The following is a 54945-nucleotide window of genomic DNA, read 5'->3' on the forward strand; positions in this document are numbered from 1 at the left end:
ATTCGACCTGTGCTTCCTTGACCTGCGCCTGGGCGAAGACAACGGCCTCGACGTCCTGCAGCAGATGCGTGTACTCGCCCCGTGGATGCGCGTGGTCATCGTCACCGCACACTCGGCCGTCGATACGGCGGTTGATGCGATGCAAGCCGGCGCCGCCGACTATCTGGTCAAGCCGTGCAGCCCCGAACAGCTTCGCCTTTCGGCCGCCAAACAACTTGAAGTCCGCCAGATGGCCGCGCGCCTTGAAGCGCTTGAAGGCGAGGTACAGAAACGCAGCGATGCACTCGGATCCCACAGCCCGGCGATGATGAATGTCCTCGAGACGGCCCGCCAGGTCGCCGATACCGACGCCAACATCCTTATCCTTGGCGAGTCCGGTACCGGCAAGGGCGAACTGTCCCGAGCCATCCATAACTGGAGCCGTCGCGCGAAAAAAGCCTTCATTACCATCAACTGCCCGTCGCTGTCGGCGGATCTGATGGAAAGCGAGTTGTTCGGACACAACCGCGGCGCCTTTACCGGCGCGACGGAAAGCACGCTAGGACGCGTCAATCAGGCCGACGGTGGCACGCTGTTTCTCGACGAAATTGGCGATTTCCCCCTGGCGCTGCAGCCCAAATTGCTGCGGTTCATTCAGGACAAGGAATACGAGCGCGTCGGCGACCCGGTCACGCGCCGCGCCGATGTGCGCATCCTGGCCGCGACTAACTTGAATCTTGAAGAAATGGTGCGTGAAGGCCGCTTTCGCGAAGACCTGCTGTATCGCCTGAATGTCATCACGCTGAACCTGCCACCGATGCGCGAGCGGCCGGAAGATGTCCTCACCCTCGCCGAGCGCTTCCTGGCGTTCTTCGTCAAGAGTTACGGCCGGCCAGCGCGCGGCTTCAGCAATAGCGCCATCGCCGCGCTGAGATCCTACCGCTGGCCCGGCAACGTGCGCGAGCTGCGCAACGTTGTCGAGCGAGCGAGCATTATCTGCCCGCAGGAGATGATCGAAGTGAGCCATCTCGGGCTAGCCGACCAAAGCGTGAATAACGCACCGCGTATCGGCGAGTCGCTGAGCTTGGAAGAACTGGAAAAAGCGCATATCTCTGGCGTGTTGAGCACCAGCGATACCCTTGATCAGGCCGCCCGAATCTTGGGCATCGACGCCTCGACGCTCTATCGAAAACGCAAGCAATACGGCCTATGAAAGTTCAGATGAAGCTGAGAACCCGTCTTTTTTTAGGGTTTTCGGCGTTGATGACGGTTGCGCTGCTAGGGCTTTTGCTGGCACTGGTCAGCGTAGTGCAGATGGCCCAGAGCCAGGAAACGCTGATCCGCGATAACTTCGGCGTCATTGAAGCCAACCAGCAGCTGCGGCAGGCGCTGGGCAATCACTTGCTCCAGCTCGTGCGTGAAGAACGCGACAGCGCTGCCCTTGCGCAAACCCGACACACCTTCCAGACGGCGCTGTCGCGGGGGATTTCCCAAGCGCCGCGGTTAGAGGACCGCCAGGCTTACCAAGCCATCGGCGACGCCTACGCCCGTTTTATCAACGAGCTGGAAACGCCGACCAGCCGGAACTGGACGCTACTGGAAGACAACGCCCTCACCCAGTCTTTCAACCGGGTGCGCGAGCTGATGGTCGACATGCAACAGAGCGCGTACGACCAGATCCGCGACACCGAGATTCGCAGCCGAGAACGGGCACAACTGCTTGCCGGGCTGCTGGGCCTCACCGGCATTGCCGTGTTGCTGATCGGCTTCGTCACCGCGCATAGCTTTGCTCGACGCTTCGGTGACCCCATCGAGCAGCTGTCCAGCGTCGCCGACCAGATCGGCCAGGGCGATTTCAACATCAAGCTGCCGACGTCCCCTATCGCCGAGCTCTCGTCGCTTATTCATCGTTTTGGGTTGATGGCGCAGGCGCTGCATGACTTCAAACAGACCAATGTCGAGGCGCTGGTCGACGGCCAGCAGCGCCTGCAGGCCCTGCTCGACAGCATTGACGACGGCCTGTTGATCGTCGACCGGCAAGGCCGGCTGGAACATGCCAACCCGGTTGCTCAGCGCCAGCTGGCGTGGGAAACCGAGCATCTGGGCTCGACGCTCGGCCAAGCCCTCGGCTATCCGGAACTGGATGAAGCTGCACAGCAGGTGCTGGACGACAAACCGCTATCTGGCCCTCCAGAAGACCTGGTGATAGAGGCCGACGGTGAGCGCCGGCTCCTGTCGTGGCGCATGAGCCCGGTTAACCACCACGACGGACGCATCAGCGGTGCGGTGATGGTGCTTCATGACGTCACGGACCAGCGCACGTTCGAACGTGTACGCAACGAATTCGTCCTGCGCGCCTCGCACGAACTGCGCACCCCGGTGACCGGCATGCAGATGGCGTTCAGCCTGCTCCGTGAGCGCACGCATTACCCCGAAAACAGCCGCGAGGCTGACCTGTTCAGCACGGTGCATGAGGAAATGCAGCGCCTGGTCACGCTGATCAATGACCTGCTGAACTTCTCACGCTATCAAAGCGGTCAGCAGAAACTTGAACGCGTGCCATGCGACCCGGCCGAGCTTCTCGAGCAAGCGCGACAGCGCTTCCAACCTGCCGCCATGCAGAACGGCAAGGACATCAAGCTTGAGCTGCAAACGCCGCTGCCCAGCTTGATGCTGGATCGGCAACAAATGGAGCGTGTGCTCGACAACCTCATGAGCAACGCCCTGCGACACACGCCGGACGGCGGCGAGATACGTCTGCTGGCCAGGCACCATGGCGAGCGGGTGATCCTCAGCGTCGAGGACAACGGGGAAGGCATCCCCTACAGCCAACAAGCGAGAATCTTCGAGCCCTTTGTGCAGATTGGACGTCGCCGAGGCGGCGCCGGACTGGGCTTGGCCTTATGCAAGGAGATTGCCCAATTGCATGGTGGCCGTATCGGCGTGCATTCACGAATCGGTCACGGCACCATCTTCTATATCGCTCTGCCTATATGACCCAGGCGGGGCCGAACAAGAAGAAGGAGCCTCCATGCCCAGCCTCAACCCAAGCCCCGATCAACTGAAGCGCTTCGCCGAAGGGATGCCAGCCGGCGAACCGATCCTCATGCTCAACCTGCTGCGGTTCAATCAGGAGGCGGCTTACCCCGCCGGCAGCGGGGAAACGGCCTGCAGCGGAATGGAGGCCTATGCACGCTATAGCCGTACCGCGCTGAAAAAAGTCCGCGCGGCGGGTGGAGAGGTTCAGGTAGCGGCCCATGCACAGGTCGCTCTGATCGCACCGGAGCAGGAGCACTGGGATGAAATGTTGCTGGTGCGATACCCGACGCCGGAAGCATTTTTGGCCATGCTCGCGGATGAAGATTACCGAGCGGCAACCGTCCATCGCACTGCTGCGCTGGCGGATTCGCGGTTGATCGCCTGCACTCCCCGCGCGTGATTGCGCGTCAGGACTCCACAGCAAGCGCGGCGAGAATTGCCGCGGTCTCAGCATCCGGCTCACCGTCGAATCGTGTCGGGCGGTACTTCATCTGAAAGGCCGCGATAACATTTCGGGTTTCCAGATCCAGGTGCCCGTGCTCCGGCACTTTGTAGCCTTGGCTGACGAGCTGCGCCTGGAACCAGGCCACGTCCGGCAACTGCTCTGCAAACTGGTGACGTTGACGCTCGACCACGGCGGCATCCGGCCAAGGCACCAGACCCGCATCAGCCAGACGCTTCCAGGGGAACAGCGGACCGGGGTCAACTTTGCGCTGCGGCGCGATATCGCTGTGGCCGATTATTGCGCCAGGCTTTAAACCGTGGCGTTGCATGATGTCTTTGAGCAGGACGATCAGCGCGTCGATTTGCTGCTCCGAATAGGGATACCAGAGCCGCCCACGCTCGTCCTCGATATAGCCCCGGTTAACCAGCTCGATACCGATAGAGCTGGAGTTGAGCCAGGTTCGACCGTTCCACTGACTCTCACCGGCATGCCATGCACGGCGATCTTCGTCCACCAGTCGGTAAATGGTCGCGGGCGACTCGCCGATCAGATAGTGGCTGCTGACGCCGTCACCTTTGAGGATTTCGAGCGACCGCTGCAGGTCGCTCGAGGTGTAATGGAGCACGATGAACTGTGCGCGACTATCGTGACCGCGCGAGTGGTGGCTGGTATCAATACGCGGGCCGCTGGCGCAGCCGGCAAGCAACAAAAGAAAACCCGCTAGGATCAACGTTTTCATACGGCACCTCTGGTCAACAACGGCATGACACAGACTGGAATGAGTCGGGCATACGGCCCGCAAGAGCGCCGAGAGAATGGCGCCGAAGCGAAGGGCGGGGATTATAGCGAGGCGGCCCGGCGGCTCACAGAGCGACTGGTCAGCCCGCTTCGATGCGATTGCGCCCGGCGCCTTTGGCGCGGTAAAGCGCTTTGTCGGCGCGCTCGAATACTTGCTCGGCGTGGTCTGTCTCGGCGAAGCTCGCAAGCCCGCCCGATAGCGTGACCTCGATTCGCGCACCCTTGAAGTGGAACGGGCAGTTCTGAATGCCGGAGCGCAGGCTTTCGAGCACCAGCAAGCCTGCCTCAGGCGGGGTTTCCGGAAGCAACAGCGCGAACTCCTCACCACCGAAACGGGCAATGAAGTCGGTCTTGCGCAGTCGCTTGCGTAATTCGCTGGCGATGATCTTCAACACGCGGTCGCCGGCCAGATGGCCGAAGCTGTCATTGATACGCTTGAAGTGGTCGACATCGAGCACCGCCAGAAGCAGCTGGCCGCCATAGCGTTGCTGGCGCGCCACCTCCAGCTCCAGCCGCTCATCCCAGCCCGCCCGATTGGGCAGCTCGGTCAGTGGATCGCGCAAGGCTTTCTGGCGCTGTTCCTCAAGATGTTCCCGCATGCCTGTCGCAGACTGCTCTAGGCTCGCCACCCGCTCAACCAGAGTACTCAGCCGCTCGCTAACCTGCTGTTCGTGAACGCTGCGCTGTTGCTCGTACGAATCCACGGTCTCGAGCAGACGGTCGATTCGGACTTGCACGGCTTGCTTGAGACTTGGCAAATCCTTCGCATCGAGCATGCTGGTTTGCAGCCCATCGAACTGGTTGCGCAGCGCCTCGTCCAGCGCCTGGGCTGTTTCTTTGCTCTGCACATGCCCCTGATGAGTTGCGCAGAGGCTTTCGTGCATAGTCGCCAGTCGGTCATTGAGCAACTTCAGGTAACTTTCGAACTCGCGCTGGCCCTGATCAGCCGCCGCCACCATCAGCTGCGCCAAGTCATCCAGCAATGGCACCAGTTCATACCAATTCAGCCCCTGCTCGATGCGCTCACGAAGCGCCAACACTTTTGGCTGTTGATGCTCCGGTAATTGCAGACCGTCAAGCAGGTGATAGAGCGTCGCCTCCACACGCTCGGCGATGGCGCTGTAGGCTTGCTCGGGAGTAGTCGGAAGCAAGTGGCTGTCCGTCGCCTCGCCGGTAATCGCAGCGGAGGGGTCGTCTGGCGCCCTGTGATGGGGCGTGAACAACGGGTTTGCGTCAGCGCTGATTGTTGACGATTCCTCATCGGCCAGCGGCTCTCCCGCGTCGGCGGTGCGCTCGGCTTGCCGGGCCGGTGGTGTTGCGGCCAATGGCCCAGGTTCCACTGTTGAAGCGGCGTTCTCACCAGCCGTTGTCGGCGGCTCTGCAAGACGTTCGCGCTGGCCGAACAGCCTGCCAATAAGGCCTACAGAGCTGCCGCTGCCACCCAGCTGAACGGCCAGCGCTCGGTCTTGGAGCTCGCCTAACTCAGCAAGCAGCCCTGGCAGTTCAAGCGGCTGCGCGGCGCGCTCGTCGAGCTGCTTGGCAAACTTCTTCAGCGGTTTACGGATATCGCTCGGCAGTGACAACTCCAGGAGCTGCGCCACGAATCGGTGCAGCGCCTGAGTCATTTGCGCAAGTCGTGTCGCCCTGCTCCTCTCGGTATCGAGCACTGCGCGTTCGAGGCGCGGCACGAGCGCGCCCAAACGGTCATCGAGCGCGTCATCGCGCAGGGCGTCGCGAAGCTCGCGCATGCACGTTTCCACAGCGGGGTCGGTGCCGTCCGCCGCGTAGCTACTGCGCACGAGGCTGCGGCGCAGCAGGTCAAGATGTACCTGCCAACGCTTCTCGAGCGCTTCGTGCTGCTCCAATGACTGCAGGTATTTTTCTTTCCAACGTTGCGCTTCGTCGGTCATCTCGCAGCGTCCACTGAGATCGGCAACGAATCGCCATGTAAAGAATTGGGCAGGCGAATCTCGACGGCCACCGGCAAATGATCCGAGCTAGCCTGTGCCAACACATCGACACGCTCGAGCGTCAGACTGGGGCTCAACAGTATGTGATCAAGGCAGCGCTGGGGGCGCCAGCTAGGGAACGTCGCCTGAATTTGTGGAGCCAGCAAGCCGAGGTCACGTAGCGGCGAATGCTCTAGCAGGTCGCTCGCATGGGTGTTCATATCCCCCATCAGGACCTGGTGCTTGTAGTCTCCGATCAGCTCGCGAATGTAGGCCAGTTGGCGCGTTCTTGCACCGCCACCAAGCGCCAGATGCATGACGACGACCACCAGCGCATCCTCGCCCTCGCCGAAACGCAGCAGAATGGCCCCGCGGCCGGATGGGCCGGGAAGGGGATGATCCTCCAAACCCTGGGGTTCGAGACGGCTCAACACACCGTTGCTGTGCTGGGCAAAACGGCCGAGATTGCGATTAAGTTGCTGGTACCAATAAGGGAAGGAACCAAGCTGGGCGAGATGTTCCACTTGGTTGATGTAGCCGGAGCGCAAGCTGCCGCCATCGGCTTCCTGCAGGGCGACCAGATCGTAATTACCCAGCAGTTCGCCAATGCGTTGCAGATTTCCGGCACGCCCCGGATGCGGTAGCAGATGCTGCCAGCTGCGCGTGACGTAATGGTGGAAGCGCTCGGTACTGATACCGACCTGAATATTGAAACTCAGTAGCCGCAAACGGCCATCGCAGGGAAGACCGCTGGAGTTCAGGCAGAGCGGATTGACGCGCGCCTGCCCGGGACCGGCCAAACGCGGAGAACTCCAACGGCGCAACATCAGCGCTTACCGGGCTGCGCGTTCTTTTTCGATGAGGAAGTCGGCGACTTCCAAGGCGCGCTCCGGGCCACCCGCCGAGCCGATGTCGAAACGGTACTTGCCATTGACGATCATGACCGGTACGCCAGTGATCTGGTAGGCCATTGCCAGTTTTTTGGCCTGTTCGGCGCGACTCTTCACACCGAACGAATTGTACGCTTTGAGGAAGGCGTCCTGATCGACCCCCTGTTCGCCGAGAAACTCGGCCATCTTCTCGGGCGTCTCGAGCTTCTTGCCGTCGCGGTGATAGGCGTTGAATACCGCGTCATGCACCTTCTGCTCGACATTCATCGACTCCAGCGCCAGGAACATCTGGCCGTGCACATTCCAAACGCCGCCGAACATGGCAGGGATACGCTTGAAGTCGACGTCGTCGGGAAGCTGTTCGACCCAGGGATTGATAATCGGCTCGAATTGGTAGCAATGCGGGCAACCGTACCAAAACAACTCGACCACTTCGATTTTGTCCGGCTCGGCGACCGGCACCGGGGTTTTCAGTTCGACATACTCTTTGCCTGCCTGAAAATCCGCCGCATGAGCCGGCAAGCCGAACAGGCTGGCGGTGACAAGAACGGCGCTGAGAACGAGTTTACGCATGGTGACTCCCTTGGCTTGAACGGCTGAGCGATAGCGTCACAGGCTGCAGCAAATCATTCCTGCTCGCCAGCGCTTTTTTGCCGCTTTTCAATATCTTGACAATCATTGTAGCGAGGCCAAAAACAAAAAAGGCGTTCAGGTTTGTGACCTGAACGCCTTTTCAAACGGCCATAGCCGATACTGTCAGTGCAGGCCCTGAATGTAGCTCGACAGGGCTTCGATGTCCTTGTTGCTCAGCTTCGATGCGATGGTGCGCATGATCGCCGTATCGCCATCATTGGTGCGGCTGCCTTCACGGAAATCGGTCAGCTGCTTAGCCGTGTAAGCGGCGTGTTGGCCACCCAGTTGTGGGAAACCCGCCAGATCGTTACCAACACCGTTCGGCGCGTGACAGCCAGTGCAGGACGGCATGCCCAGATCCAGCTTGCCGCCGCGGTAGAGCTTCTCGCCCTGCGAGACCAGTGCCGGATCTGCCATACCCACTGTCAGCTTCTGGCTGGCAAAGTATGCAGCGATATCGGCGAGGTCTTGATCACTGTAGGGATCGAGCATGCCGGTCATTTCCAGCACCTTGCGCCCAACGCCTTCCGGCGCTCCGGGGGTGCTGCCGGCCTTGATGTCCTGTAACTGCTTGAACAGATAGCTCTCGCCTTGACCTGCCAGTTTAGGGAAGTTTGGTGCGGCACTGTTGCCATCGGCCCCGTGGCACGCGCCACAGACTGCAACCTTTTCCTGACCGGCTTCGGCATTTCCAGCCGCTTGGGCGATACCGGTGATGCCAAGGGTCAACAGCAGACTCACGAGTACTTTGTTCATCAGCTCATCCAACTACGGCTAAGGGTTTGAAAGGAATTCTCTTATTCGGCAGCCTGGCCGCTTGGGCCCCGGCAGTGCTCGTTAGAAGGCGGCTACTGGTCGGTGTTATACAAGCGCTACCGGAAGCTCTATCGCAGCTGATAAGGCCCACTCGGCGAGCTCGTTTTAGACCAAAGCGCACACAAAATCTGCGGCATTATATACTGGCGGTACTGAAACGGAAATGAACCATTGCCGCACCCCGCGCACTCACCGGAACCCCCATGCTACCCAAGAACCCGATCCTCGGCCTATGCCAGCAAGCCACCTTCATGACCAGCGCCGCCAAGGTCGACCAATGCCCGGCTGACGAGGGCCTTGAAGTCGCGTTCGCCGGCCGATCGAACGCGGGCAAGTCCAGTGCGCTGAATACCCTGACGCATGCCAGTCTCGCGCGAACCTCCAAGACGCCCGGCCGCACCCAGCTGCTCAACTTCTTTCGCCTGGACGATAACCATCGTTTGGTCGATCTCCCTGGCTACGGCTATGCGAAGGTTCCGATTCCGCTGAAGCAGCACTGGCAGCGTCACCTGGAAGCCTACCTGAGCAGCCGCGAAAGCCTTGCCGGGGTTTTCCTCATGATGGATATCCGCCATCCACTCACTGAGTTCGACCGCATGATGCTCGACTGGTCGAACGCCAGCGAGATGCCGCTACATATACTGTTGACGAAGTCAGACAAGCTTGCCTTTGGTGCTGCGAAAAACGCGCTCCTGGCAATTCAGCGCGACATCCGTAAAGGCTGGGGAGATGGCGTAAGCGTCCAGCTGTTCTCCGCACCAAAGCGCCAGGGTGTCGAGGAAGCCCAACTGGTGCTGGCGCAGCTACTTGGAATGGTGGGCGAAGAGGCTGGCGAGACCGACGACGACCAATCGCAGGCCTGACCCGTCGACCTGCAACGCACCCGCTCTGGCTAGCTCGCACAGAGCGGGTGTATCAACCGTTATTCGCGATAATCCTCAATCGGTACGCATGCACAGAACAGGTTGCGGTCGCCGAAGACGTTATCGACCCGATTCACCGCCGGCCAATACTTGTGCGCCTGGGCATGAGCGCTTGGGGTCACCCCTTCAGCGATGCTGTAGGGACGATCCCACGGGTTTATCACGTCGGCTAGGGTATGCGGCGCACGCACCAGCGGGTTGTCCTCTGCCGGCCAGCCACCGTCTTGTACCTTTGCGATCTCGGCACGAATGCTCAACATCGCCTCGACGAAACGGTCAAGCTCCGCCTTCGATTCGCTTTCGGTAGGCTCGATCATCAACGTACCGGGCACCGGAAACGACATGGTCGGCGCGTGGAAGCCGTAGTCGATCAGGCGCTTGGCGACGTCTTCTTCCGTAATGCCAGTCTGCGCCTTGAGCGGTCGCAGATCGATGATGCACTCATGTGCCACGCGCCCGTTGCGGCCACTGTAGAGCACCGGAAAGGCGTCGCTCAGACGCATCGCCAGGTAGTTCGCGCTGAGAATCGCGACCTCTGTAGCGTCGCGCAGCTGCGGCCCCATCATGGCGATGTACATCCAACTGATCGGGAGGATGCTCGCGCTGCCCCAGGGCGCCGCACTGACCGCGCCGTTCTCTGGATTCGGACCTTGTAGCTCAATCACAGGATGGTTAGAGACGAAGGGCTGCAGATGCGCTTTGATGCCGATTGGGCCCATGCCTGGACCGCCACCACCGTGCGGGATGCAGAAGGTTTTGTGCAGATTCATGTGCGAGACGTCGGCGCCAATATCCGCCGGCCGCGCCAGACCGACCTGAGCGTTGAGGTTGGCACCATCCATGTAGACCTGACCGCCTTGTGCATGAATCGCTTCGCAGATTTCGCGAATCCCTTCCTCATACACGCCGTGAGTCGACGGATAGGTGATCATCAGGCATGACAGCTTGTCGCCCGCCTCCATCGCTTTGCTTTTGAGGTCTTCCAGATCGACGTTGCCCGCCTTGTCGCACTCAACGATGACCACACGCATGCTGACCATCTGCGCTGAGGCAGGGTTGGTTCCATGCGCCGACGACGGGATCAGACAGATATCACGCTGACGTTCGCCACGACTCTCATGGTATTTGCGAATCGCGACCAGCCCGGCGTATTCGCCCTGGGCGCCTGAGTTCGGCTGCATCGAGATCGCATCGAAACCGGTAATCGCGCAGAGCCACGCTTCCAGCTCGTCGATCATCAGCTTATAACCCTGCGCCTGCTCCTGCGGTGCGAACGGATGCAGGTTGGCAAACTCCGGCCAGGTGATGGGAATCATCTCGCTGGTGGCGTTGAGCTTCATGGTGCAGGAGCCAAGCGGGATCATCGCCTGGTTCAGCGCCAGATCCTTGTTCTCGAGCTGTTTGAGGTAACGCAACATCTCGGTTTCGCTGTGATGCGTATTGAACACCGGATGCGTCAGATAACCACTGCTGCGTTGCAGTACGGCCGGGATACCGCTGGCGATGTCGCCGGCATCCAGTTTCGCAATGTCGAGCCCGTGGTCCGCGCCGAGGAATACGGCGAGCAGCTGTTCAACGGTCTGCTCGGTGCAGGTTTCATCAAGGCTGACACCCAACTTGCCGCGACCGAGGATGCGCAAGTTGATCCGCGCGGCCTTGGCGCTTTCGACGATAGCAGTCTGTGCGCCACCCACCTCAAGGGTCAGGGTATCGAAGAAATGCTGATTGACGCGCTTGATGCCGTGCTGCTCCAGCGCGCTGGCCAGGATAGACGTCAGACGATGAGTGCGCTGAGCAATACGCTTGAGGCCCTCCGGCCCGTGATAGACCGCGTAGCAGCTGGCGATGTTAGCCAGCAGTACCTGCGCGGTGCAGATGTTGGAGTTGGCCTTTTCACGGCGAATATGTTGTTCGCGCGTCTGCAGGGCCATGCGCAGCGCCGTATTGCCACGCGCATCTTTCGAGACGCCGATGATGCGACCCGGCATTGCCCGCTTGAACGCATCGCGCGTCGCAAAGTAAGCCGCATGCGGGCCGCCGTAGCCCATCGGCACGCCGAAACGCTGTGTCGAACCGAGCACCACGTCCGCCCCCAGCTCACCAGGCGGCGTCAGCAGCAGCAAACTCAGCAGGTCCGCCGCCACGCAGGCCAACGCCTGCTTGGCGTGCAACGCCTCGATCGCGGGACGGAGGTCGCGGATCTCGCCATGAGTATCCGGGTATTGCAGCAGTGCGCCGAAAATATCCTGTGAAGCGATATCCTCGACCGCACCCACGACCAGTTCGAAGCCAAAGGCTTCGGCTCGGGTCTGCACGACCGATAGGGTTTGGGGATGGCAGTTCTCATCAACAAAGAAGCTGTTGCTCTTGCTCTTGGCCACGCGCCGCGCGAGGGTCATGGCCTCTGCCGCCGCGGTCGCCTCATCGAGCAAGGAGGCGTTGGCCAGATCCAGGCCGGTCAGGTCGATGGTCAGTTGCTGGAAATTCAGCAACGCTTCCAGTCGCCCCTGGGCGATCTCTGGTTGGTACGGCGTGTACGCCGTATACCAACCCGGATTTTCCAGCACGTTGCGCAGGATGACCGGCGGCGTGATGGTGCCGTGGTAACCCATCCCAATCAGGCTCGTCCAGAGCTGGTTCTGCTCGGCATAGCTGCGCAGCCGCGCCAGCGCGTCCTGTTCATCCAGCGCGGGCGGCAACGCGAGCTCGCCTTGCAGGCGGATCGCCGGCGGCACGGTTTGCTCGACCAGCTGTGCGCGACTGGACAACCCCAGTGCGTCGAGCATGGCTTGCTGCTCAGACGCATCGGGACCAAGGTGACGACGCAAGAAAGCGTCAGGCTGCTGAAGCTGGGAAAGGCGCGGTACCTGTGACATCACTGCTCTCTCGAAAAATGACAAAGCCCCGGAAAACAAGACGGGAAAACGAGCGACTCGTTTTCTCCGCAACCTGCATTACGGGGCTTCAAGATGGGGAACGCTTAGGCGTCAGCGTCGCAGGAGGCCTTGTAGCCGTCTGCGTCGAGCAGCTTGTCCAGTTCCGCGGCATCATTCGGCTGAAGGCGGAAAAACCAGCTGCCGTAGGGTTCGGTGTTGACCACCTCAGGGGAGTCGGTCAGCTGCTCGTTAATCGCGACCACTTCCCCTGAGATGGGTGCGTAGATATCCGAAGCAGCCTTGACTGACTCCACCACGCCTGCCTGCTGCCCGGCGGTGAGCTGCTGGCCCACTTCAGGAAGCTCAACATATACCACGTCACCCAAGGCTTCCTGGGCGTGATCGGAGATACCGACGGTCACACTGCCGTCCGTTTCCAGGCGAGCCCACTCATGGCTGGCGGCGTAACGCAAATCGCTGGGAATGTCGCTCATCTGTGTGTCCTCAAAAAAGCTGTCGGTTTACGGGCACGATGCCGGCCTGGCCGCCCGCGGCTAAGATGCTGTCGACTCGAATCTACACCAGTACTTTGCCGTGACGCACGAAAGTCGGCTGCACTACGCGCACGGGATACCACTTCCCGCGGATTTCCACCTCAGCCCGGTCACCGGCACCCGCCGGAACCCGCGCAAGCGCGATGGCCTTGCCAAGCGTAGGCGAAAAACTGCCGCTGGTGATCTCCCCTTCGCCGACGCCGTTCACTCGGACGGTCTGGTGAGCACGCAAAACTCCACGCTCCTCGAGCACAAGCCCCACCAGCTTCGGCAGATCGCTTTGGACCTTCTGGTTTTCGAGCGCCGCACGGCCGATGAAGTCACGCTCCGCCGGTTCCCACGCCACGGTCCAGCCCATATTGGCCTGCAGCGGGGAAACGTCCTCAGTCATGTCCTGCCCATAGAGGTTCAAGCCCGCTTCCAGGCGCAGCGTATCGCGCGCACCCAGACCGATCGGTGAGATACCGGCGCCGACCAGCTCGCTGAGGAAGTAGGGCGCCTGATCAGCCGGCAGGATGATCTCCAGACCGTCTTCGCCGGTATAGCCAGTGCGGCCAATAAACCAATCGCCAACGGCGCGACCGTGAAAGGGTTTGAGTTCCTGGATCATCGCGGCACGTGGCTGATCGACCAGCTCGGCAGTCTTGGCGCGAGCATGCGGCCCCTGGATGGCTAGCATGGCCAGCTCTGGGCGTTCAGTTACCTCAACAGTGAAGCCTTCGGTCCGAGCCTGCATCCAGGCCAGATCTTTGTCACGTGTACTGGCATTAACGACCAGGCGATAGCCCCAGTCCGTGAGATATACGATCAGATCATCCACAACGCCGCCACGCTCGTTGAGCATCGCCGTATAGAGCGCTTTGCCAACCTGGGTGAGGCGGTTCACATCATTGGCCAGCAGGCGCTGCAGATAGGACTTGGCGTCTTCGCCCGCCACGTCTACCACCGTCATGTGGGAGACGTCGAATACTCCACAGTCACGTCGCACCTGATGATGTTCTTCTACCTGAGAGCCGTAATGCAGCGGCATGTCCCAGCCGCCGAAATCAACCATCTTGGCGCCAAGTGCGAGGTGCTGATCGTAGAGGGGAGTACGCTGACCCATGGGTTTCTCCTTCCGGGCAGGTCGCCTAAGCGGCGTGGGTGAAGCCTATTGGTGTCGAACAGAAGGCTCGACGATTTTTGGATGGCGCGCATTGTAGCCCCAAGGTCGTAGCAGGTCACGGCGAGGCCGATGGAACAGCCGTCAGCCGACTCGCCGGGCCGAGCGGCGGATCAGCAGAATGACCGGCAGCAGCCCGACCAACACCAATGTCAGTGCCGGCAACGCGGCGCGTGCCCACTCGCCCTCGCTTGTCATTTCGAAGATCCTCACCGACAGCGTGTCCCAACCAAACGGCCGCATCAGCAGCGTAGCCGGCATTTCTTTCAGAACATCAACGAAGACCAACAAGGCAGCGCTCAGCGTGCCGGGCACCAGGAGCGGCAGATAGACCCGGAAGAACAGCGCAGGCCCGCCAACACCGAGACTGCGAGACGCTTGCGGCAGCGAAGGGCGAATCCGCGCCAGCGCGCTTTCGAGCGGCCCAAATGCCACCGCCATGAAGCGGATCAGATAGGCCAGCAACAGCGCGCCCAGGCTCCCGAGCAGGATCGGCTTACCGGCCCCGCCAAGCCATGTGGACAACGGTATGACTAGCTCACGATCAAGGTAGCTGAATGCAAGCATGATCGACACCGCGAGCACCGATCCTGGCAGCGCATAGCCCAGGTTCGACAATCCGACCGCCGATTTTACCGAGCGTACCGGCGCCTGACGCCGTGCAAAGGCGAGCAGCAACGCAACCCCAACCGTGATGAAGGCAGCCAGACCCCCCAGATAAAGCGTATGCAGAATGAGCCCGGTGTAGCGCTCGTCAAAATCGAATCGCCCGCGCTGCCAGAGCCAGACCAGCAGCTGCATCACGGGAATGACGAAGGCGCAGAGAAACACCAGGCCACACCAGCTGCTTGCAGCGAAGGCTTTAAAGCCGCGAAGGCGATACAGCACAGCGGAGCGCGCCCGATCGTTAGCCGGCCTGGCAGCACCACGAGCGCGGCGCTCACCGTATAGCACCAGCATCACTGCCAACAGCAGCAAGCTAGCGAGCTGAGTCGCGCTGGTCAGACTGAAAAAGCCGTACCAGGTCTTGTAGATCGCGGTTGTGAACGTGTCGAAATTGAATACCGCGACAGCGCCGAAATCAGCCAGCGTCTCCATCAGCGCCAGCGCCAGACCGGCGCCTATCGCAGGGCGTGCCATGGGTAGCGCGACACGCCAGAAAGCCTTCCAAGGTGACTGCCCAAGGACTCGAGCCGCCTCCATCAACCCCTTGCCCTGAGCGATAAAGGCCGAACGGGCGAGCAGGTATACGTAGGGGTAAAACACCAGCACCAAAACGACAATCACCCCACCGGTGGAGCGCACCCCGGGAAAACGCACCCCGCTGCCGAACCACTCGCGGGCCAGCGTTTGCACCGGGCCTGAAAAGTCCAACAGGCCAATAAAGACGAATGCGAGCACATAAGCGGGAATCGCAAAGGGCAGCATCAATGCCCAGTCCAGCCAGCGTCGCCCGGGGAATTCGCACAGCGAAGTCAGCCACGCCAGGCTGACCCCAAGCACGATGACCCCAGTACCGACGCCTAATACCAGCGTCAACGTGTTACGTAACAAACGCGGCATCTGGGTTTGCCAGAGGTGCGACCAGATACCGGTGTCGATATCACTCCAGCTGAACAACAGAACGCTCAGCGGCAGCAACACCAGCGCGGCGACTGCAAATGTGATGGGGTACCAGCGGCGCTCGACGGGGTGGGACACTCAGGCCTCGAAAGCAAAAAAGACAACGCCCCCGGCATGCCGGGGGCGTCGAGTATAACGGCTGCGCAAATTAGGTCAGCCTTGTCGTGAGCGCTCGCTGCCGGACGCTCCCAGAACCGTCAGTTCCAGCCGGCGCGATCCATTAGCATGATTGCCTCGGCCTGCCGCTTGCCAGCAATCTCGACCGGGATTGTGTCTGCCTTGAACTCGCCCCATGCCGCAACTTCCGAGGATGGCTTCACGTCCGGATTCGCCGGGAACTCCATGTTGACGTCGGCGAAGATGCTCTGAGCCTCCGGAGTGGTCATCCATTCAACCAGTTTTTTCGCGGCGTCCGGGTGCGGCGCATGCTTGGTCAGGCCGATACCGGAAAGGTTGACGTGTACACCGCGATCCTTCTGATTCGGCCAGAACAGCTTCGCTTTCAGATCAGGGTTCTGCGCGTGCAGGCGACCGAAGTAGTAGGTGTTGACGATGCCTACGTCGCACTGACCGGCGTCTACGGCCTGAACCACGGCTGTGTCATCGGCGAACACGTCTGTAGCCAGGTTATTGACCCAGCCCTTGATGATTTCCTCGGTCTTCTCCGCCCCGTGGGTTTCGATCATGGTCGCGGTCAGCGACTGGTTATAGACCTTCTTACTGGTACGCAGGCACAGACGGCCTTCCCAGTTATTGTCCGCCAACGCTTCGTAGGTGGTCAGCTCACCGTCCTTGACCCGTTCAGGTGAGTAAACGATGGTCCGAGCGCGCAACGAAAGACCGGTCCACGCATCGGTGGAGGACCGATACTGAGCGGGAATATTGTCCTTTACGATCTGAGAATTCAGCGGCTGAAGGATGCCCATCTGTTCGGCTTGCCAGAGGTTGCCGCCGTCCACCGTCAGCAGCAGATCCGCAGGGGTGTTCTCTCCCTCGGCCTTTAGGCGAGCCATCAGCGGCGCTTCCTTGTCGGTGATGAACTTGACGTTGACGCCGGTCTTGGCGGTATAGGCGTCAAACACGGGCTTGATCAGTTCGTCGATCCGCGAGGAGTAAACCACCACTTCATCGGCAGCGTGTGCAGCACTCGACAGCGCCGTGAGCGCCAGAGCGGCGAGTAAACCTTTGCTTGCCTGCATGGATCAGCCTCTTTTCAATTGTTGAACGAGGCTAAATAGTAGTGAATGTCATTTACTTTCTCAACGCGACAATTCGCGCAGGCACCGAAGCCAACTGAACGATGGACTCAATATCGGGCCAGCTCCGGCAAGTCACCGCTCAAGCCCAAGGCCTGCCGAACGAATAACGCCTTGGCTTCAGGAAACGCCTCGACCCCTTTCAAGCCGGCGTTGCGCAGCCAGCGCAGCGGTAACGCATTGGCCTGGAACAAGCGCTCGAACCCCTCCATCGCGGCCATCATCGACAAGTTATGAGGCATTCGGCGCCGCTCGAAACGCCCGAGCACCCGTGGATCACCCAGCCGCGCTCCGCGAGCGTTCGCTGCAAGCAGAACCTCCGCCAGCACAGCCGCGTCGAGCAATCCGAGGTTGACGCCCTGCCCTGCTAATGGATGGATGGTGTGCGCGGCATCGCCAATCATCGCTAGGCCAGGCTGTACATAGCGCTTTGCATGGCGTTGCCGAAGCGGAATGCACACCCGCGGGTCGGCCTCCAGCACCTCGCCCAGTCGATATTCGAACGCTCGGCCCAGTGCCCGGCAAAAGGCCTCATCATCCAGCGTCATCAAACGCTGCGCCTCGTCTTCCGTGGCCGACCAGACGATCGAGCACCAATGCCGGTCGTCGTCACGCTGGAGCGGAAGAAATGCCAACGGGCCGTCATCGGTAAAACGCTGCCACGCGGTCTGCTGGTTCGGCTCAGCACACCGCACGCTGGTGACGATGGCGTGATGCAGATAATCCCACTCTCGGGTCTCGCAGCCGGCCAACCGACGAACCGCTGAATTGGCGCCATCGGCCGCGACCACCAAACCCGCACTGAGCGACTGCCCGTCTGCGAAGGTCAGCGTCCAGCCATGATCGTTCTGCTGCAGATGCTCAAGGCGTAAGCCCGCCATCAGCTCGATTGAGCCACGGCTTCGCAACGCATCCAGCAGGGCGTCCTGTACGACTCGGTTCTCAACGATATGGCCGAGTACCTCAGCATGCACCGATGCAGCGGAAAAATGGATCTGCCCAGTACCGGAACCGTCCCACACGCGCATATCTGTATAGGGGCTGGCACGGCGACTAGTGATCCCTGACCACGCGCCGACGCGGTCAAGAATCCGCTGGCTTGCGGCGGACAGCGCACTGACTCGCGGCTCAAAGCGGCCGGTAAACGGAATGGGAAGGGTGTCCAGCGGACCGGCATCAACCAGCTTGACGGTGATGCCCGCGTCCTGCAGCGCCAGGGCCAGCGTACTGCCGACCATTCCAGCCCCAACGATGATGACGTCCGCTTGCATTACTACTCTCCTGCGCGCCGGCAGGCGGCGCGCCTAGTGGATCTGGTTGCACACAGTGGCGGAAGGTAAACAGGCGTCAGCGCTCGCGTACGCCCAACCCCATCGCCTGCCGTGCGAACCAGGTCTTGGCCGGGGGCAGCAGGTCCAGCCCCAGCAGACCGAGATTGCGGCCGGCGACGGACAGGCGCGCAGAGTCACCAAATAGCTGGGTCAACTGATCGGAGAAGCCTACCGTGAGCCATTGATCCGAGCGTTGCCACCGGTGATAAGCCTGCAGCACACCAAGCCCGCCCGGCCGTTCCGTACTGCTCAGCAGGGCCGCCGCGAGTGCCTCCGTGTCCCGCAAGGACAGGTTGTAACCCTGCCCTGCGATCGGGTGCAAGCTGTGCGCCGCATTGCCGAGCACCACCAGGCCGGACCGAACCTGCTCTTCGGCCTCGATCAATACGAGCGGATAGAGGTGTCTTGCACCCACCTGCTGAAAGCCGCCCAGGCGGTAGCCAAATGCCTGCTGCAACTCACTGAGGAACTCCGCTTCGGGCAGGGTCGCCAGGCGTGCCGCATCGCGATCGGGACGCGTCCAGACCAGCGCGCAGCGGTTATCCTGCAACGGCAGCAGCGCCATCGGGCCATCGTCGGTGAAGCGCTCGAATGCTTGTCCGCCATGAGGTCTGCCCGGTGTCACGTTCGCGATGAGCGCGGATTGCTCGTATGGCGTGCGCTTGACGGCGATGCCCAATTGTTCGCGTAATCCGGACCGTCCCCCATCGGCAAGCACGGCGAGATCGCAGTCCAGTTGCTGACCGTCGATCAGTGTCAGCCGATAACCATTGGCGATGGGCTGCATGCGCTCTACTTCGGCCGGGCAACGGCGAACCACCACCTTGTCGTCTAACGCCTGCCAGAGGCAATGGCCAATCCAGGCGTTCTCTACTACATAGCCCAACGCGGGTACGTGTTGATTCTTTGCTTCGAGACGAGTCGAGCCCGCACGCCAGCGGTCGGATACATGAATATGGGTGATCGGCTCGGCCCGTTCGGCAATCCGCTCCCAGACGCCGAGGCGCTCGTAGATTAGCCGGGTGCCGTAGGACAACGCCGTCGAACGGGCGTCATAGCTCGGCTGATACTCATTGCCTGGCTCGAACGGCTCGATCAGCTCAATCGTCCAGCCGCGCGCCTTTGCGCCATGCTGCAATGCCAGCGCCAAGCTGGCGCCAACCAGACCACCGCCAATGATCGCCAGCGCGCCCATGATCAGGCGACCTCGGCGGCAGCAGCCATCAAGGCCTCGATTTCGGCAACAGCCTTTGGCACTCCGCCGGTGAGAATTTCACAGCCGGTGCGGGTGACCACCACATCGTCTTCAATACGCACGCCAATGCCCCGCCACTTTTTCGCCACGTCCTGGTTATCAGCGGCGATATAGACGCCCGGCTCGACGGTCATGACCATGCCCGGTTCGAGCACGCGCCATTCGCCGCCAACTTTGTAGTCGCCGACATCATGCACATCCATACCCAGCCAATGGCCGGCACGGTGCATATAGAACGGCTTGTAGGCTTCCGCAGCGATCAGCTCGTCCGCGTTTCCCTGAAGCAGCCCCAGCTCAACCAACCCGGCGGTGATAACCCGGACAGTCGCCTCATGGGCCTCATTCCAGTGTTTGCCCGGCGCAATATGCTTGAAGGCCTCCTCGTTGGCGGCGAGCACCAGCTCGTAGATGGCTTTCTGCTCGGGGGAGAATCGGCCGCTGACTGGGAAGGTACGAGTGATATCGCTGGCGTAGCAGTCAATCTCACAGCCGGCGTCGATCAGCACCAGATCGCCATCCCTGAGCACCGCATCGTTCTCTCGGTAATGCAGGATGCAGGCATTCTTGCCCGCCGCAACGATCGAACCGTAGGCCGGCATTTTCGAGCCGCCCTTGCGGAATTCATAATCCAGTTCGGCTTCCAGGTGGTACTCGTAGAGGCCCGCGCGGCTGGCTTGCATGGCGCGGATGTGGGCACGAGCGGATATCTCTGCCGCGTGCTTCATCACCTTCACTTCGTTGGCCGACTTGTACAGACGCAAGTCGTGTAGGAGATGGTCGAGCGCGACGAACTCGTTTGGCGGCTGCGCGCCCTGGCGGGCCTTGGAGCGAATCGTGTTGATCCATTCCATGAGCCGATGATCGAATTCCTGATTGCTGCCGATGGCGTAGTAGACACGCGAACGTCCTTCGATCAGCCCGGGGAGAATGTCGTCAATGTCCCCGATGGGGAAGGCATCGTCCGCTCCATACTCCGAGATGGCGCCGTCCTGGCCCGCCCGCAGACCGTCCCACAGCTCCCGGGCCGGATCGCGCTCGCGGCAGAACAACACGTACTCGCCATGTTCGCGGCCCGGAATCAACGCGATGACCGCCTCCGGCTCGGGAAAGCCGGACAGGTACTGGAAATCGCTGTCTTGGCGATAAATATGCTCGACGTCTCGGTTGCGGATATACATCGGCGCGGCGGGGAGGATGGCGATGCTGTTGGGCTCCATCTCCGCCATCAGCGCCTTGCGCCGGCGGGCGTATTCCGATTTTGGAATCCGAGTCATGGGCGGGCAATCCTCAATGCAGGGAGGGCTTGGGCGTCGCCGCAACCGGCTTGGCGCATTCTGTAAACAGCAACAGCGGCGCGACTCGCAGGTATTCCATGACCTCCATATAGTCGTTCTCGCCATCTTCGGATTCTTCCAGCGAATCCTGAATCTGCGCGATTGCCGCGAGGTCTTGCAAAACCTCCATGGCCTCGCCGCTCAGCGCCCGATCACCGGCGATCAGACCGAAGCCGGTCAGGAAGCTCTGACACCACTGGCCCAGCGCCAAGGCACGCTCGGTAAGCGGCGCATCATCGGAAGGCAACAGCAAAACAATAGCGATATCTTCACCGCCGAGTTCGCCCTTGACCATCTCCTGAAGCCCCACAAGCGCTTGGCGCACCGACTCTTCGGGCTCAGCACCGAGCAGCTCGGCGGCATCGATCAGCCAGGGGTCGACCTCGAAACCTGCCCCGGCGCAACTGCGTCCGAGCAGCAAGCCGTGCAGCTCGGCAGGTGTGACAGGTTGGGCACTGCTGGCTAGCAATGTGGCGAAAGCGGCATACGGCGAGTTCTGAATGGGCATTGGCAGCTAGGCGCGCGGAGGCGCTAATGTCTAGAATGAAGGCCTTGTATCCTAGCATCGGCACACGAGCCAAGACCATCGAAGCCGGACCACCCAGCACTCGCGCCATTACTCGGGAATCCCATGGAAGACGCCGACCTGCAATTGCTGACCGCCAAGCTGGAGCAGCTGATTCAGCGCATCGAGCAACTCAAGGCGCAGAATCGCTTGCTGCTTCACAGCGAGCAGGCGTGGCGCGAGGAGCGCGCTCATCTCATTGAAAAGAACGAAATGGCACGGGTGAAGGTCGAATCAATGATTTCGCGCCTGAAAGCCCTGGAGCAGGACTCATGACCCAGCCGAACACCGTTACCGTCCACATCATGGACAAGGAATATTGCATTTCTTGCCCACCCGAAGAACGCAGCAACCTCGAAGGCGCCGCGCACTACCTGGATCGCAAGATGCGCGAGATTCGCAGCAGCGGCAAAGTCATCGGTGCCGACCGCGTCGCGGTCATGGCCGCACTCAACATTACCCACGAACTGCTGCACAAGCATGACCGCCTAGATGCGGAAGCCAATAGCGCCCGCGAGCACGTCCGCTCCCTACTGGAGCGGGTCGACACGGCGCTGGCCGCTGATCCAAACCCATCCAGCAACTGATGAACGGCAGGCAGATTGCGTTATAATCCCGCCAACTCCCTGGCATGTTCGCCAGTCGGCGATGACCCTCTCCCGATAAGCAACACCATGGAGGCTACACGTAGTGCCGGTGTGCATGTCCGCCTGACGGAAAGCCTTAAGGTACTCTGTAGTCGCCACCTTGAACTCTCGGGTTCAAGGGCCTACGCTGGCAGCGGCATGCTGGGGAGCCTCATTTCATGATCGTAGCCAACGGGCTTTCACGCCCGGCGCTGCGACGACAGTTGCGGCAAGCGCGCCGCCACCTCACCCCTACCCAGCAACGTCAGGCCGCCAAGAGACTTTATCGGCAGCTGGCGCAGCACCCGCTTTTTCGCCGCGCCCGCCATGTCGCCTTGTACCTGCCCAATGACGGCGAGATAGATCCCCGTCCGCTTTTGCTTGAAGCGCAACGACGAGGCAAAGCAACCTATTTACCGGTGCTCAACGCCTGGCCACGCACACGCATGGTGTTTCAACGGATCATGCCAAACGAGCGCCTGAAGCCGAACCGTTTCGGTATACCCGAGCCGACTTTTTGCCCAACTCGGCAGCGGCCTATCTGGACACTCGACCTGGTTCTAATGCCACTGGTGGGGTTCGACGAGCACGGTGGTCGCCTGGGTATGGGAGGAGGCTTCTACGATCGCAGCCTGGCGTATCGCAACAGGCGCAAAAATGGTCACAAACCGACGCTTTTGGGGCTCGCCCATGATTGCCAGAAGGTGGATCGCCTACCCCTGGCGAGCTGGGATGTGAGTCTGCAGGCGACGGTGACGGACCAGGGCTGGTACGCGAAGTGACGCGGGGAGAATTGACGGGGTGTCACGCGGCCGCATCCATGCGGCCTGGTCGCTCAGCGCTGAAGCTGTTGCGAATGGCTGATCGGAACCATTGAAGACGAATCGTCCGGTCGCTCCCATAGCCCTTGGGTATAGCCTGTAGTCACAACGCCGAGACCGAAAATCAGCACCAGGACCCAAAGAATATCTGGCTTACGTTTCATAGATTGTCGCCTCCCCCTGCCAGGCGAACTGTGTTGCGCCGGATCTGTATCGTTTTGGTTTTCCAGACCCGACAGCGCCAACCTCAAGCGCGGCATTCTCCGCCAAGCCTTGGTGTAGCGCAAACGGCGCTGCACTCCAGTTGTCGGGGAACTGCGTTCAAGAACCCTTTAAAAAACTAAGAGCAAAGACCATGCCGTACTGGCTGATGAAGTCCGAACCCGACGAATTTTCCATCCTCGACTTGAAGGAACTAGGTGCTGGACGGTGGGATGGGGTGCGTAATTACCAGGCCCGCAATTTCCTACGGCAAATGATTCGGGCCGACCTGTTCTTCTTTTATCACTCCAGTTGCGCAACCCCGGGGATCGCAGGGGTTGGCCGAATCGCCGGGAGCGCCTATCCGGACCCGACGGCGCTAGACCCCAACAGTCCCTACTACGACCCCAAGGCCAGTGAAGCGAAAAACCGCTGGAGCGCAGTCGACGTCAGTTTCGTCGAGCACTTCGACGCCGTTATCACGTTGCCACGCCTGAAACAAACGCCAGCGCTGGCTCAGATGCCGCTGGTGCAGAAGGGCAGCCGGCTGTCCGTGATGCCCGTGAGTGAGAGTGAGTGGCAAGCTATCCAGGCGATGCGCTGAGTCAGGCTCTTTGCCGCTTCCGGTTATTGGACGATCAAATTGTTGAACAGCAAGTCGTCCACCAGAGGCTTACCCTCCTCCTGCGTAAGCACAGCTTGAACCTGCTTGAGGGCTTCCTGCCGAAGCGTTTCTTTCGCCTCGACGGTTCCTAGACTGGCATCGGTCTGCTGCGAAAACAGCGTCACCAGCTGGTTGCGAATCAACGGCTCGTGATGCTTGACCTTCGTCTCCGCCTCACTCCCGCTGACCCGCAGCGCAATGTCGGCCTTGTAGTACTTCAGCCTGCCATCCGAACCGTAGTTACCAACTAACGCTGGCACCAGCGCGTAATAGATGGTTTTTGTCGCCGCCGCATCAGCTTCGGATGTTTCGGCAATTGCCGGCAGTGCAAAGCAAAGGACAAAAAAGAAAGCAAGAAAGCGCTTCACAGGCCTACTCCAAGAGAAACAGCCGCCAGCATAACCAGTGCCGGGCGTGGACCCAAGCCCGGCCTTATGTATCGCCATCAGAACAGGCCATGCTCATTGCACCGCACGGACAGGCTTCTAGACTGACCTAATCCAGAAACGACCCATAGCCTCATCGCTAACGACAAAAGGAAAACTGATGAAAGCTGTCCTGTGCAAAGAATTCGGTCCGGCCGAAAACCTCGTCGTTGACCAGATCGAAAGTCCGCGGATCAAGAAAGGCGAAGTCCTGGTTGATGTGCACGCCGCCGGTGTCAACTTTCCAGACACGCTGATCATCGAGGGCAAGTATCAGTTCAAGCCACCGTTTCCGTTTTCGCCAGGCGGTGAGGCGGCAGGCGTTATCGCAGCCGTAGGCGAAAGCGTCAAACACCTCAAGGTAGGCGATCGGGTCATGGGATTGACGGGCTGGGGTAGTTTTGCCGAGCAAGTCGCCGTACCGGCAGATAATGTACTGCCAGTTCCTCCGTCGATGGATTTCGAAACCGCCGCCGCATTCAGCATGACCTATGGCACTTCGATGCACGCGCTGAAACAGCGCGCCAATCTTCAACCCGGCGAGACCCTCCTGGTGCTTGGCGCATCGGGCGGTGTTGGCCTGGCTGCGGTCGAGATCGGCAAAGCAATGGGCGCTAAGGTAATCGCGGCGGCCTCTACGGCAGAGAAGCTCGACGTCGCGAAGCGCGCCGGGGCCGACGAGCTGATTAACTACACCGACACCAGCCTCAAGGAGCGATTGAAGGAACTTACGGGTGGGCAGGGCGTAGATGTGATCTACGATCCGGTAGGGGGTAGCCTGTTCGAGGAGGCGTTTCGCAGCATCGCGTGGAACGGCCGGATGCTGGTTGTCGGATTCGCTGCCGGAGACATTCCGTCACTCCCTGCAAACCTGCCGCTGCTCAAAGGCGCCGCGCTGATCGGCGTATTCTGGGGCAGCTTCGCCCGCCGGCAGCCACATGACAACGCAGCCAACTTCAAGCAGCTTTTCGCCTGGCACGCCGAAGGCAAACTCAAGCCGTTGGTCTCGCAAACGTTCGCGCTCGAGCAGGCCGCCGATGCGATCAATACGCTGGCTCAGCGCAAAGCGGTAGGCAAGCTGGTCGTGAAGGTACGTTAAAGGTCAAAGCCGCTACCGCAGGGCGTACGGCTCTGCGGCAGGGCTGGAGAACAGGCTGTCAGTGCGCGGTAGCGGGCGCTTCGCCACCTTGCTGCATGCGCGCCGTTTCCTGGGCGTAGAGGGCATCGAAGTTCACCGGTGCCAGCATCAGTGCCGGGAACGAGCCACGGGTGACCAGGCTGTCGAGGGTTTCTCGGGCATAGGGAAACAGGATGTTGGGGCAGAATGCGCCCAGCGTGTGACTCATGGCCTGAGCTTCGAGCCCCTTGATCAGGAAAATGCCGGCCTGCTGGACTTCGGCGATGAACGCCACTTCCTCTCCAGTCTTGACCGTCACCGAGAGTGTCAGCACGACTTCGTGGAAGTCATTTTCGAGCGACTTCTGCTTGGTGTTCAGATCCAGCGCAACGCTGGGATTCCACTCCTGGCGGAAGATTTCCGGGCTCTTGGGCGCCTCGAAGGAAAGGTCACGGACATAGATCCGCTGCAGGGAAAACTGCGCGCCCTGCTCTTCCTGACCAGCCGCCGCGCCGTTGTTTGCTTGTTCAGTCATGTGAAGCCTTCTTGTTGTGCATGTCGTTATAGGGTTCGACCTGCCGATGCCAACCCGGGCCGGCGGTACGACAGGTCATGAAGCGAATCACGCCTGCAGCAGCGCATCCAGCCGACCCGCACGCTCGAGCGCGTGCAGCTCATCACAGCCGCCGACATGTTCGTCGCCAATCCATATCTGAGGGACCGATGTGCGACCGGCCTTACTGGCCATTTCAGAACGCAAGGCAGGCTTGCCGTCGACAGGTATTTCCTCGTAACTGACACCCTTGCGGTCTAGCAAGCTTTTGGCTCGTATGCAGAACGGGCACCAGGCGGTGGTATAGATGACGACTTTAGACATAGTTACTTGACCACTGGCAGGTTTTCGCCGCGCCAGCTGGAAATCCCTCCGGACAGCTTCGCGGCTGTGAAGCCTGCCTTCTGCAACTCACGGCAGGCCGTTCCGGCGTGCTGGCCCATGGCGTCGACGACTACGATCATCTTGGCCTTGTGCTTTTCCAGCTCACCTAGTCGGCTGACCAGCTTTTCGTGTGGAATGTTCAACGCATCGACGATGTGACCGGCGTCGAACTCCTTCTTCGCACGCACGTCCAACACCACGCCTTCGTCGCGGTTGACCAAGTTGGTCAGCTCGCGGTTGCTAAGGCTTTTTCCGCCCTTGCGCGCCTCAGTGACGGCGAGAAGAACCAGCAACACCAGAAAGATGCTGACCAGCAGATAGTGATTAGAGACAAATTCAATCAGGTTAGCGACCATCAAAAGGGTACCCGGGGGATAAAATGCGGGCCAGTATACACAGCCCCCCCACCAGGCTGAACCCTGCGAATCGTGACGCCCAACCGGCCAACAATTAGACTGGCCGCCATTTTTTTCGCGACCTCGTGCAAGGAGCCAGACACATGCCCGCCGCGCCCAAACCCCTGGTACTGATGATTCTCGATGGCTTCGGACATAGCGACAGCCCCGAATTCAACGCCATCCATGCGGCCAACAAGCCCGTTTACGACCGTTTATTAGCCAGCCAGCCTCACGGCCTGATCTCCGGCAGCGGCATGGATGTCGGCCTGCCGGACGGGCAGATGGGCAACTCCGAGGTGGGCCACATGAATCTCGGGGCGGGCCGCGTGGTGTACCAGGACTTCACCCGGGTGACCAAGTCCATCCGCGATGGCGACTTCTTCGAGAACCCCACCATTTGCGCTGCCGTGGACAAGGCGGCAGGTGCGGGCAAGGCCGTGCATATCCTCGGGCTGCTCTCGGACGGTGGTGTGCATAGCCATCAGGATCACCTGGTCGCCATGGCGGAACTGGCCGCAAAGCGCGGCGCCGAAAAGATCTACCTGCACGCCTTCCTCGACGGCCGAGACACGCCACCAAAAAGCGCACAGCATTCCATCGAACTGATGCAGGCCACCTTTACCCGCCTCGGCAAGGGACGCGTTGCCAGCCTGATCGGCCGCTATTTCGCCATGGACCGGGACAACCGCTGGGACCGCGTTGAGCAGGCGTACAGCCTCATCGTCGATGGCAAGGCCGAGCATCATGCGGACTACGCGGTGGATGGCCTTATCGCAGCATACGAGCGCGGCGAAAGTGACGAGTTCGTCAAGGCCACCACCATCGGCGAACCGGTGCGCATTGAGGACGGCGACGCGGTGGTGTTCATGAACTTCCGCGCGGATCGCGCCCGCGAGTTGACGCGCTGCTTCGTTGAGCCGGGTTTCAACGAGTTCCAACGCGCCCGGGTACCGCAACTGGCCGGCTTCGTCATGCTGACCCAGTACGCTGCAAGCATCCCGGCGCCGGCGGCGTTCGCACCCGAAGCTCTGACGAACGTACTTGGCGAATACCTAGCCAACAATGGAAAGACCCAGCTGCGCATCGCCGAGACCGAGAAATACGCCCACGTCACCTTCTTCTTCTCCGGTGGACGTGAAGAGCCGTTTGTGGGGGAAGAGCGCATCCTCATTCCATCGCCGCAGGTCGCGACCTACGATCTGCAGCCAGAGATGAGCGCACCGGAAGTCACCAATCGCATCGTTGATGCCATCGAGAATCAGCGCTACGACGTGATTATTGTCAACTACGCCAACGGTGACATGGTCGGCCATACCGGCGTGTTTGACGCGGCCGTGAAGGCGGTGGAATGCCTGGACCACTGTATGGGTCGCATTGTCGAGGCGCTCGACAAGGTCGGCGGCGAGGCGTTAATCACTGCTGACCACGGTAACGTCGAGCAGATGGAAGATGCGATGACCGGCCAGGCCCATACCGCGCATACCTGCGAACCGGTGCCGTTCATTTATTACGGCAAGCGCCCGCTGAGAATCCGCGAGGGTGGCGTACTCGCCGACGTGGCCCCAACCATGTTGACGCTGCTTGGCCTGCCGGTGCCCGCCGAAATGACCGGGCGCTCCGTTGTCGAGCTGGAAAGCTAGTAACGACGCGGACAACCGGAAGCCAGGCGCAGCTCGTCACTCGCTTGGCCTCCGCTGCTTGGGGCTTCAAGCCACAGGCGGCGTTTTTAGGCATACTACGGCGGTCAAAAATCTTCCGGTTTGTCCTTTCATGCCTCGTATTCTTCTCGCATTCACGCTTTTCTGTCTGCTGGGTTCGGCCATGGCGGACGAACGCGCCGACGCCCGCAAACAGATCGAGGCGGCACGCAAAGACGTGGCAGAGCTACAACGTCTGCTCAAGCAGATAGAACAAGAGAAATCTGCAGTCCAGAAGCAGCTGCAAACGACCGAAAGCGAGATGGGTCAGCTGGAAAAGCAGGTGGACTCGCTGCAACAGGAGATCGACCGCAGCGAAGCGGAGCTGGAACGCCTCAACGACGAGAAGACCACCCTCGAAGGCGCCCGCATTGAACAGCAGCGTCTGATCGGAATTCAGGCACGCGCGGCCTACCAGAGCGGTCGCCAGGAATACCTCAAGCTACTTCTCAACCAGCAGAATCCGGAGAAATTCAGTCGCTCCCTGACCTACTACGACTACCTCAGCAAGGCTCGTTTCGAGCAAGTTGAGCGTTTCAACGAAACCCTAAGCCAACTGGCCAAGGTCGAAGCCGGTATCGAAGCACAACAGGCAGTGCTCGCCGAGCAGCAGGATGGATTGCAGGAGCGCCGCGCCCAGCTGGCCGAGGTCCGCAAGGAACGTCAACTGGCGCTGGCCAAGCTTGACCGTGATCTCTCCAGTCGCGACCAGAAACTCAAGGCCCGCAAGCAAGAACAGGCACAGCTTGAGCGTGTCCTCAAAACCATTGAACAGACGCTTGCACGCCAAGCGCGTGAAGCCGAGCAGGCACGCCAGCAAGCACTGGCGCAGGCAAGGGAAGAACAGGCGCGCCAACGGCAAGCCAGTGGCCCAGACTCAACGCCGTCCGGCCCGATCGCTTCAAGCGCGGGCGGCAATTTTGGTGGCCCATTCGCCAGCGCGAAGGGCAAGCTACCCTGGCCGGTCGATGGACGGCTCGTCGCGCGCTACGGCACTCCACGCGGCGGAGACGCTCGAACCAAGTGGGACGGCGTGCTGATCGGCGCCGATGTCGGTACGCAGGTGCGTGCCGTGCATGGTGGACGCGTGGTATTTGCCGACTGGTTGCGTGGTGCCGGACTGCTGGTGATCCTTGATCACGGTAACGGTTACTTGAGCCTGTACGGGCACAACCAGAGCCTGCTGCGTGACGCGGGAGAAATCGTCAAGGCGGGTGATCCCATTGCTACTGTAGGAACCAGTGGCGGGCAGGAATCGGCCGCACTGTATTTCGCCATTCGCCAACAAGGTCGCCCAAGCGACCCGGCACAATGGTGTCGTGCGCAAGGATAAGAGCCGATTCGGCTACTAGCGCGCCCCTCACAACTGGAGTCAAACATGCTGCACCTGCGCCGTTTCGCCCACCCTTCCACCCTGGCCCTGACCATTATGCTGGGGATGTACGGTAGCGCCTGGGCGCAGCAACCGCCCCCAGAGGTGATAACGGAGCCCGTCACACTGGGCACCTCAAGCAACAAGGCGCCGCTGCCGCTAGACGAGCTGCGTACCTTTGCCGAGGTGCTGGACCGAATCAAGGCAGCGTATGTCGAGCCAGTCGACGACAAGACCCTACTCGAGAACGCCATCAAAGGCATGCTCAGCAATCTCGATCCCCATTCGGCCTATCTGGAGCCCGAAGCGTTTGCCGAGCTTCAGGAAAGCACCAGCGGCGAGTTTGGCGGCCTCGGGATTGAGGTCGGCATAGAAGACGGATTCATCAAGGTGGTCTCGCCTATCGATGACACACCGGCGTCCAAGGCCGGCATCGAGGCCGGCGATCTCATCGTCAAGATCGATGGCAAGCCAACCAAAGGCATGTCAATGATGGATGCGGTCGGCATGATGCGCGGCAAGCCAGGAAGCGACATTTCCCTCTCGCTGGTACGCGAGGGTGGCAAGCCATTCACGGTCAAGCTCACCCGGGCCGTGATCAAGGTCAATAGCGTCAAGAGCCAGATGCTCGAACCCGGCTATGGCTATCTGCGCGTCACCCAGTTCCAGATCAACACCGGTGAAGAAGTTGGCAAGGCACTGGCGCAGCTGCGTAAGGAGAATGGCAAAAAGCTCAACGGACTGGTGCTCGATCTGCGCAACAACCCCGGCGGTGTGCTGCAAGCCGCCGTGGAAGTGTCCGATCATTTCCTCACCGACGGCCTGATCGTCTATACGAAAGGGCGCATCGCCAATTCCGAACTGCGCTTCAATGCCGACCCGGTCGATGCCAGCGAAGGGGTTTCGCTGGTCGTACTGATCAATGGGGGCAGCGCCTCCGCTTCCGAGATTGTTGCCGGTGCCTTGCAGGATCAGAAGCGCGGCGTCGTGATGGGGACTGACAGTTTCGGCAAGGGCTCCGTACAGACCGTACTGCCGCTGAACAATGACCGTGCGCTTAAGCTCACCACGGCGCTCTACTACACGCCGAATGGCCGCTCCATCCAGGCGCAGGGCATCGAGCCGGACATTCAAGTGACACGCGCCAAGCTGACCCGTGAGCAAACCGTCGAAGGCGTTCGTGAAGCGGATCTTGCCGGTCACTTGGGCAACGGCAACGGCGGCCCGGAACGCCCTACCAGCACACCGATCGCCAGCGACTCGCCACGACCGCAAGACGAGGACTTCCAACTCGGCCAGGCGCTGAATCTGCTCAAGGGACTGAACCTCACCCGCGGCCAGTAGTGGTGCGCCGCGCTGCAATCCTCCTGCTGCTGGCAGTCGTAGCACCACTGCTGGCGCGCGCGGGCGAGTTCGAGTCCAACACCGTTACAGACGCTGAGCATCGCGCGGCCATCGCGCGAATGCCGAAGCTGGCGGTGGTGATCGATGATTTGGGGCAACATTCCACGTTGGATGCCCGTGTTCTGGCTTTACCCGGCCCCGTGGGCATGGCAATCCTTCCGGATAGCCGCCATGCCACCACGCTGGCCGAACGGGCCAGCGCTGCGGGCAAAACGGTCATGCTGCATCTGCCCATGGCGCCCGCCGGCGGTCCCTACGCCTGGCACCCACGGCTCGGGCAGGTCGAGCTTTTAAGCCGTCTGAACCAAGCGCTCGCGAAAGTCCCCAATGCCAGCGGCGTCAATAACCACATGGGCAGCCAGATGACTGATCAGCGCCAGTCGATGGGCTTTCTGATGAGCGAACTGCAGCAAAGGCACTTGTTCTTTCTCGACAGCCGAACTAATCGCGAAACGGTTGCCGGGGCCTCGGCGCAAGCGATCGGTCTGGCCAGTGTGTCACGCGATGTTTTCCTCGATAACGATCCCAGCCCCGACGCGGTAGCGGCCCAGTTCCAAGCAGCCTTGCGGCTGGCCCGCATGCAGGGTTCAGCGATTATCATCGGTCATCCTTATCCGAGCACTCTCGCGCTGCTTGAGGAGCAACTGCCACGCCTGCATGCCCAGGGGATCGACTGGATCGATCTCGGCCAGATGATCGCTACCCGAAGCAACCGTGCGATGGCTGCGCACGGTGCGGATGGCATCTACCGCGTCTCACGTCAGAGATAGCGACGCATGATGGCGTCGATGGCGCCGTCGGCCTTCATCTCGTTCAAAGCTTTTTGCAGCCGTGTCACCACCTCGTCGGGTGTCTGCTTGTTCAGGGCAAGAAACAACTGCGCGTCGTTGAAGCGTAATACGGTGGTGAGACCAGCCACGCCTTCCTGCTTGGCAAGGTAGGGCCCTACCGGATCGGTCGTCGCCCATAGGTCTATCTGGCCTTTGAGCAGCTTGCCGATGTTCTCCTGGTCGCGCAGTGAGTTGAGCGGTTCGAAACCTTTGCTTTCAAGATGCTGGCTGACCGCATCGTTCTTGTACGCACCGATTCGATACTGTCCCGCCTGTTCTAATGAACTCAAACGCAACGGGCTGCCGGGTGGCGCCAGCAGGACCCAACCCGTACTGGCGAGCGGGCCGACCCATTTGAACAGCGGTTCGCGCTCCGGCGTATAGGTTGTTGAGAAGAGCCCCTGGTTAGGTTGTTCCAGCACCTGGTTATAGATGCGCTCCCAGGGAAAACGCAGCGTCAGGCTGTAGGAAATACCTGCACGCTTGAACATCTCACGGGCGATGTCCGCATTGATCCCGCTGATGTTCTGTTCCGCGGCGTAGTTTTTGCCGTCCGCCGCCATGTTGAAAGGTGGAAAGTTCTCGGTCAGCAAGACCATCTTGTAGTCGTCAGGCAGCGCTGCCCGTGCCGTCGTCGCCAGCAGCATTAGCAACACAGCTGTAATAAGTCGTCCCATCATGTCCCCCTGTCAACAAATGCTCCTGAACAGCAACCGTGTGCTACGGATGCCGTCTTTAGGGTTTAGCAACTTGTGAACCAAGCACGGGGTGAGCATCGCTTGAATGCGACGCGTCGCACATTGTGAGGATCAATCAACGAGTTTGGATGGGGTGCACAAGCAGTCCGAGCGCGCCTGGGACCGGCCATGCACGGAGGCTGACGCACCAGGACGGCGCGTCAGCCTATCGATATCGACTAGCGAAGATGCAGCGCGCTGATGAAGCGCATCGGCGTACGTTACAGGTAGCGGCCGGTGATGGTGTCGAACGTGCCGTCAGAACGCATTTGATCCAACGCGTCCTGCAGCTTCTTCACGGTCTCATCGGCGACCTGCTTGTTCAGCGCCAGATAAAGCTCGGCGCTGTCGAAGCGCAGCACCCGCTTGAGGCCGGTAACGCCCTGCTGTTTCGCCAGAAAGCGCCCGGCAGGATCGCCGGTGGCCCAAAGATCAATGGCGCCGTTCTGTAGTTTCTCGACGTTGGTCTGGTCGCGCAGCGCCAGGGAGGGCTCGAGCCCCTGTGCCAGCAGATGCTCGCCAATCGCATCCCCTTTGTATGCGCCAATCCGGTACTGCCTGGCTTGCTCCAGGCTATTGACCTCGATGGTACTGTCGCTGCGTGCCAGCAGAACCCAGTCATCCGGCCCGATCGGGCCCACCCACTTGAACAGCTCCTCACGCTCCGGCAGCCGAGCCGTCACGAATACACCGTAGCCCGGCATTTCCAGGGCCATCTTGTAAATCCGCTCCCACGGGAAACGCAGCGTTAGCGTGTAATCCACACCAGCCCGCTGGAACATTTCACGAATGATGTCTGTGGCGATGCCCTTGATGTTCTCGTCCCGAGCGAAGTTCTTGCCGTCAGCCGCCATGTTGTATGGCGGGAAGTTTTCGGTGAGCAGGCTGATCTGCTCCGGTGCCGCTTGAGCACTGGCGACGCTCAACATCAGACTGGCTGAGAGGGCAATAAAGGTGGATCTGAACATGGTGCGAATTCCCTTGATAGCGGGCGCGTATGGCCCGGTTAAGTCCTTGAAGAAAATGGGCTGAATAGTATCAGCGCATCACGATGCCGCAACTGGCCATATAGGCCTTGGCTTCCGGCACCGTGTACTCGCCGAAGTGGAAAATGCTCGCGGCCAGCACCGCATCGGCCTTGCCTTCGAGAATGCCATCGGCAAGATGCTGCAAGTTACCAACACCGCCAGACGCGATGACCGGAATACTCACCGCTTCGCTAATGGCGCGCGTCACGCCGAGGTCATAGCCGCTTTTCACACCGTCCTGATCCATGCTGGTCAGGAGGATTTCGCCGGCCCCCAATGCTTCCATCTTCTGTGCCCAGAGCACCGCATCCAGGCCGGTAGGCTTACGGCCGCCATGGGTGAAGATTTCCCAGCGTGGGGTTTCACCCGGTTTGGATACCCGCTTTGCATCGATGGCAACAACGATGCACTGAGAACCGAAACGATCGGCCGCCTCGCCAACGAATTCCGGAGTGAACACAGCGGCGGTATTGATCGACACCTTGTCGGCCCCGGCGTTGAGCAGATTGCGGATATCCTGCACCGAGCGCACCCCGCCGCCGACGGTCAGCGGGATAAACACTTGGCTGGCCATGCGCTCGACGGTGTGCAGCGTCGTATCGCGGTTATCGACGCTGGCGGTGATGTCTAGGAAGGTAATCTCGTCAGCGCCCTGCTCGTCGTAGCGACGGGCGATTTCCACCGGATCGCCGGCGTCACGGATGTTCTCGAACTGAACGCCCTTCACCACGCGGCCGTTGTCGACGTCGAGGCAGGGAATAATGCGTTTGGCCAATGCCATGGGGCTATCTCCGGACGCAGCTTCATCAAGCCGCAGGCTTCAAGCTGCAAGTAGCGGTAGGGTGGATCACGTTTCACCGATCCACCATTGATCTACGAATCACTCGTCCTTGAACTTCAGGTCGCAGAGCGCCTGCGCCTCGGCGACATCGAGCGTGCCTTCGTAGATCGCCCGACCGGTAATGGCGCCGACGATCCCGCGGGTGTTGGTGTCGAGCAGCTTCTGGATATCGCCGATATTGTGGATGCCACCGGAGGCGATCACCGGGATCCGGCTGGCATTGGCCAGGGCCACTGTGGCCTCGACGTTGCAGCCCTGCATCATGCCGTCCTTGGCAATGTCGGTGTAAACGATCGCCGAGACGCCATCGGCCTCGAAGCGGCGCGCCAGATCCACTGCCTGAACGCTGCTCACCTCAGCCCAGCCATCGGTGGCAACAAAACCGTCCTTCGCGTCCAGGCCGACAATGACCTTGCCCGGAAAGGCGCGGCAGGCTTCGCCGACGAACTCCGGCTGCTTGACAGCCTTGGTTCCGATGATCACGAAGCTGACGCCAGCGCGAACGTAATGCTCGATGGTTTCCAGCGAGCGGATGCCACCGCCGATCTGGATCGGCAGGTTCGGGTAGCGCTTGGCGATGGCCGTGACAACTTCGCCATTGACCGGCTGACCCTCGAAGGCGCCGTTGAGGTCGACCAGGTGCAGACGACGGCAACCTGCGTCGACCCACTTGGCGGCCATGGCTACCGGGTCATCGGAGAACACTGTGGCGTCATTCATCAAGCCCTGACGCAGACGCACGCAGGCGCCGTCCTTGAGATCGATCGCGGGAATAATCAGCATGGTTCGAACCTGTCTAAATCGGGTGTCGGTTAAGGTCAGCTCTTCTCGAGCGCCCACAAGTCGCTTTCGATGCTCTCGAACCTCTCTTTCAGGTGCGTCTGCACATCGAAGATCGCCTTGTTGTAATACAGCGGAGCAATTTCCCGGGCGAACAGATCAAGTACTTCCTGCGCCTCGAACGAGCCGAGCTCCAATTCGAAGCGATCTTCCAGAAAGCGCTTGATGATCTGCTGTGCAGCCTGCTCCTGAGCGGGGTCCAGCGTCAGGACCGGAGCCTTGAGCTTCGCCCGGCTCATTACCAGCGGCCATCCCAGGCGGCGAAATTCTGCAGTAACTGCAACCCGTGAGTGTGGCTTTTCTCGGGATGGAACTGCACCGCGAAGCGCGAGCCATCGGCCAACGCCGCCGCGAAATCCCGACCGTAGCGACCGCGACCAACGACCTGACGGGGATTGCCCGCCTCGACGTAGTAGCTGTGCACGAAGTAGAAGCGGCCATCGGCAGGAATGTTGTGCCAAAGCGGATGGCTGACCGCCTGTTCCACTTCGTTCCAGCCCATGTGCGGGACCTTGAGGCGCTCGCCGTCTTCTTCCAGATCCTTGCCGAAGTAGCGCACCTGACCGGGGAACAGGCCGATGCAGTCGACGCCACCATTCTCCTCGCTGCGCTCCATCAGCGCCTGCATACCCACGCAGATACCGAGGAATGGCCGATCGATGCTGACTTCACGCACCAGCTCGTCGAAACCGAGCCGGCGTATCTCGGCCATGCAATCACGAATCGCACCTACACCGGGAAACACCACACGATCCGCTTCGCGGATGACCTGGGCATCGCTGGTGATCAGTACCCGACCGGCACCGACATGCTCGAGCGCCTTGGCGACCGAGTGCAGGTTGCCCATGCCGTAATCAATGACAGCGACCGTCTGCATTACAGGCAACCCTTGGTCGATGGCATTTGCCCCGCCATGCGCTCATCCAGCGTCACCGCCATGCGCAGCGCACGGCCGAAAGCCTTGAACACGGTTTCGATCTGGTGATGGGTGTTGTGCCCGCGCAGGTTATCGATATGCAGGGTGACCAGGGCATGGTTGACGAAGCCCTGGAAGAATTCCTGGAACAGATCGACATCGAAACCGCCGACAGTGGCGCGGGTGTAAGGGACATGCATCTGCAACCCTGGACGCCCGGAGAAGTCAATGACGACACGCGAAAGCGCCTCGTCCAGCGGCACGTATGAATGTCCGTAGCGGGTCATGCCTTTTTTGTCGCCGACGGCCTTGGCAAAGGCCTGGCCGAGGGTGATGCCGACGTCTTCCACGGTGTGGTGATCATCGATATGCAAGTCGCCCTGGCACTCGATGTCCAGATCGATAAGGCCATGACGGGCGATCTGATCGAGCATGTGCTCGAGGAACGGCACGCCGATGGCGAAGCGGCTTTTACCGGTCCCGTCCAGGTTGATGGTGGCCTTGACCTGGGTTTCCAGGGTGTTGCGCTCTACGCATGCCGTACGTTCGGACATCCACAGCTCCGCGGGTCGTGGGGCTAAAAAGGACCGGCATTATAGGCTCAAACCCTGTTGGGGGGATACGCGCTTGGCGCCGCGCAGCCCCCAAGGCCAGTGCCGGCCGGCGCCCCTGCCGTGCGCAGAACGGCCGTCACGGTTATGCTTGTCGCGTTCACATATCACTTCAGGTCAGCATGCCCGTATACATCGAAACCGTAACCGAGCCCAGTCAGCAGGACCGCATCGACCTGGCAAAAATCTTCGCCGATGCGCCGGACTGGCTGCTGGCACCTTACGCTGACGCGGCAACCCTGATCGAGGCGGGACTAACCGATCGCAGCCTCATCGCCGGTCGCTTCAATGAACGGCTTCTCGGTGCGGCCCTGCTGCAGCGCGGCGAACCGCATTGGCGCCTGTCACACCTCTGTGTACGCAAGGTCACCCGTTACCGGGGCGTCGGCAAACGGTTGCTGGAGGAAAGCCAGCGTCTTGCCGGCGAAGCTGGAAAGGCCTTGCATCTGGCCGCGCCGACAGACCATCTCGAGGCCCAGGCGCTGGCCGCAAGGACGCATCTTCCGCTGGACCCGCTCTAACGCCGCCAAAAGCTCTTCCCCTGCTCGATGTGCATTTGGGTTCGGGCAGGAACCCAAACGCAGGCCGTCACTCCAACGCCAGCGGCGGCGAACGCCAGGGTACGTGGCGCTATACTCGCTGCTTTTGAACTGCCAAACACAAAGGACCTGTCCATGAAAGCGCTCGGCAAGATCCTGGGCCTGGTAATCCTCGGGTTGCTGCTGCTCATCGTCGCATTGGGCTTCGCCCTGACTCATCTGTTCGATCCCAACGACTACAAGGACGAAATCCGCGCGCTTGCCCGCGATAAGGCCGGCCTCGAACTCAGCATCGATGGCGACATTGGCTGGAGCCTGTTCCCCTGGCTTGGCCTGGAGCTGCACGACACCACGTTGGCGAGCGCACGCACCCCTGATCAGCCCTTCGCTGATTTGCGCATGCTGGGCCTATCCGTCCGCGTGTTGCCGCTGTTCAGTCGCGAAGTGCAAATGAGCGACATCACCCTCAATGGGCTCAACCTGACCCTGGCTCGCGACGAGAATGGCAGGGGCAATTGGGAAGGCGTCGGTCAGCCGGCCGCCAGTGAAACGCAGCCGGATAATGTGCCAGCAGAGCCGGACGAGGCACCCGCCGAAGAACCGCAAACCGATTCCACCCGGCGTCCGCTACGCCTGGACATCGACAGCCTGACCATCAGCGATGCGCGTGTGACCTACCACGACGCCAAAAGCAGCCAGCAATTCAGCGCTGAGGGTATCGAACTGACCACGGGAGCGATTCGCGAAGCCACGTCGATCCCCGTCAAGCTCAACGCCTTCTTCGGAAGCAACCAGCCGGTGATGCGCGCCCGAACGGAGCTGCAGGCCGCGTTGCGCTTTGACAACAAGCTGCAGCGCTATCAACTCGAAGACCTACGATTGAGCGGAGAGGCTTCCGGCGAGCCGCTGCACGGCAAGACCCTAACCTTCAGCGCGCAAGGTCAATTGCTGGCCGATCTGCCCGCGGACATCGCGGAGTGGACCAGCCTCAAGTTCACCGCCAATCAGTTGCGTGGACTTGGCGAGCTGAAGGTGCGCAACCTCCAAGAGGAACCGAAGCTCGCTGGGGCGTTGTCGATCGCCGAGTTCAACCTGCGCGAATTCCTTGAGAGCGTCGGCCAGCAGCTTCCTCCCATGGCAGATAGCCGCGTCCTGAGCAAAGCCGAACTGGTGACCCGCCTGGCAGGCACCGCGACCAGCCTGACGTTCGAAGAACTCACGCTGAAGCTCGATGGCAGCACCTTCACCGGCACCGCCGCGGTCAGTGACTTCGCCAAGCAGGCGCTGCGCGTAGACCTGAAGGGCGACCAACTGGATCTCGATCGTTACCTGCCACCGCCGAGCAAGGAAGATTCGGCCGGCGCGGCGCGCCAGAGTGAAGTCGACGCCACCGAAGCAGCAGTGATCGGTAGTGGCACCACACCCTTGCCGGACAAACCCACCCAGCAGGCATGGAGCGAGGAATCGGTCCTGCCGATCAGCACCCTGCGCAGTCTTGACACGCGGATTAACGTGACCATTGGCAGCCTCACCGCCATGCAGATGCCGTTCGACAGTTTCGCAGTCAAGGCACGTACAGCTGGCGGTTTGCTGACGCTTGAAGAACTCCGCGGGGGCCTCTATAACGGTCGTTTGGAAGCATCGGCCAGCCTCGATGTCCGACCTCAGGCGCCGTTGATAACCGCTCAGACTCGCATCGCGAGGGTCCCGGTCGAGCGTCTGCTGCAAAGCCAGGGCGAGAAGGTCGTGATCAAGGGCCTGCTCAACCTGGACGGCGACATCCGAACCCAGGGCAACAGCCAGAAAGCCTGGATCGACAACCTCAACGGCAAGATCGGCTTCATTATCGACAACGGCATCCTCGTTGACGCCAACCTCGAGCAGCAAGTGTGCCGCGCCATCGCAACCCTCAATCGCAAGCCGCTGACCAGCGACCCTCGCAGCCAGGACACGCCGTTCCGAGAGCTGAAAGGCAACCTGACCCTGCGTAACGGCGTCGCCAGCAATCCGGACCTCAAGGCAAGCATTCCGGGCCTGACGGTAAACGGTAACGGTGATGTCGACCTGCGCGTGCTGGGCATGGATTACCGCATAGGCATTCTCATCGAGGGCGACAAGGGCGACATGCCAGACCCGGCGTGCTCGGTCAACGAACGCTATGTCGGTATCGAATGGCCGCTACGCTGCCGCGGTCCGCTGGAACTGGGCGCCAAGGCCTGCCGCTTCGACAAGGACGGCCTCGGCAAGATCGCCGCCAAACTCGCCGGTGAGAAACTCAACGAGACCATCGAAGAAAAGCTGGGCGATAAAATCAGTCCGGACCTGAAAGACGCGCTCAAGGGGCTGTTCAACCGATGAGCTCGCATGTGCTGAGCGACATTCAGTTCGGTACAGCCGTTCTTGATTGGTTCGACCGCCACGGGCGGAAGGGGCTGCCCTGGCAGCAGGGCATCACGCCCTACCGCGTTTGGGTCTCTGAAATCATGCTGCAGCAAACGCAGGTCAGCACCGTGCTCGGCTACTTCGATCGTTTCATGGAAGCGCTGCCGACGGTTGAAGCACTGGCCGACGCTGCCGAAGACGAAGTGCTGCACTTGTGGACCGGTCTGGGCTACTACAGCCGCGCGCGCAACCTGCACAAGACCGCCAAGCTTGTCGTCTCCGAGCACGGCGGCGAGTTCCCACGGGACGTCCACAAACTGGCCGAGCTACCGGGCATCGGCCGCTCTACAGCAGGCGCTATCGCCAGCCTGAGCATGGGGCTGCGCGCACCGATACTCGACGGCAACGTCAAGCGAGTGTTGGCCCGCTACATCGCGCAGGACGGCTATCCAGGCGAACCGAAAGTCGCCAGGCAACTCTGGGCGCTAGCCGAGAGGCTAACGCCGCAAGCGCGGGTCAATCATTACACCCAGGCGATGATGGATCTCGGCGCAACGCTGTGTACGCGCAGCAGACCCAGCTGCCTCTTATGTCCATTAAAAGCCGGTTGCCGTGCCCATGTGCTCGGTCGCGAAACCGAGTTCCCCGCGCCCAAGCCGCGCAAGACACTGCCGCAAAAACGCACATTGATGCCGATGCTGGCTAATCATGAGGGCGCGATTTTGCTCTACCGGCGGCCATCGACCGGTCTTTGGGGCGGTCTCTGGAGCTTGCCGGAACTGGATGACCTGACCGCGCTCGGTCCGCTCGCCGAGCGTCACGCCTTGCAGTTGCAGCAGCGCCGCGAGCTGCCCGCCCTCACGCACACCTTCAGTCATTTCCAGCTGGCTATCGAGCCTTGGTTGATTAGAGTCAAGTCAGAAGAAGGCGCCGTGGCCGAGGCAGACTGGCTCTGGTATAACCTCGCCACCCCGCCGCGACTGGGGCTTGCCGCCCCCGTGAAGACGCTGCTCAAGCGCGCCGCCGCCGAATTGAACGCAGGAGAGATGTCATGACCCGCACCGTGAACTGCCGCAAGTACAAAGAAGAGCTCCCCGGACTGGAGCGCCCACCCTACCCCGGCGCCAAAGGCGAAGATATCTACAACAACGTATCGAAGAAGGCCTGGGACGACTGGCAGAAGCACCAGACCATGCTGATCAACGAGCGTCGGTTGAACATGATGAACGCCGAGGATCGCAAATTCCTGCAGGGCGAAATGGACAAATACCTATCTGGCGAAGAATACGCCCAGGCCGAAGGTTACGTACCGCCGAGCGAGTGACCTGCCGCATCGGAGCGCTCCACAGTAATACGCGAGGCCCGTTAGGGGCGGCCGTCTCGCTGCCCGCGTGGCTCGCCAGGTCGCATCACAACGCTAAACGCCCGTTCTGGCTAAATATTTTCCAGGGCGCGCTTGACAGGCAAAAGCCAAATCCGTCTAATAGCGCCCCGTTGCCCAGGTAGCTCAGTCGGTAGAGCAGGGGATTGAAAATCCCCGTGTCGGCGGTTCGATTCCGTCCCTGGGCACCATCTATTAATTTCAGGTGGTGCCAAAACCACCCGAAAGCCCACAAGAAGCCCGCCTAGTGCGGGTTTTTTGTTGTCTGCGTTTTGCCCTCTGTGGGTCTGCGAGGCTCAATGGGGGCATATTTGGGGGCAAAAGCGCTGGCTGTTCTTGAGAGGTCAGCGCGCAAGAGTAGGTTTTGACTGCGCCAAACCTGCCCATTGTCTTCGCAGCGCTGCAACCTTGCCCGAGATGACCAGCGTCGGAATTTTCATGGCCGGCCGCTGGGGAAACGGCAGACCCACGCAATCCGAGTGCACCGCGCTAACCGGAACGTGTTGATCGTACGCCGCTCCTGACGGCCCCGCTCCCACCACGCCAACGCCCATTTCCGGGCGCCTCGTTTATCTCGGGAGTATTTGGCAGCGAATCACCGTCTACCCTTCTGTTAACACATTTGCTTCGGGAGCCACCGCGCGTTTCCGTCCCACTCGCCAGTCAGAGGCCAGAAAGACACATGGAAGCAGACAAGAAGCTACCCAGGTCCATCATCCTGTTCCCCGTATTCATTCCAGCGGTGGTCGTTACGCTGCTGCTAGTAGTCGGCACGATCAGTAATCCTGAATTGGCGGGGGAGGTGTTCAGCTCGACGCTGGCATTCATCACGACCAACTTTGGCTGGTTCTACATGCTCTCGGTGGCCTTCTTTCTGGTCTTCATCGTGGGCATCGCGATGACGCCCTGGGGCAGCATCAAGCTCGGGCCTGACCACGCCGAGCCGCAGTACAGCTTTCCGGCCTGGTTCGCCATGCTGTTTTCCGCCGGTTACGGCATCGCGTTGTTGTTCTTCGGCGTCGCCGAGCCGGTCCTGCATTACGCCTCACCGCCAGCGGGTGCGGCAGAAACCGTTGATTCGGCCAAGCAGGCGATGCAGATCGCTTTCTTCCACTGGGGCTTTCATATCTGGGCGATCTACGGCCTGACTGGCTTAGTGCTGGCGTACTTCTCGTTCCGTCATGGCTTGCCGCTGTCGATGCGTTCGGCGCTCTACCCGATCATTGGCGAACGCATCTATGGGCCGATCGGGCATGTGGTGGATGTCTTCGCGATTCTGGGCACGCTGTTCGGTATCGCGACAACGCTTGGCTTGTCGGTCACTCAGATCAATGCCGGCATCAATTACCTCTGGCCATCGATACCGATCAGCATCAACGTGCAGATCATCGCCATCGCGCTCATCACGGGTCTGGCGATCTGCTCGGTGGTCGCCGGCCTCGACAAGGGCGTGAAGAACCTGTCGCTGCTTAACATGATCCTGGCGATCGGGCTCATGCTGTTCGTGTTTCTGGTCGGCCCAAGCATCTTCATTCTCGAGACCTTCCTGCAGAACACCGGCAGCTACCTGAACAACATCATCGAGCGGACGTTCAACCTGCAGGCCTACAGCCGCAGCGACTGGATCGGCAACTGGACGCTGTTCATCTTCGGTTGGACGATCGCGTGGTCGCCCTTCGTGGGGCTGTTTATCGCGAAGATCAGCCGTGGCAGGACCATCCGCCAGTTCGTCTTCGGCGTGATGTTCGTGCCCACCATGTTTACCTTTCTCTGGTTCTCGGTGTTCGGCGATACCGCCTTGCACCTGATCATGGTCGAAGGCTATACGTCGCTGATCGGCGATGTGCAGGCGGACAACGCCATCGCGCTGTTCAAACTGTTCGAACTGCTGCCGATGACGTCCATCGCGTCGTTCCTCGCGGTGGTGCTGATCATCACGTTCTTTGTCACGTCCTCGGACTCCGGCTCCCTGGTTATCGACTCGCTGGCCGCTGGCGGTGCACTGCGTACCCCGGTGTGGCAACGGGTGTTCTGGGCCAGTATCGAGGGCGTAGTCGCGTCTGCTTTGCTCTTGGCGGGTGGCCTCAGCGCGCTGCAAACCATGACGATCGCCAGTGCCCTGCCCTTCGCCATCATCATGATGATCGCCGCGCTTGGCATGTGGCGTGCGCTGGTGATCGAAGGACACCACGAAACCAGCCTGCAAAGCCATATGCAGGGCAGCCGACTGGCAAGCAATGCCGGCCCCGGGCTCTGGAAGAAGCGGCTGGCGGGGATGGTCAGCTTCCCGACCCGGGAAAACGTCGACAGCTTCATGAGCAGCACCGTGCTCAAGGCCATGCGACGGGTGCAGCGCGAGCTCAGCGGCCAGGAATGGAGTGCCGAAGTGCATACCGACGAGGCCCACTCACGGCTCTATCTGGAAGTTATCAAGGACGACCAGGTGGACTTCATCTACGAGATCCGCGCGGTCGGTTACGCCATGCCTGCTTTCGCCCTGTCCGAAGGACCCGAGGCCGATGAGCAGTACTACCGCGCCGAGGTCTTCCTGCGCCGTGGTGGTCAGCACTACGACATTTATGGCTATGACCAAGCGGACATCATCAGTGACATCCTCGATCAGTTCGAGAAGTACCTGCACTTTTTGCACATCTCGCCGGGGAGCCTCCCGTGGAAGATGGCAGAACACGACGAGATGCTCACAGACGATCCGGAGCTGCCCAAACCCGACCCGTCATAACGCAGAAAATGTGGTGCCGGGAATCTCGAATTCCCGGCGAGCATCCTGTGCCGTGCCGATCCCGTTTCGCGCACATCACGTCATTTTCATCTATATAGATAGAGGCGTACCGACGGCAAGCGAAGCGTGAACGGTCAGTCACATAGCTCAGATTGGCGCCGCGCTTGGCGCATGCCCCCACCCATGCTAGGTTTGCGCCTCGCCAGGAGGGCGAGCAGTTGGCCGGAGCGCAATTTACATAGAAATGGAGCAGGAGCAGCCCCCTGTTCCGAGAAGAGGAAGCTCAATGGCCGAGGCCATACCCGCACTGGAAATCCGCAATCTGCACAAGCGCTACGGCGATCTGGAAGTTCTAAAAGGCATCTCGCTGACCGCTCGCGATGGTGACGTGATTTCCATCCTCGGCTCTTCCGGGTCCGGAAAATCCACATTTCTGCGTTGTATCAACCTGCTGGAGAACCCCAACGAGGGCGAAATTCTCGTGGCTGGCGAGCAGCTGCGCCTCAAGCGCGCCAAAGACGGCGACCTGGTCGCTGCGGACGCCAAGCAGATCAACCTGATGCGCAGCAAGCTGGGCTTCGTGTTCCAGAATTTTAATCTCTGGCCGCACATGAGCGTGCTCGACAACATCATCGAGGCGCCGCGCCGTGTGCTGGGGCAGAGCAAAGCCGAAGCCATCGAAACGGCTGAGGCACTGCTGGCCAAGGTCGGAATTGCCGACAAGCGCCACGTTTATCCGAATCAGCTATCCGGCGGCCAGCAACAGCGCGCTGCAATCGCGCGCACCCTGGCCATGCAGCCCAAGGTAATCCTGTTCGACGAGCCCACCTCGGCTCTCGATCCGGAAATGGTACAAGAAGTGCTTGCAGTGATCCGGTCGCTGGCCGATGAGGGTCGGACCATGCTGCTGGTCACGCACGAAATGAACTTCGCCAAGCAGGTTTCCAGTGAAGTGGTGTTTTTGCACCAGGGCCTGGTCGAAGAGCAAGGAACGCCGGAGCAGGTGTTCGACAACCCCCAATCGGCACGCTGTAAACAGTTCATGTCCAGCCATCGCTAATGGAGCAACACCGCATGAAAAGCTATAAGAAGATTCTGCTGACTGCCGCCGCCACCCTGATGCTCGGCGCCAACGCCATTGCCGCTGAAAAATTGCGAATCGGCACCGAAGGTGCTTACCCACCGTTCAACCTGATTGACGCCAGCGGCCAGGTGGTCGGATTCGACCTCGACATCGCCCACGCCCTTTGCGCCAAGATGGAGGTGGAATGCGAAGTGGTGACCTCCGATTGGGACGGCATCATTCCCGCCCTCAACGCCGGCAAGTTCGATTTCCTCGCCGCGTCCATGTCGGTAACCGAAGAGCGCAAGAACGCGGTCGATTTCACCGATCACTACTACACCAACAAGCTGCAGTTCGTGGCACCTAAGTCGGTGGACTTCAAAACCGACGAAAGCTATCTGGAAGGCAAGACCATCGGCGCCCAGCGCGCGACCATCGCCGGGACCTGGCTGGAAGACAACCTGGACGGCGTCGTCGACATCAAACTCTATGACACTCAGGAAAATGCCTACCTGGACCTGGCTTCGGGCCGTGTCGATGGCATCCTGGCTGACTCCTTTGTGCAGTGGGAGTGGCTCAAGAGCGATGCTGGCAAGAATTTCGAATTCAAAGGTGAGCCGGTATTCGACAACGACAAGATCGCCATCGCCGTACGCAAGGGCAATGACGAACTGCGTGAGAAGCTGAACAAGGCGTTGGATGAAATCAGAGCTGACGGCACCTACGAGAAGCTGAACGCCAAGTACTTCCCTTTCGACATTTATTGATCCGTCTGAATCAAAGCCCGGCCGCCTGAACAGGTAGGTCGGGCTTTGGTGTTTGAGCCCATATGATTCCCGACCTTCATGGATTCGGTCCGGCGTTGATCGCCGGCACCTGGATGACCATCCAGCTGGCCCTCGCAGCATTGGCCCTCGGCCTGGTGCTCGGCCTGCTCGGCGCACTCGCCAAGACTTCCCCGTTCGTCACCCTTCGCTGGGTGGGCGGCACTTACTCGACCATCGTACGCGGCGTACCCGAGCTGCTCTGGGTCCTGCTGATTTATTTCGGCACTATCAGTTTGATACGTGGCATTGGCGAGATCTTCGGGATTGAGAACCTCGCCCTCAGCCCCTTCGCCGCCGGCACCATTGCCCTCGGTCTTTGTTTCGGTGCTTATGCCACAGAGGTGTTCCGTGGCGCGTTATTGGCAATCCCCAAAGGCCACCGCGAAGCGGGGCTCGCGCTCGGGCTGGGAAAGCGTCGGATTTTCCTGAAGCTGATCCTGCCGCAGATGTGGCGATTGGCGCTGCCGGGGCTCGGTAACCTGTTCATGATCCTGATGAAGGACACGGCGCTCGTCTCGGTCATCGGGCTCGAAGAAATCATGCGTACCTCGCAGATCGCCGTCACCGCGAGCAAGGAGCCCTTCACCTTCTTCGTAGTGGCTGCATGCATTTATCTGGGCCTGACCGTGATCGCCATGACAGGCATGTACTTCCTTGAAAGACGAGCGGGTCGTGGCTTTACGAGGAGCGCCGCATGAGCTGGGAACTGTTCATCAAGTGGCTGCCGGATTTCCTCGAAGGCGCCTGGCTTACCCTGCAGCTGGTCGGCGTTTCGGTCGTTGCCGGGCTAATCCTCGCGCTCCCGCTGGGCATCGCTCGCTCCTCGCGCATATTCGCGGTGCGGGCGTTGCCTTATGGCTATATCTTTTTCTTCCGCGGCACGCCGTTGCTGGTGCAATTGTTTCTCGTCTACTACGGCATGGCCCAGTTCGAGGCCGTTCGCGAAAGCTGGATGTGGCCGTTCCTGCGCGACCCGTACTGGTGCGCGATCATCACCATGACCCTGCACACTGCCGCCTATATCGCCGAGATCCTGCGCGGCGCGATTCAGAATGTGCCCGCCGGTGAAGTCGAGGCGGCACGTGCGCTTGGCATGTCGCGCTATCAGGCCCTGCGCCACATCATCTTGCCAAGGGCAACCCGCATCGGTCTGCCGGCCTACAGCAATGAAGTGATTCTGATGCTCAAGGCCAGCGCCCTGGCCAGCACCATCACCTTGCTGGAGCTGACCGGCATGGCCCGCAAGATCGCAGCGCGCACCTACATGCACGAGGAAATGTTCCTCACCGCGGGCCTGATCTACCTGATCATTGCCTTCGTGCTGATGCAGGGCTTCAAACTGCTGGAGCGCTGGCTGCGCGTGGATGCCTGCCAGGGGCGGTGATGCGCCTGGGTCCCTCCCGCGGCTGGCATCCGGCCGCGGCGGGCGGGTACCCCATCTGAGTGATTGACTCTCTTATCGAATCCGCAACGCACCCAATGCGGAATCCTCCCGCCCAGGCAGGGTCAGAACAACCCGTCATCCATTGCTAGCGAGACTGCCATGCCCGTCGACATCCAGCGCATCGAAATGGACCAACTACCTTGCTGGCGCGTCCGCAACGGTGCGGCCGAACTGATAGTGGCCGAACAGGGCGCGCAGGTGCTCAGCTACCGGCAAGGCGAGGCAACACCGATCATCTGGCTGAGCGAGCAAGCGGCATTCAAGCGCGGCCAGGCGGTGCGTGGCGGCGTCCCGGTCTGCTGGCCCTGGTTCGGTGATCTGGCGCGCAATCCCGAGCCGGTACAGGACGCTTATCAAGACAACCAGCCCGCCCCCGCCCACGGACTGGTACGCGCCCTCGACTGGCGGCTGGCGAAATCAGACAGCGACGCGGACAGCGCAACCCTGGTCTTCACCTGCGATGCCGTGAGCGACCTGCCCGGTTGGCCACACGCCGTCCAACTGAGCCTTGAGATTCGCCTGGATCAGCGCCTACACATGACGCTGACCAGCCATAACCAAGGCACTGGTGCCATCGCCTTGTCCCAAGCGCTGCACAGCTACTTCGCCATCAGCGACATCACCCAGGTCACGGTAGAAGGGCTCGATGGGCGACCTTATATCGAAACCCTGGACGACTGGCAGCAGCGCCAGCAGCAAGGCGACCTCAGATTCACTGGCGAAACCGACCGCATCTACCTGGATCTACCGTCGACGTTGCACCTTCACGACTCGGGGCTCAACCGCAGAATTACCTTGGAAACCAGCGGCTCGCGTTCTGCCGTGCTGTGGAACCCGTGGATCGATAAGTCTCAGCGACTGTCGCAATTTGCCGATGACGCCTGGCAGCGAATGCTCTGCATCGAGACCGCCAACGTACTGAGCGACATGGTCCGACTGGCTCCCGGTGACAGCCACAGTCTCAGCGTCTCGATCGGCGTCGAAGCCTCGTAACGGCGCGTTTGTGCCAGCCAGCCGGCTGCGAAGAAGATCCGGCGTCTGGCAACAGCGAAACTATACTGAAGCCAGACAACGCATCTCCCGCGTACGCACTGTCAGCGACGCTGATGCGCGCTTGCCCGCCGGTTGCTCTAAAGGAGCTCTGCCATGGATGCCATGCCGCTGCAGACGGACCCTGGCCCACCTCTTCTCACAACGCGTCAGCCGGCACTGATGCGCCATGAACACTGACTTCGATCTGCTGCTGGCCGGCGCGGGCCATAGCCACCTCGGTGTGCTGAATCAATGGGCCGACGGCGAGCGGCCCATGGGCCGCATCGGCCTCGTCTCGGCCGAACCCCACGCGTGGTACTCGGGCATGATGCCGGGCCTTGTCGCCGAGCATTACCAGCCCCGCCAATGCCGCATCGGGCTGCCCAAACTATGCGCCGCCGCAGAAGTTGAGTTCATTCAGGGCACCCTCGTGGCGCTGCTTCCCGATACGCCTGAACTGCTCCTGGCGACCGGCGAGACATTGCGCAGCACCTGGTTATCGTTGAATCTGGGCTCGCTGCCCTGGCTGCCGGAACAATTCGGCGATGGCATGGAGTTGCTATCGGTAAAGCCATTCGCCGACTTCATCCGTCGCTGGCAACAATGGCAGGAGAGCCCCGAGCCGGTGGCCATCCTCGGCGGCGGGCCGGCTGGCGCAGAGCTGGCATTGGCCATGGCTGGTCGCGTACCGGCGATTCATCTGTTCTGTGCCGGCGAGCTGCTGGCCGACCATCCGCGCCGGCTCCGGGCGCTGGCTCTGGGCCATCTACAGCGTGCAGACGTACAGATCCACGAGCACGTCAGCATCCAGGCCGTGCATGGCAACACGCTGATCGGTGACGGCCAGATTCACTGGCGAGGCCGGCGCCTGGTCGTCGCAACCGGCCCCAACCCCCTGGGTTGGCTGCGCGACTCCGGGCTGCGCCTGGATGGCGACGGCTTCATCGAGGTAAGCCCAGCGCTACAAAGCCGCTCGCACCGCCACGTGTTCGCCAGCGGCGATTGCGCCAGCCTGCCGGGCGCTGCTCGCAACGGTGTGCACGCCGTGCGCCAGGCAGCCGTGCTTGCGACCAACCTGAGTCGGGCAGCCATCGGCCAGCCGCTGCGTCACTACCATCCTCAGACGCATAGCCTTGCTTTACTCGCCGACGGTCAGCGGGGTGCGTTGATGAGCTGGGCGAACCTGGCCGCCGAGGGAAAATTGCTGGGTCTTTGGAAGGATCACCTTGACCGTCGCTTCATGCGCCAGCATGGCAATCGGGATTGAAGGCGTTCACCCGAGCAATTGCTGCAAACGCGCCTCCAGCAAGGCAGGGAACCGGGAAAGCCAGGTTCGATTGCGCGGCGAGGGATGCGGCAACGGGTGCAGACGAAACGCGCGAGCGGCGCCCCGCTCGGTTATCAGCTCGATATCGACGAATGCCGTGAACCGGTCCTCGCGCTTCCAGTACGTTTCGAGCCGTCGGCGCTCCTCTTGCGACCGGCCCATACCGAACCAGAGAAAGGCCTCTCGACCGAGCGTGACGATGTCGCGGCCTTGCCAGTTGTCGATCAGTACACGCTGCATGAGCGGATGAAAGCGCCGCTTGACCGCCATCGACCAGGCGCGATTGCCGAGCGGTTTGTATGGCACGGTGTTCACCCAGAAGAAGGTATGGCCCAGCGCGCGGCCGGCTTCAACATCAGGCATTTCTCTGCCGTGTAGATGTTGGTACAGGGCTCGGCGAACCAGCTGCCCACCGCTGCCAACGAACGGCTCGCCCAAGCGAACCTCTTCACGACCGGGATCTCGACCGAAAAATGCAATTGGCGCGTCGGCGGGGCCTAACCCGATGATTGGTTCCAGCGGGTCTTTATCGAATGCGTGATACACCGCCACATCGATGCCTTCGGTCTCGGCCGCCAGCGTGCGGAAGGCCTCGCGCTCAGACGGCTCAAGCGGTACCGGGCCTCGCATGGGATCAGAGGTCGCTTTCGTCAACCAAGGTCACCTCAGCGGCAGACAGCTCATAGGCTGCATCGGCCAGCGCGTTGCGAACCGGCTCGATCCGAAGCGTCCCGTCGACCCAAAGCGGTGCGTAGATATCGTCCAGCGTAATGCCGTCCGGATAGCGGACCATCACAATCTGATTCGGCGGCGGTGGCGGGACGTGGATACAGGCGCCCGGATAGGGCACCAGAAAGAATTCCGTACTGCGCCCCCGGCTGTCTGTCTCCAGCGGGACCGGATAGCCGCCCAGGCGCACCTGCTTTCCATCAAGCGCAGGCACGGTCTTGGCCGAGTACATGACCGCGGGCAGACCCGCGCCTTGCTTGAGCCCGCCCTGATCGCTGAAACCGTCATTTTCCGGCGAGTCGTGCTCGATCTCGGGCATGTCCTCGAGTGCCTGACGGTCCTCGGGCGGCATGAGTTCGAGCCAGTCCAGCTCAGCCGGAGCGGCCTGTATGACTGAAGCACAGCCGAGAAGTATCGAAAAAACTAGAAGACGCATGGCTACCGCGTGGTAAAGGAACGGGACCGCAGGGCGCGGCCCCGAGGCGAATCAGTGTTTACGGCCGGTCACCATGGTGTAGATGACCAGCAGGATGACCGCGCCAATCACGGCGCCGATAAAGCCTGCACCTTCACCCGCGCGGTAGAGCCCAAGGGCCTGCCCGCCATAGGTGGCCAGCAGCGAGCCGCCAATACCCAGCAGGATAGTCATGATCCAGCCCATGCTGTCATTGCCGGGTTTAAGGAAGCGCGCGATGAGGCCTACGATCAGGCCGATGATGATGGTTCCGATGATGCCCATTGGCAATCTCCTCTAGGTCCGAAAATACTCGTTACGTAATCTCGGACCGGAGCTATGCCAGGCAGTTCGACCTGTAGCCGCAAGCCAGACGGCCGGAAGCTCAATCGCGATGGATCAGCGACTCAACCGCCGTAATCTGCCGATCGAGCGTCGCCCGATCCGGACAGCGCAAGGTGGCGTGCCCGACCTTGCGCCCGACCTTGAACGCCTTGCCGTAGTGGTGCAGATGGCAGTCCTCGATGGCGATGACCTTGGCCACCGGCGGTACCTCACCGATGAAATTGAGCATGGCACTCTCGCCGAGCTTCGCCGTCGAGCCCAGCGGCAGGCCGGTTACGGCGCGCAAGTGGTTCTCGAATTGGCTGCATTCGGCGCCTTCGATGGTCCAGTGCCCGGAGTTATGCACGCGCGGCGCGATCTCGTTGGCTTTGAGTCCGCCGTCGACCTCAAAGAATTCGAAGGCCAGTACGCCGACGTAATCCAGCTCAGCTAAAACCCGGCCGGCATACTCTTCGGCCAGTGACTGCAGCGGGTGGTTGCTGCTCGCAACCGACAACCGCAGGATGCCGTCTTCGTGAGTGTTGTGGACCAGCGGGTAGAAGCAGGTTTCACCGTCCCGACCCCGTACGGCGATCAGCGATACCTCGCCGCTGAACGGCACGAAACCCTCCAGAATGCAGGGGACGCTGCCCAGCTCGGCAAAGGCGTTGGCGACATCTGTCGGCTTACGCAACACCTTTTGGCCTTTACCGTCGTAGCCGAGGGTGCGGGTCTTGAGTACGGCCGGCAGGCCGATGCTGCGGGCGGCAGCGTCAAGGTCGGCCTGAGACTGGATATCCGCAAACGCCGGCGTGGGGATGCCGAGCGCCTTGAACATGGACTTCTCGAACCAGCGATCACGGGCGATGCGCAGTGCCTCGGCGCTCGGAAAGACCGGAACGAACTGCGACAGGAACGCCACCGTCTCGGCCGGCACGCTTTCGAATTCGAAGGTCACCAGATCGACTTCATCGGCCAGCTGGCGCAGATGGTCCCGATCCCCGTAGTCGGCGCATAGATGCTCGCCCAACGCCGCGGCGCAGGCGTCGGGCGCCGGATCGAGAAACGCGAAGTTCATGCCCAGCGGGGTTCCCGCCAAGGCCAGCATGCGACCCAGTTGGCCGCCACCGATCACGCCGATTTTCATTTATGCGCTCCTCGGGTCCGGATTATCGAGCACCGTCTGGGTCTGCTCGTCGCGGAATTTCTTCAGCGCAGCGTGATATTCAGGGAATTCGTGGCCGATGATGCTCGCCGAGAGCAGCGCAGCGTTGATCGCTCCAGCCTTGCCGATGGCCAGCGTAGCGACCGGCACGCCGGCCGGCATCTGCACGATCGACAGCAACGAATCCACACCGGAGAGCATCGACGATTGCACCGGCACGCCAAGCACGGGCAGATGAGTCTTGGCCGCGCACATACCCGGCAGATGAGCGGCGCCACCTGCGCCAGCAATGATCACGCGAATCCCGCGTGATTCGGCCTGCTCGGCATACTGAAAGAGCAGGTCGGGGGTGCGGTGCGCGGACACCACGGTGACTTCGTGCGCAATGCCGAGTTTCTCCAGCATGTCTGCGGTGTGGCTCAAGGTGGACCAGTCGGACTTGGAGCCCATGATCACGCCTACCAGTGCGGTCATCGTCGTGCCTCGCTTCGGCGCCAGAAGGCGCATCAGGAACAACGGCCGCGCTGAAAGCAGCGCGGCCGTGCAGGTACAGGGTCGGAACCGGTCCAACCAAAGGCCGCGCAGTATATCGCAAGCCCCAACCCGCCGGCACCCGTGACCGCGCGTCTGGCATCGCCGCGAAGGACCGCTAACCTTGCCCAGGGTCAATGCCCACTTGGATCAGGCGGGGACACTCCCTGTTCCGACGCACAGGAGACGCACATGAACCAGACGATGAAAGCCGCCGTGGCGCACGCCTACGGTGAACCGCTGCGTATCGAAGAGGTGAAAGTCCCGCTGCCCGGCCCTGGCCAGATCCTGGTCAAGATCGAGGCCTGCGGAGTGTGCCATACCGATCTGCACGCCGTGGAGGGCGACTGGCCTGTGCGCCCACCGCTGCCCTTCATTCCGGGACACGAAGGCGTCGGATATGTCGCCGCTGTGGGAAGCGGCGTCAATCGGGTCAGGGAAGGTGACCGCGTCGGCGTGCCCTGGCTGTACAGCGCCTGTGGCTGCTGCGAGCACTGCCTGACGGGCTGGGAAACACTCTGCGCCGAGCAACAGAACACCGGCTATTCGGTCAACGGTGGCTATGCCGAGTACGTCCTGGCTGACCCTAACTATGTCGGCATCCTGCCCAAGGACGTGGCGTTCGATGAGATCGCCCCGATCCTGTGCGCCGGCGTGACGGTCTACAAGGGGTTGAAAGTGACCAATGCCCGCCCAGGCCAGTGGGTGGTGATCTCAGGCGTCGGCGGATTGGGCCATGTAGCCGTGCAGTACGCCAAGGCCATGGGTTTGCACGTCGCAGCAGTAGATGTCGACGACGCCAAGCTGGAACTGGCGAAGACACTCGGCGCCAGCCTCACCATCAATGCGCGTACCGAAGACCCGGTCGAAGTGATTCAACGCGATATCGGCGGGGCGCATGGCGTGCTGGTCACTGCGGTGTCCAACAGCGCCTTCGGACAGGCCATCGGCATGGCTCGGCGACACGGCACCGTTGCCCTGGTCGGCCTGCCGCCGGGAGATTTCCCGACGCCGATTTTCGATGTGGTGCTCAAAGCCATCAGCATCACCGGCTCCATCGTCGGTACTCGCGCGGACCTCCAGGAAGCGCTGGATTTCGCCGCCGAAGGGCTGGTCAAGGCGACGATCCACAGCGGCAAGCTGGACGACATCAACGAAATCTTCGACCAGATGCGTGCCGGGACCATCGAAGGCCGAATCGTGATGAATCTCTAGCGACCCGGGAGCTTGCTGGCGATCCGGCGCCTCGGCTTACGGATCGCCAGTTCTTCACGCTGCAAGGCGCCACGCTGATTGCAACCGCAACACAAACACAACCTCATCAATACACAGCCTATTCCACCGACAAGCCGCCTACGCCCTGCCCTGCACCCGCTTCAAGCTTGCGCCAGAGCAACCGCACCGGCGCCTTGCGCACCAGCGCGCAGCGATAAAGACGAATCTCCAATGGCACGCGCCAGTGCTCACCGCCGCAGACCACCAGCTCGCCACGCGCCAGCTCGGCGGTCACGCTGAGGCGCGGTACCCAGGCCAGGCCGAGCCGTTGCATCGCCATGCTTTTCAGGCTGTCCGCCATGGCCGTTTCGTAGACCGTCGAGGAGCGCAAACCCCGTTGGCGTAGCAACAAATTGACCGATCGACCCAGTGACGCGCCGGTGCTGTACGCCAGTAACGGGACCGTCTGGCCACTGTCCGGGTCGAACAGGGGCTCGCCCCGCGCGTCAACCGCACACACCGGGACGATTTCGGTGCGGCCCAGCGAACGCGACGGAAACAGCTCAGGGTCCATCTGCAAGGCGGCCTCCGGATCGTAGTAGGCAAGGATCAGATCACAGGTGCCTTCACGCAGCGAATGCACCGCCTCGCCGACGTTGGTCGCGACCAGCCGGCTGTTCACCGGAACGCCATCCAGCCGCAGGCGCGCGAGCCATTCAGGAAAGAAGCCCAGCGCCAACGAGTGCGCGGCGGCAATCTGCAAGACCTCGCCCCGCTGGCCCTCGAGGTTGTGCAGGTAATGCACCACCTCACCGACCTGGTCGATCATGTTCCGCGCCGTCACCAGAAACAGCTGGCCCGCCTCGGTCAGCTCAACCGGCGTTTTAGCGCGGTTCACC

The 54945-nt window shown here is 61.1% G+C and carries 57 protein-coding genes, 1 tRNA gene and 1 other RNA gene (2 of these 59 cut by a window edge); 27 read left to right on the forward strand and 32 right to left on the reverse strand.

The window, feature by feature from the left end:
* The 3 genes in view from algB to K4O48_RS18790 are tightly spaced (at most 34 nt apart) and all read left to right on the forward strand, a layout consistent with a single transcriptional unit that may run on beyond the window.
* Positions 1-1192: the 3' portion of a sigma-54-dependent response regulator transcription factor AlgB gene (gene algB, locus K4O48_RS18780; protein ID WP_222909846.1), read on the forward strand. 155 nt of this gene lie to the left of the window's left edge; only the last 1192 of its 1347 coding nucleotides appear in the window; its start codon lies off the left edge, out of view; its stop codon occupies positions 1190-1192.
* Positions 1189-2976 (forward strand): KinB sensor domain-containing domain, encoded by a 1788-nt coding sequence (locus tag K4O48_RS18785; RefSeq protein WP_222909847.1) that lies wholly within the window; start codon positions 1189-1191, stop codon positions 2974-2976. The genes algB and K4O48_RS18785 overlap by 4 nt, the downstream gene beginning before the upstream one ends.
* A gap of 34 nt (positions 2977-3010) precedes the next feature.
* Positions 3011-3418 carry a DUF1330 domain-containing protein gene (locus tag K4O48_RS18790; RefSeq protein ID WP_222909848.1) on the forward strand — a complete coding sequence of 136 codons (408 nt, stop codon included), beginning with the start codon at positions 3011-3013 and terminating at the stop codon, positions 3416-3418.
* A gap of 7 nt (positions 3419-3425) precedes the next feature.
* Here the strand turns inward: K4O48_RS18790 and K4O48_RS18795 are convergent, their stop codons facing one another.
* The 5 genes from K4O48_RS18795 to K4O48_RS18815 all read right to left on the reverse strand — a co-directional run bounded on the left by K4O48_RS18795 (position 3426) and on the right by K4O48_RS18815 (position 8489).
* Positions 3426-4202: an N-acetylmuramoyl-L-alanine amidase gene (locus K4O48_RS18795; protein ID WP_222909849.1), complete on the reverse strand. Its 777-nt coding sequence runs from the start codon at positions 4200-4202 to the stop codon at positions 3426-3428.
* Positions 4203-4341: 139 nt separating this feature from the next.
* Positions 4342-6171, reverse strand: a complete 1830-nt coding sequence (locus K4O48_RS18800) for a GGDEF domain-containing protein (RefSeq protein WP_222909850.1) — start codon at positions 6169-6171, stop codon at positions 4342-4344.
* Positions 6168-7037: an endonuclease/exonuclease/phosphatase family protein gene (locus K4O48_RS18805; protein WP_222909851.1), complete on the reverse strand. Its 870-nt coding sequence runs from the start codon at positions 7035-7037 to the stop codon at positions 6168-6170. Before K4O48_RS18805 ends, K4O48_RS18800 begins: the two co-directional genes overlap by 4 nt.
* 6 nt (positions 7038-7043) lie before the next feature.
* Positions 7044-7673, reverse strand: coding sequence for a thiol:disulfide interchange protein DsbA/DsbL (locus K4O48_RS18810; protein WP_222909852.1), 630 nt, complete (start codon positions 7671-7673; stop codon positions 7044-7046).
* Between the two features lie 183 nt (positions 7674-7856).
* Positions 7857-8489, reverse strand: coding sequence for a c-type cytochrome (locus K4O48_RS18815; protein ID WP_222909853.1), 633 nt, complete (start codon positions 8487-8489; stop codon positions 7857-7859).
* Between the two features lie 263 nt (positions 8490-8752).
* On the opposite strand from K4O48_RS18815, the gene yihA reads away from it, so the two are divergent.
* Entirely contained in the window at positions 8753-9412 is a 660-nt protein-coding gene (gene yihA / locus K4O48_RS18820; RefSeq protein WP_222909854.1) for a ribosome biogenesis GTP-binding protein YihA/YsxC, read from the forward strand.
* Between the two features lie 59 nt (positions 9413-9471).
* On the opposite strand, the gene gcvP is transcribed toward yihA, so the two are convergent.
* The 9 genes from gcvP to K4O48_RS18865 form a co-directional block, all read right to left on the reverse strand.
* Positions 9472-12348, reverse strand: a complete 2877-nt coding sequence (gene gcvP, locus K4O48_RS18825; RefSeq protein ID WP_222909855.1) for an aminomethyl-transferring glycine dehydrogenase — start codon at positions 12346-12348, stop codon at positions 9472-9474.
* Between the two features lie 104 nt (positions 12349-12452).
* On the reverse strand, positions 12453-12842 hold the full coding sequence (gene gcvH / locus K4O48_RS18830) for a glycine cleavage system protein GcvH (RefSeq protein WP_222909856.1): 390 nt from the start codon (positions 12840-12842) through the stop codon (positions 12453-12455).
* 82 nt (positions 12843-12924) lie between these two features.
* Complete coding sequence (gene gcvT, locus K4O48_RS18835; protein ID WP_222909857.1) at positions 12925-14007, reverse strand: glycine cleavage system aminomethyltransferase GcvT; 1083 nt, start codon at positions 14005-14007, stop codon at positions 12925-12927.
* A 141-nt stretch (positions 14008-14148) separates the two neighbouring features.
* Entirely contained in the window at positions 14149-15765 is a 1617-nt protein-coding gene (locus K4O48_RS18840; protein ID WP_222909858.1) for an iron ABC transporter permease, read from the reverse strand.
* A 119-nt stretch (positions 15766-15884) separates the two neighbouring features.
* Positions 15885-16886, reverse strand: a complete 1002-nt coding sequence (locus K4O48_RS18845; protein ID WP_222909859.1) for an extracellular solute-binding protein — start codon at positions 16884-16886, stop codon at positions 15885-15887.
* Between the two features lie 107 nt (positions 16887-16993).
* Complete coding sequence (locus K4O48_RS18850) at positions 16994-18214, reverse strand: 2-octaprenyl-3-methyl-6-methoxy-1,4-benzoquinol hydroxylase (RefSeq protein WP_222909860.1); 1221 nt, start codon at positions 18212-18214, stop codon at positions 16994-16996.
* A 76-nt stretch (positions 18215-18290) separates the two neighbouring features.
* A complete protein-coding gene (ubiH, locus tag K4O48_RS18855) occupies positions 18291-19469 on the reverse strand; it encodes a 2-octaprenyl-6-methoxyphenyl hydroxylase (RefSeq protein WP_222909861.1) in 1179 nt (392 codons plus the stop codon).
* A 2-nt stretch (positions 19470-19471) separates the two neighbouring features.
* Complete coding sequence (gene pepP, locus K4O48_RS18860; protein ID WP_222909862.1) at positions 19472-20803, reverse strand: Xaa-Pro aminopeptidase; 1332 nt, start codon at positions 20801-20803, stop codon at positions 19472-19474.
* Positions 20804-20816: 13 nt separating this feature from the next.
* Complete coding sequence (locus K4O48_RS18865) at positions 20817-21371, reverse strand: YecA family protein (protein ID WP_222909863.1); 555 nt, start codon at positions 21369-21371, stop codon at positions 20817-20819.
* Between the two features lie 123 nt (positions 21372-21494).
* Between K4O48_RS18865 and K4O48_RS18870 the strand changes: the two genes are divergently transcribed.
* The 4 genes from K4O48_RS18870 (at position 21495) to K4O48_RS18885 (ending at position 22836) form a co-directional block, all read left to right on the forward strand.
* Complete coding sequence (locus tag K4O48_RS18870) at positions 21495-21704, forward strand: TIGR02449 family protein (RefSeq protein WP_222909864.1); 210 nt, start codon at positions 21495-21497, stop codon at positions 21702-21704.
* A complete protein-coding gene (locus K4O48_RS18875) occupies positions 21701-22015 on the forward strand; it encodes a cell division protein ZapA (RefSeq protein WP_222909865.1) in 315 nt (104 codons plus the stop codon). Before K4O48_RS18870 ends, K4O48_RS18875 begins: the two co-directional genes overlap by 4 nt.
* Before the next feature lie 33 nt (positions 22016-22048).
* Positions 22049-22227: non-coding RNA, 6S RNA (gene ssrS, locus K4O48_RS18880), on the forward strand.
* 6 nt (positions 22228-22233) lie between these two features.
* A complete protein-coding gene (locus K4O48_RS18885; protein ID WP_222909866.1) occupies positions 22234-22836 on the forward strand; it encodes a 5-formyltetrahydrofolate cyclo-ligase in 603 nt (200 codons plus the stop codon).
* Positions 22837-22889: 53 nt separating this feature from the next.
* Here K4O48_RS18885 and K4O48_RS18890 read toward each other — a convergent pair whose 3' ends face one another.
* Positions 22890-23039: a hypothetical protein gene (locus K4O48_RS18890; protein ID WP_165914258.1), complete on the reverse strand. Its 150-nt coding sequence runs from the start codon at positions 23037-23039 to the stop codon at positions 22890-22892.
* Positions 23040-23230: 191 nt separating this feature from the next.
* Here K4O48_RS18890 and K4O48_RS18895 point away from each other — a divergent pair, with 191 nt between their 5' ends.
* Positions 23231-23680, forward strand: coding sequence for an EVE domain-containing protein (locus tag K4O48_RS18895; RefSeq protein WP_222909867.1), 450 nt, complete (start codon positions 23231-23233; stop codon positions 23678-23680).
* Between the two features lie 23 nt (positions 23681-23703).
* On the opposite strand, the gene K4O48_RS18900 is transcribed toward K4O48_RS18895, so the two are convergent.
* Complete coding sequence (locus K4O48_RS18900) at positions 23704-24108, reverse strand: flagellar basal body-associated protein FliL (protein WP_409518910.1); 405 nt, start codon at positions 24106-24108, stop codon at positions 23704-23706.
* 178 nt (positions 24109-24286) lie between these two features.
* Between K4O48_RS18900 and K4O48_RS18905 the strand changes: the two genes are divergently transcribed.
* Entirely contained in the window at positions 24287-25264 is a 978-nt protein-coding gene (locus tag K4O48_RS18905) for an NADPH:quinone oxidoreductase family protein (protein WP_222909869.1), read from the forward strand.
* Positions 25265-25322: 58 nt separating this feature from the next.
* Here K4O48_RS18905 and secB read toward each other — a convergent pair whose 3' ends face one another.
* The 3 genes from secB to K4O48_RS18920 all read right to left on the reverse strand — a co-directional run bounded on the left by secB (position 25323) and on the right by K4O48_RS18920 (position 26575).
* Entirely contained in the window at positions 25323-25817 is a 495-nt protein-coding gene (gene secB, locus K4O48_RS18910) for a protein-export chaperone SecB (protein ID WP_222909870.1), read from the reverse strand.
* A gap of 87 nt (positions 25818-25904) precedes the next feature.
* Positions 25905-26159, reverse strand: coding sequence for a glutaredoxin 3 (gene grxC / locus K4O48_RS18915; protein ID WP_222909871.1), 255 nt, complete (start codon positions 26157-26159; stop codon positions 25905-25907).
* A 2-nt stretch (positions 26160-26161) separates the two neighbouring features.
* Positions 26162-26575 (reverse strand): rhodanese-like domain-containing protein, encoded by a 414-nt coding sequence (locus K4O48_RS18920; protein WP_122163366.1) that lies wholly within the window; start codon positions 26573-26575, stop codon positions 26162-26164.
* Between the two features lie 143 nt (positions 26576-26718).
* Here K4O48_RS18920 and gpmI point away from each other — a divergent pair, with 143 nt between their 5' ends.
* From gpmI to K4O48_RS18940, 4 genes are all read left to right on the forward strand, one after another.
* Complete coding sequence (gpmI, locus tag K4O48_RS18925; RefSeq protein WP_222909872.1) at positions 26719-28257, forward strand: 2,3-bisphosphoglycerate-independent phosphoglycerate mutase; 1539 nt, start codon at positions 26719-26721, stop codon at positions 28255-28257.
* Positions 28258-28387: 130 nt separating this feature from the next.
* On the forward strand, positions 28388-29647 hold the full coding sequence (locus K4O48_RS18930; protein ID WP_222909873.1) for a murein hydrolase activator EnvC family protein: 1260 nt from the start codon (positions 28388-28390) through the stop codon (positions 29645-29647).
* Between the two features lie 45 nt (positions 29648-29692).
* A complete protein-coding gene (locus K4O48_RS18935; protein WP_222909874.1) occupies positions 29693-31030 on the forward strand; it encodes a S41 family peptidase in 1338 nt (445 codons plus the stop codon).
* Positions 31031-31149: 119 nt separating this feature from the next.
* Complete coding sequence (locus K4O48_RS18940) at positions 31150-31860, forward strand: divergent polysaccharide deacetylase family protein (RefSeq protein ID WP_222912168.1); 711 nt, start codon at positions 31150-31152, stop codon at positions 31858-31860.
* Here K4O48_RS18940 and K4O48_RS18945 read toward each other — a convergent pair.
* From K4O48_RS18945 to hisB, 7 genes are all read right to left on the reverse strand, one after another.
* On the reverse strand, positions 31851-32597 hold the full coding sequence (locus tag K4O48_RS18945; protein ID WP_392568893.1) for a substrate-binding periplasmic protein: 747 nt from the start codon (positions 32595-32597) through the stop codon (positions 31851-31853). The two genes, K4O48_RS18940 and K4O48_RS18945, sit on opposite strands and share 10 nt — an antisense overlap.
* Positions 32598-32878: 281 nt before the next feature.
* The gene (locus K4O48_RS18950; protein ID WP_392569038.1) at positions 32879-33586 is read right to left on the reverse strand and encodes a substrate-binding periplasmic protein; all 708 of its coding nucleotides are present in this window, start codon (positions 33584-33586) and stop codon (positions 32879-32881) included.
* Between the two features lie 109 nt (positions 33587-33695).
* Entirely contained in the window at positions 33696-34466 is a 771-nt protein-coding gene (gene hisF, locus K4O48_RS18955; RefSeq protein WP_222909877.1) for an imidazole glycerol phosphate synthase subunit HisF, read from the reverse strand.
* A gap of 99 nt (positions 34467-34565) precedes the next feature.
* Complete coding sequence (gene hisA / locus K4O48_RS18960; RefSeq protein WP_222909878.1) at positions 34566-35309, reverse strand: 1-(5-phosphoribosyl)-5-[(5-phosphoribosylamino)methylideneamino]imidazole-4-carboxamide isomerase; 744 nt, start codon at positions 35307-35309, stop codon at positions 34566-34568.
* Positions 35310-35344: 35 nt separating this feature from the next.
* Entirely contained in the window at positions 35345-35605 is a 261-nt protein-coding gene (locus tag K4O48_RS18965; protein WP_222909879.1) for a DUF2164 domain-containing protein, read from the reverse strand.
* On the reverse strand, positions 35605-36243 hold the full coding sequence (hisH, locus tag K4O48_RS18970; RefSeq protein WP_222909880.1) for an imidazole glycerol phosphate synthase subunit HisH: 639 nt from the start codon (positions 36241-36243) through the stop codon (positions 35605-35607). Before hisH ends, K4O48_RS18965 begins: the two co-directional genes overlap by 1 nt.
* Positions 36243-36836 carry an imidazoleglycerol-phosphate dehydratase HisB gene (gene hisB / locus K4O48_RS18975; protein WP_019341947.1) on the reverse strand — a complete coding sequence of 198 codons (594 nt, stop codon included), beginning with the start codon at positions 36834-36836 and terminating at the stop codon, positions 36243-36245. The genes hisH and hisB overlap by 1 nt, the downstream gene beginning before the upstream one ends.
* A gap of 179 nt (positions 36837-37015) precedes the next feature.
* Between hisB and panM the strand changes: the two genes are divergently transcribed.
* The 12 genes from panM to K4O48_RS19035 all read left to right on the forward strand — a co-directional run bounded on the left by panM (position 37016) and on the right by K4O48_RS19035 (position 49568).
* Positions 37016-37414 (forward strand): aspartate 1-decarboxylase autocleavage activator PanM, encoded by a 399-nt coding sequence (panM, locus tag K4O48_RS18980; RefSeq protein WP_222909881.1) that lies wholly within the window; start codon positions 37016-37018, stop codon positions 37412-37414.
* A 153-nt stretch (positions 37415-37567) separates the two neighbouring features.
* Positions 37568-39790, forward strand: coding sequence for an AsmA family protein (locus K4O48_RS18985; protein ID WP_222909882.1), 2223 nt, complete (start codon positions 37568-37570; stop codon positions 39788-39790).
* Positions 39787-40869 carry an A/G-specific adenine glycosylase gene (gene mutY / locus K4O48_RS18990; RefSeq protein ID WP_222909883.1) on the forward strand — a complete coding sequence of 361 codons (1083 nt, stop codon included), beginning with the start codon at positions 39787-39789 and terminating at the stop codon, positions 40867-40869. Before K4O48_RS18985 ends, mutY begins: the two co-directional genes overlap by 4 nt.
* Positions 40866-41138: an oxidative damage protection protein gene (locus K4O48_RS18995; protein ID WP_222909884.1), complete on the forward strand. Its 273-nt coding sequence runs from the start codon at positions 40866-40868 to the stop codon at positions 41136-41138. Before mutY ends, K4O48_RS18995 begins: the two co-directional genes overlap by 4 nt.
* Before the next feature lie 172 nt (positions 41139-41310).
* Positions 41311-41386: transfer RNA gene (locus K4O48_RS19000), tRNA-Phe, on the forward strand.
* A 491-nt stretch (positions 41387-41877) separates the two neighbouring features.
* Positions 41878-43935 carry a BCCT family transporter gene (locus tag K4O48_RS19005; protein WP_222909885.1) on the forward strand — a complete coding sequence of 686 codons (2058 nt, stop codon included), beginning with the start codon at positions 41878-41880 and terminating at the stop codon, positions 43933-43935.
* Positions 43936-44221: 286 nt separating this feature from the next.
* Positions 44222-44995 carry an ABC transporter ATP-binding protein gene (locus K4O48_RS19010; protein WP_222909886.1) on the forward strand — a complete coding sequence of 258 codons (774 nt, stop codon included), beginning with the start codon at positions 44222-44224 and terminating at the stop codon, positions 44993-44995.
* A gap of 14 nt (positions 44996-45009) precedes the next feature.
* The gene (locus tag K4O48_RS19015; protein WP_222909887.1) at positions 45010-45765 is read left to right on the forward strand and encodes an ABC transporter substrate-binding protein; all 756 of its coding nucleotides are present in this window, start codon (positions 45010-45012) and stop codon (positions 45763-45765) included.
* Positions 45766-45827: 62 nt separating this feature from the next.
* Positions 45828-46523 (forward strand): ABC transporter permease, encoded by a 696-nt coding sequence (locus tag K4O48_RS19020; RefSeq protein ID WP_222909888.1) that lies wholly within the window; start codon positions 45828-45830, stop codon positions 46521-46523.
* Complete coding sequence (locus K4O48_RS19025; RefSeq protein WP_222909889.1) at positions 46520-47209, forward strand: ABC transporter permease; 690 nt, start codon at positions 46520-46522, stop codon at positions 47207-47209. Before K4O48_RS19020 ends, K4O48_RS19025 begins: the two co-directional genes overlap by 4 nt.
* Before the next feature lie 159 nt (positions 47210-47368).
* Positions 47369-48262 (forward strand): D-hexose-6-phosphate mutarotase, encoded by an 894-nt coding sequence (locus K4O48_RS19030; protein ID WP_222909890.1) that lies wholly within the window; start codon positions 47369-47371, stop codon positions 48260-48262.
* 226 nt (positions 48263-48488) lie between these two features.
* On the forward strand, positions 48489-49568 hold the full coding sequence (locus tag K4O48_RS19035; RefSeq protein WP_222909891.1) for an FAD-dependent oxidoreductase: 1080 nt from the start codon (positions 48489-48491) through the stop codon (positions 49566-49568).
* 6 nt (positions 49569-49574) lie between these two features.
* Here the strand turns inward: K4O48_RS19035 and K4O48_RS19040 are convergent, their stop codons facing one another.
* The 5 genes from K4O48_RS19040 to purE all read right to left on the reverse strand — a co-directional run bounded on the left by K4O48_RS19040 (position 49575) and on the right by purE (position 52774).
* A complete protein-coding gene (locus K4O48_RS19040; protein WP_222909892.1) occupies positions 49575-50258 on the reverse strand; it encodes a uracil-DNA glycosylase family protein in 684 nt (227 codons plus the stop codon).
* 4 nt (positions 50259-50262) lie between these two features.
* Positions 50263-50793, reverse strand: a complete 531-nt coding sequence (locus K4O48_RS19045; RefSeq protein ID WP_222909893.1) for a DUF3299 domain-containing protein — start codon at positions 50791-50793, stop codon at positions 50263-50265.
* A gap of 51 nt (positions 50794-50844) precedes the next feature.
* Entirely contained in the window at positions 50845-51096 is a 252-nt protein-coding gene (locus K4O48_RS19050; protein WP_222909894.1) for a GlsB/YeaQ/YmgE family stress response membrane protein, read from the reverse strand.
* A 100-nt stretch (positions 51097-51196) separates the two neighbouring features.
* On the reverse strand, positions 51197-52282 hold the full coding sequence (locus tag K4O48_RS19055) for a 5-(carboxyamino)imidazole ribonucleotide synthase (protein WP_222909895.1): 1086 nt from the start codon (positions 52280-52282) through the stop codon (positions 51197-51199).
* Entirely contained in the window at positions 52283-52774 is a 492-nt protein-coding gene (gene purE, locus K4O48_RS19060; RefSeq protein WP_222909896.1) for a 5-(carboxyamino)imidazole ribonucleotide mutase, read from the reverse strand.
* Between the two features lie 249 nt (positions 52775-53023).
* Between purE and adhP the strand changes: the two genes are divergently transcribed.
* Positions 53024-54046 (forward strand): alcohol dehydrogenase AdhP, encoded by a 1023-nt coding sequence (gene adhP, locus K4O48_RS19065; protein ID WP_222909897.1) that lies wholly within the window; start codon positions 53024-53026, stop codon positions 54044-54046.
* Between the two features lie 118 nt (positions 54047-54164).
* Here adhP and K4O48_RS19070 read toward each other — a convergent pair whose 3' ends face one another.
* Positions 54165-54945: the 3' portion of a LysR substrate-binding domain-containing protein gene (locus K4O48_RS19070; RefSeq protein WP_222909898.1), read on the reverse strand. The gene runs 146 nt beyond the window's last position; 781 of the gene's 927 nt are visible here — the last part of the coding sequence; its start codon lies off the right edge, out of view; its stop codon occupies positions 54165-54167.

The organism is Pseudomonas sp. DNDY-54, from assembly GCF_019880365.1.
Classification (GTDB): Bacteria; Pseudomonadota; Gammaproteobacteria; order Pseudomonadales; family Pseudomonadaceae; genus Stutzerimonas; species Stutzerimonas stutzeri_P.

What these genes read in the sequence shown, in the direction of transcription:
- K4O48_RS18785 (WP_222909847.1), top strand. Translation starts at nt 1,189, where the DNA reads ATGAAAGTTCAGATGAAGCTGAGAACCCGTCTTTTTTTAGGGTTTTCG.
- K4O48_RS18790 (WP_222909848.1), top strand. Translation starts at nt 3,011, where the DNA reads ATGCCCAGCCTCAACCCAAGCCCCGATCAACTGAAGCGCTTCGCCGAA.
- K4O48_RS18795 (WP_222909849.1), bottom strand. Translation starts at nt 4,202, where the DNA reads ATGAAAACGTTGATCCTAGCGGGTTTTCTTTTGTTGCTTGCCGGCTGC.
- K4O48_RS18800 (WP_222909850.1), bottom strand. Translation starts at nt 6,171, where the DNA reads ATGACCGACGAAGCGCAACGTTGGAAAGAAAAATACCTGCAGTCATTG.
- K4O48_RS18805 (WP_222909851.1), bottom strand. Translation starts at nt 7,037, where the DNA reads ATGTTGCGCCGTTGGAGTTCTCCGCGTTTGGCCGGTCCCGGGCAGGCG.
- K4O48_RS18810 (WP_222909852.1), bottom strand. Translation starts at nt 7,673, where the DNA reads ATGCGTAAACTCGTTCTCAGCGCCGTTCTTGTCACCGCCAGCCTGTTC.
- K4O48_RS18815 (WP_222909853.1), bottom strand. Translation starts at nt 8,489, where the DNA reads ATGAACAAAGTACTCGTGAGTCTGCTGTTGACCCTTGGCATCACCGGT.
- yihA (WP_222909854.1), top strand. Translation starts at nt 8,753, where the DNA reads ATGCTACCCAAGAACCCGATCCTCGGCCTATGCCAGCAAGCCACCTTC.
- gcvP (WP_222909855.1), bottom strand. Translation starts at nt 12,348, where the DNA reads ATGTCACAGGTACCGCGCCTTTCCCAGCTTCAGCAGCCTGACGCTTTC.
- gcvH (WP_222909856.1), bottom strand. Translation starts at nt 12,842, where the DNA reads ATGAGCGACATTCCCAGCGATTTGCGTTACGCCGCCAGCCATGAGTGG.
- gcvT (WP_222909857.1), bottom strand. Translation starts at nt 14,007, where the DNA reads ATGGGTCAGCGTACTCCCCTCTACGATCAGCACCTCGCACTTGGCGCC.
- K4O48_RS18845 (WP_222909859.1), bottom strand. Translation starts at nt 16,886, where the DNA reads ATGCAGGCAAGCAAAGGTTTACTCGCCGCTCTGGCGCTCACGGCGCTG.
- K4O48_RS18850 (WP_222909860.1), bottom strand. Translation starts at nt 18,214, where the DNA reads ATGCAAGCGGACGTCATCATCGTTGGGGCTGGAATGGTCGGCAGTACG.
- ubiH (WP_222909861.1), bottom strand. Translation starts at nt 19,469, where the DNA reads ATGGGCGCGCTGGCGATCATTGGCGGTGGTCTGGTTGGCGCCAGCTTG.
- pepP (WP_222909862.1), bottom strand. Translation starts at nt 20,803, where the DNA reads ATGACTCGGATTCCAAAATCGGAATACGCCCGCCGGCGCAAGGCGCTG.
- K4O48_RS18865 (WP_222909863.1), bottom strand. Translation starts at nt 21,371, where the DNA reads ATGCCCATTCAGAACTCGCCGTATGCCGCTTTCGCCACATTGCTAGCC.
- K4O48_RS18870 (WP_222909864.1), top strand. Translation starts at nt 21,495, where the DNA reads ATGGAAGACGCCGACCTGCAATTGCTGACCGCCAAGCTGGAGCAGCTG.
- K4O48_RS18875 (WP_222909865.1), top strand. Translation starts at nt 21,701, where the DNA reads ATGACCCAGCCGAACACCGTTACCGTCCACATCATGGACAAGGAATAT.
- K4O48_RS18885 (WP_222909866.1), top strand. Translation starts at nt 22,234, where the DNA reads ATGATCGTAGCCAACGGGCTTTCACGCCCGGCGCTGCGACGACAGTTG.
- K4O48_RS18890 (WP_165914258.1), bottom strand. Translation starts at nt 23,039, where the DNA reads ATGAAACGTAAGCCAGATATTCTTTGGGTCCTGGTGCTGATTTTCGGT.
- K4O48_RS18895 (WP_222909867.1), top strand. Translation starts at nt 23,231, where the DNA reads ATGCCGTACTGGCTGATGAAGTCCGAACCCGACGAATTTTCCATCCTC.
- K4O48_RS18905 (WP_222909869.1), top strand. Translation starts at nt 24,287, where the DNA reads ATGAAAGCTGTCCTGTGCAAAGAATTCGGTCCGGCCGAAAACCTCGTC.
- secB (WP_222909870.1), bottom strand. Translation starts at nt 25,817, where the DNA reads ATGACTGAACAAGCAAACAACGGCGCGGCGGCTGGTCAGGAAGAGCAG.
- grxC (WP_222909871.1), bottom strand. Translation starts at nt 26,159, where the DNA reads ATGTCTAAAGTCGTCATCTATACCACCGCCTGGTGCCCGTTCTGCATA.
- K4O48_RS18920 (WP_122163366.1), bottom strand. Translation starts at nt 26,575, where the DNA reads ATGGTCGCTAACCTGATTGAATTTGTCTCTAATCACTATCTGCTGGTC.
- gpmI (WP_222909872.1), top strand. Translation starts at nt 26,719, where the DNA reads ATGCCCGCCGCGCCCAAACCCCTGGTACTGATGATTCTCGATGGCTTC.
- K4O48_RS18930 (WP_222909873.1), top strand. Translation starts at nt 28,388, where the DNA reads ATGCCTCGTATTCTTCTCGCATTCACGCTTTTCTGTCTGCTGGGTTCG.
- K4O48_RS18935 (WP_222909874.1), top strand. Translation starts at nt 29,693, where the DNA reads ATGCTGCACCTGCGCCGTTTCGCCCACCCTTCCACCCTGGCCCTGACC.
- K4O48_RS18940 (WP_222912168.1), top strand. Translation starts at nt 31,150, where the DNA reads ATGCCGAAGCTGGCGGTGGTGATCGATGATTTGGGGCAACATTCCACG.
- K4O48_RS18945 (WP_392568893.1), bottom strand. Translation starts at nt 32,597, where the DNA reads ATGGGACGACTTATTACAGCTGTGTTGCTAATGCTGCTGGCGACGACG.
- K4O48_RS18950 (WP_392569038.1), bottom strand. Translation starts at nt 33,586, where the DNA reads ATGTTGAGCGTCGCCAGTGCTCAAGCGGCACCGGAGCAGATCAGCCTG.
- hisF (WP_222909877.1), bottom strand. Translation starts at nt 34,466, where the DNA reads ATGGCATTGGCCAAACGCATTATTCCCTGCCTCGACGTCGACAACGGC.
- hisA (WP_222909878.1), bottom strand. Translation starts at nt 35,309, where the DNA reads ATGCTGATTATTCCCGCGATCGATCTCAAGGACGGCGCCTGCGTGCGT.
- K4O48_RS18965 (WP_222909879.1), bottom strand. Translation starts at nt 35,605, where the DNA reads ATGAGCCGGGCGAAGCTCAAGGCTCCGGTCCTGACGCTGGACCCCGCT.
- hisH (WP_222909880.1), bottom strand. Translation starts at nt 36,243, where the DNA reads ATGCAGACGGTCGCTGTCATTGATTACGGCATGGGCAACCTGCACTCG.
- hisB (WP_019341947.1), bottom strand. Translation starts at nt 36,836, where the DNA reads ATGTCCGAACGTACGGCATGCGTAGAGCGCAACACCCTGGAAACCCAG.
- panM (WP_222909881.1), top strand. Translation starts at nt 37,016, where the DNA reads ATGCCCGTATACATCGAAACCGTAACCGAGCCCAGTCAGCAGGACCGC.
- K4O48_RS18985 (WP_222909882.1), top strand. Translation starts at nt 37,568, where the DNA reads ATGAAAGCGCTCGGCAAGATCCTGGGCCTGGTAATCCTCGGGTTGCTG.
- mutY (WP_222909883.1), top strand. Translation starts at nt 39,787, where the DNA reads ATGAGCTCGCATGTGCTGAGCGACATTCAGTTCGGTACAGCCGTTCTT.
- K4O48_RS18995 (WP_222909884.1), top strand. Translation starts at nt 40,866, where the DNA reads ATGACCCGCACCGTGAACTGCCGCAAGTACAAAGAAGAGCTCCCCGGA.
- K4O48_RS19005 (WP_222909885.1), top strand. Translation starts at nt 41,878, where the DNA reads ATGGAAGCAGACAAGAAGCTACCCAGGTCCATCATCCTGTTCCCCGTA.
- K4O48_RS19010 (WP_222909886.1), top strand. Translation starts at nt 44,222, where the DNA reads ATGGCCGAGGCCATACCCGCACTGGAAATCCGCAATCTGCACAAGCGC.
- K4O48_RS19015 (WP_222909887.1), top strand. Translation starts at nt 45,010, where the DNA reads ATGAAAAGCTATAAGAAGATTCTGCTGACTGCCGCCGCCACCCTGATG.
- K4O48_RS19020 (WP_222909888.1), top strand. Translation starts at nt 45,828, where the DNA reads ATGATTCCCGACCTTCATGGATTCGGTCCGGCGTTGATCGCCGGCACC.
- K4O48_RS19025 (WP_222909889.1), top strand. Translation starts at nt 46,520, where the DNA reads ATGAGCTGGGAACTGTTCATCAAGTGGCTGCCGGATTTCCTCGAAGGC.
- K4O48_RS19030 (WP_222909890.1), top strand. Translation starts at nt 47,369, where the DNA reads ATGCCCGTCGACATCCAGCGCATCGAAATGGACCAACTACCTTGCTGG.
- K4O48_RS19035 (WP_222909891.1), top strand. Translation starts at nt 48,489, where the DNA reads ATGAACACTGACTTCGATCTGCTGCTGGCCGGCGCGGGCCATAGCCAC.
- K4O48_RS19040 (WP_222909892.1), bottom strand. Translation starts at nt 50,258, where the DNA reads ATGCGAGGCCCGGTACCGCTTGAGCCGTCTGAGCGCGAGGCCTTCCGC.
- K4O48_RS19045 (WP_222909893.1), bottom strand. Translation starts at nt 50,793, where the DNA reads ATGCGTCTTCTAGTTTTTTCGATACTTCTCGGCTGTGCTTCAGTCATA.
- K4O48_RS19050 (WP_222909894.1), bottom strand. Translation starts at nt 51,096, where the DNA reads ATGGGCATCATCGGAACCATCATCATCGGCCTGATCGTAGGCCTCATC.
- K4O48_RS19055 (WP_222909895.1), bottom strand. Translation starts at nt 52,282, where the DNA reads ATGAAAATCGGCGTGATCGGTGGCGGCCAACTGGGTCGCATGCTGGCC.
- purE (WP_222909896.1), bottom strand. Translation starts at nt 52,774, where the DNA reads ATGACCGCACTGGTAGGCGTGATCATGGGCTCCAAGTCCGACTGGTCC.
- adhP (WP_222909897.1), top strand. Translation starts at nt 53,024, where the DNA reads ATGAACCAGACGATGAAAGCCGCCGTGGCGCACGCCTACGGTGAACCG.